Origin of the sequence: Microbulbifer sp. 2205BS26-8, from assembly GCF_030731025.1 — a bacterium.
Taxonomy (GTDB): Bacteria; Pseudomonadota; Gammaproteobacteria; order Pseudomonadales; family Cellvibrionaceae; genus Microbulbifer; species Microbulbifer spongiae.
This window is the reverse complement of sequence record NZ_JAVAMR010000031.1, coordinates 1-42,738: the sequence shown is the minus strand read 5'-3', so window position 1 is coordinate 42,738 and position 42,738 is coordinate 1. Positions and strand designations below refer to the sequence as shown.

General features: G+C 54.3%; 33 protein-coding genes, 1 pseudogene and 1 riboswitch. Of the genes and pseudogenes, 15 read left to right on the top strand and 19 right to left on the bottom strand.

The window, feature by feature from the left end; genetic code table 11:
* Positions 1-186: 186 nt before the first annotated feature.
* A complete protein-coding gene (locus tag Q5Y71_RS17580; protein ID WP_371877030.1) occupies positions 187-336 on the top strand; it encodes a hypothetical protein in 150 nt (49 codons plus the stop codon).
* Positions 337-470: 134 nt separating this feature from the next.
* Here Q5Y71_RS17580 and Q5Y71_RS11485 read toward each other — a convergent pair whose 3' ends face one another.
* Positions 471-1,529 (bottom strand): DNA-binding protein, encoded by a 1,059-nt coding sequence (locus Q5Y71_RS11485; protein ID WP_306042288.1) that lies wholly within the window; start codon positions 1,527-1,529, stop codon positions 471-473.
* 191 nt (positions 1,530-1,720) lie between these two features.
* Here Q5Y71_RS11485 and Q5Y71_RS11480 point away from each other — a divergent pair, with 191 nt between their 5' ends.
* Both Q5Y71_RS11480 and Q5Y71_RS11475 read left to right on the top strand, forming a co-directional pair.
* On the top strand, positions 1,721-2,728 hold the full coding sequence (locus Q5Y71_RS11480) for a site-specific integrase (RefSeq protein WP_306042287.1): 1,008 nt from the start codon (positions 1,721-1,723) through the stop codon (positions 2,726-2,728).
* A 654-nt stretch (positions 2,729-3,382) separates the two neighbouring features.
* Complete coding sequence (locus Q5Y71_RS11475) at positions 3,383-4,129, top strand: flavodoxin family protein (RefSeq protein ID WP_299946862.1); 747 nt, start codon at positions 3,383-3,385, stop codon at positions 4,127-4,129.
* A gap of 128 nt (positions 4,130-4,257) precedes the next feature.
* Here Q5Y71_RS11475 and Q5Y71_RS11470 read toward each other — a convergent pair whose 3' ends face one another.
* Positions 4,258-5,142 carry a LysR family transcriptional regulator gene (locus Q5Y71_RS11470; RefSeq protein ID WP_306042286.1) on the bottom strand — a complete coding sequence of 295 codons (885 nt, stop codon included), beginning with the start codon at positions 5,140-5,142 and terminating at the stop codon, positions 4,258-4,260.
* A gap of 152 nt (positions 5,143-5,294) precedes the next feature.
* Between Q5Y71_RS11470 and Q5Y71_RS11465 the strand changes: the two genes are divergently transcribed.
* Positions 5,295-5,888, top strand: a complete 594-nt coding sequence (locus Q5Y71_RS11465; RefSeq protein ID WP_306042285.1) for an FMN-dependent NADH-azoreductase — start codon at positions 5,295-5,297, stop codon at positions 5,886-5,888.
* A 99-nt stretch (positions 5,889-5,987) separates the two neighbouring features.
* On the opposite strand, the gene Q5Y71_RS11460 is transcribed toward Q5Y71_RS11465, so the two are convergent.
* A complete protein-coding gene (locus tag Q5Y71_RS11460) occupies positions 5,988-9,167 on the bottom strand; it encodes an efflux RND transporter permease subunit (protein ID WP_306042284.1) in 3,180 nt (1,059 codons plus the stop codon).
* An 11-nt stretch (positions 9,168-9,178) separates the two neighbouring features.
* Positions 9,179-10,348: an efflux RND transporter periplasmic adaptor subunit gene (locus tag Q5Y71_RS11455; RefSeq protein WP_306042283.1), complete on the bottom strand. Its 1,170-nt coding sequence runs from the start codon at positions 10,346-10,348 to the stop codon at positions 9,179-9,181.
* Between the two features lie 274 nt (positions 10,349-10,622).
* Between Q5Y71_RS11455 and Q5Y71_RS11450 the strand changes: the two genes are divergently transcribed.
* Positions 10,623-11,276, top strand: coding sequence for a TetR family transcriptional regulator (locus Q5Y71_RS11450; RefSeq protein ID WP_306042282.1), 654 nt, complete (start codon positions 10,623-10,625; stop codon positions 11,274-11,276).
* Between the two features lie 191 nt (positions 11,277-11,467).
* Positions 11,468-12,403, top strand: coding sequence for a hypothetical protein (locus tag Q5Y71_RS11445; protein WP_306042281.1), 936 nt, complete (start codon positions 11,468-11,470; stop codon positions 12,401-12,403).
* Between the two features lie 88 nt (positions 12,404-12,491).
* On the opposite strand, the gene Q5Y71_RS11440 is transcribed toward Q5Y71_RS11445, so the two are convergent.
* Entirely contained in the window at positions 12,492-12,947 is a 456-nt protein-coding gene (locus Q5Y71_RS11440; RefSeq protein ID WP_306042280.1) for a DUF1289 domain-containing protein, read from the bottom strand.
* A 304-nt stretch (positions 12,948-13,251) separates the two neighbouring features.
* On the opposite strand from Q5Y71_RS11440, the gene acnB reads away from it, so the two are divergent.
* The gene (acnB, locus tag Q5Y71_RS11435) at positions 13,252-15,867 is read left to right on the top strand and encodes a bifunctional aconitate hydratase 2/2-methylisocitrate dehydratase (protein WP_306042289.1); all 2,616 of its coding nucleotides are present in this window, start codon (positions 13,252-13,254) and stop codon (positions 15,865-15,867) included.
* Positions 15,868-16,098: 231 nt separating this feature from the next.
* Here the strand turns inward: acnB and Q5Y71_RS11430 are convergent, their stop codons facing one another.
* From Q5Y71_RS11430 to Q5Y71_RS11375, 12 genes are all read right to left on the bottom strand, one after another.
* Entirely contained in the window at positions 16,099-16,986 is an 888-nt protein-coding gene (locus Q5Y71_RS11430; protein ID WP_306042279.1) for a zinc metalloprotease, read from the bottom strand.
* A gap of 449 nt (positions 16,987-17,435) precedes the next feature.
* Positions 17,436-17,900, bottom strand: coding sequence for a thioesterase family protein (locus Q5Y71_RS11425; protein ID WP_306042278.1), 465 nt, complete (start codon positions 17,898-17,900; stop codon positions 17,436-17,438).
* Entirely contained in the window at positions 17,897-19,294 is a 1,398-nt protein-coding gene (gene sthA / locus Q5Y71_RS11420; protein WP_306042277.1) for a Si-specific NAD(P)(+) transhydrogenase, read from the bottom strand. Before sthA ends, Q5Y71_RS11425 begins: the two co-directional genes overlap by 4 nt.
* 103 nt (positions 19,295-19,397) lie before the next feature.
* Positions 19,398-19,637 (bottom strand): (Na+)-NQR maturation NqrM, encoded by a 240-nt coding sequence (gene nqrM, locus Q5Y71_RS11415; RefSeq protein ID WP_301413838.1) that lies wholly within the window; start codon positions 19,635-19,637, stop codon positions 19,398-19,400.
* A complete protein-coding gene (locus Q5Y71_RS11410) occupies positions 19,637-20,560 on the bottom strand; it encodes an FAD:protein FMN transferase (protein ID WP_306042276.1) in 924 nt (307 codons plus the stop codon). Before Q5Y71_RS11410 ends, nqrM begins: the two co-directional genes overlap by 1 nt.
* A 149-nt stretch (positions 20,561-20,709) precedes the next feature.
* On the bottom strand, positions 20,710-21,936 hold the full coding sequence (gene nqrF / locus Q5Y71_RS11405) for an NADH:ubiquinone reductase (Na(+)-transporting) subunit F (RefSeq protein WP_306042275.1): 1,227 nt from the start codon (positions 21,934-21,936) through the stop codon (positions 20,710-20,712).
* An 18-nt stretch (positions 21,937-21,954) separates the two neighbouring features.
* Positions 21,955-22,563: an NADH:ubiquinone reductase (Na(+)-transporting) subunit E gene (gene nqrE, locus Q5Y71_RS11400; protein WP_301413841.1), complete on the bottom strand. Its 609-nt coding sequence runs from the start codon at positions 22,561-22,563 to the stop codon at positions 21,955-21,957.
* A gap of 3 nt (positions 22,564-22,566) precedes the next feature.
* On the bottom strand, positions 22,567-23,223 hold the full coding sequence (locus tag Q5Y71_RS11395) for an NADH:ubiquinone reductase (Na(+)-transporting) subunit D (RefSeq protein ID WP_306042274.1): 657 nt from the start codon (positions 23,221-23,223) through the stop codon (positions 22,567-22,569).
* A gap of 2 nt (positions 23,224-23,225) precedes the next feature.
* Entirely contained in the window at positions 23,226-24,008 is a 783-nt protein-coding gene (locus Q5Y71_RS11390; RefSeq protein ID WP_306042273.1) for a Na(+)-translocating NADH-quinone reductase subunit C, read from the bottom strand.
* Positions 24,001-25,212, bottom strand: coding sequence for an NADH:ubiquinone reductase (Na(+)-transporting) subunit B (locus Q5Y71_RS11385; protein WP_306042272.1), 1,212 nt, complete (start codon positions 25,210-25,212; stop codon positions 24,001-24,003). The genes Q5Y71_RS11390 and Q5Y71_RS11385 overlap by 8 nt, the downstream gene beginning before the upstream one ends.
* A 2-nt stretch (positions 25,213-25,214) precedes the next feature.
* Positions 25,215-26,555, bottom strand: coding sequence for a Na(+)-translocating NADH-quinone reductase subunit A (locus Q5Y71_RS11380; RefSeq protein WP_306042271.1), 1,341 nt, complete (start codon positions 26,553-26,555; stop codon positions 25,215-25,217).
* Positions 26,556-26,933: 378 nt separating this feature from the next.
* On the bottom strand, positions 26,934-28,409 hold the full coding sequence (locus Q5Y71_RS11375; RefSeq protein ID WP_301419060.1) for a glyceraldehyde-3-phosphate dehydrogenase: 1,476 nt from the start codon (positions 28,407-28,409) through the stop codon (positions 26,934-26,936).
* A gap of 277 nt (positions 28,410-28,686) precedes the next feature.
* Here Q5Y71_RS11375 and mfd point away from each other — a divergent pair, with 277 nt between their 5' ends.
* Positions 28,687-32,166 carry a transcription-repair coupling factor gene (gene mfd, locus Q5Y71_RS11370; RefSeq protein ID WP_306042270.1) on the top strand — a complete coding sequence of 1,160 codons (3,480 nt, stop codon included), beginning with the start codon at positions 28,687-28,689 and terminating at the stop codon, positions 32,164-32,166.
* 105 nt (positions 32,167-32,271) lie between these two features.
* Positions 32,272-33,267, top strand: a complete 996-nt coding sequence (locus tag Q5Y71_RS11365; protein WP_306042269.1) for a CsiV family protein — start codon at positions 32,272-32,274, stop codon at positions 33,265-33,267.
* A gap of 136 nt (positions 33,268-33,403) precedes the next feature.
* On the opposite strand, the gene pdxH is transcribed toward Q5Y71_RS11365, so the two are convergent.
* Complete coding sequence (gene pdxH / locus Q5Y71_RS11360; protein WP_306042268.1) at positions 33,404-34,042, bottom strand: pyridoxamine 5'-phosphate oxidase; 639 nt, start codon at positions 34,040-34,042, stop codon at positions 33,404-33,406.
* 277 nt (positions 34,043-34,319) lie between these two features.
* Between pdxH and Q5Y71_RS11355 the strand changes: the two genes are divergently transcribed.
* From Q5Y71_RS11355 to Q5Y71_RS11330, 6 genes and pseudogenes are all read left to right on the top strand, one after another.
* On the top strand, positions 34,320-35,948 hold the full coding sequence (locus Q5Y71_RS11355) for a 5-guanidino-2-oxopentanoate decarboxylase (protein ID WP_306042267.1): 1,629 nt from the start codon (positions 34,320-34,322) through the stop codon (positions 35,946-35,948).
* Position 35,949: 1 nt separating this feature from the next.
* Positions 35,950-37,383, top strand: a complete 1,434-nt coding sequence (locus Q5Y71_RS11350; protein ID WP_306042266.1) for an aldehyde dehydrogenase family protein — start codon at positions 35,950-35,952, stop codon at positions 37,381-37,383.
* A 64-nt stretch (positions 37,384-37,447) separates the two neighbouring features.
* A riboswitch (SAM-I-IV-variant riboswitch) is annotated at positions 37,448-37,576 on the top strand.
* Positions 37,577-37,635: 59 nt separating this feature from the next.
* On the top strand, positions 37,636-37,851 hold the full coding sequence (locus Q5Y71_RS11345) for a hypothetical protein (RefSeq protein WP_020411816.1): 216 nt from the start codon (positions 37,636-37,638) through the stop codon (positions 37,849-37,851).
* 80 nt (positions 37,852-37,931) lie between these two features.
* Positions 37,932-39,131 (top strand): glycine C-acetyltransferase, encoded by a 1,200-nt coding sequence (locus tag Q5Y71_RS11340; RefSeq protein WP_306042265.1) that lies wholly within the window; start codon positions 37,932-37,934, stop codon positions 39,129-39,131.
* Between the two features lie 86 nt (positions 39,132-39,217).
* Entirely contained in the window at positions 39,218-40,243 is a 1,026-nt protein-coding gene (gene tdh / locus Q5Y71_RS11335) for an L-threonine 3-dehydrogenase (RefSeq protein ID WP_306042264.1), read from the top strand.
* A gap of 316 nt (positions 40,244-40,559) precedes the next feature.
* Positions 40,560-41,415, top strand: a pseudogene (locus tag Q5Y71_RS11330) (IS1595 family transposase).
* A gap of 110 nt (positions 41,416-41,525) precedes the next feature.
* On the opposite strand, the gene Q5Y71_RS11325 reads toward Q5Y71_RS11330, so the two are convergent.
* Positions 41,526-42,671 (bottom strand): DUF3103 family protein, encoded by a 1,146-nt coding sequence (locus Q5Y71_RS11325; protein ID WP_306042263.1) that lies wholly within the window; start codon positions 42,669-42,671, stop codon positions 41,526-41,528.
* Positions 42,672-42,738 lie beyond the last annotated feature (67 nt).

Here is a 42,738-nt window from a genome sequence, read left to right as displayed (position 1 = left end):
ACTAACATTTAAACTAGACCACCTCGGTGGGGCTGATCAAAAACTCCTCAAATCCTCCACCAAGTAGACTTGATAATTCTGTTTTTCATCGATCTATTCCCTGGAAAAATTCTATCGACGCCTCCCTAAACGCATTCATATTCTCATGGTATCTATTGTAAAAAACGTTTTTCTTGAAAAACTTCCATAACCGTTCAATCAAATTTAATTCTGGAGAGCAACGAGATACACACTTCTCCGGGGTTGAGCCCGATATCTATGTTTCCCAAGATGCTTGAAGGAAACGGTGACGATTTCTCGAGATTTCTGGAAACAGTAATTTTCTCCAGGGAGTGATTTACTCTCACCCCGACGCCCCAGATACTACAGCTTATCTCTAAATGGAGACTACCCAATTCTTTCATAACAACGCTAAATCTGCCCCTCTATTTCTGTGGAAAATAGTCTCCGCGAATCTTGGGAATTCAAAACTAATCCGACTCCAATGAACTTTCCAACTGGTTAAACTGTCCTTGAATTATCGCCTTCTCTTGCAGGAGTATGCGATTTTCATCTAGTAATTGCTCCAGTCGATCCTGTGCCGCCGCCAATTCAGTTTCCAGTCTTTCCAGTGATTGCCGCTGCAACTGGGATTCTTTGGAAAAAGCCGAGTTATTGCCTTGCAAGCGGACAACCTGGGCTTGTAAATTGGCGACTTCCGCCATTTTACTTTCTAACTGCCTGCCCTGCTCTGCATTTTGCTGCTGTAGGGCCTCCCTTTTTGCCTGGACTACACTAATTTGCTCGTGCATCTCCTGTTTTTCTTGACTCAGCTCCGTGACAAGTACCTGCCCCTGGTTGTAGAACAGGTTCAGCTCACTAAACTTGTGCTCTGCCAGCGACAGTTGCTCGGTGAGTGCAGCCACCCGTTCTTTTAATTGTTCACTGGCTGCGTGGAATTGATCGCGCTCATACTGGCGATCATTGGCGATGTTTTCCTGAAAGTGCTCGAAATGTTCACGGATATCACGATTCTCAAGCTTCATTTCTTTGATGGCATTCTTTTGTTCTTCAATACGGATGGCAGCCTCTTGGAGCTGATACTCGCATTTTTCCAATGCCGCCTGACTCTCTTCCACAGCCTGCCTGAGGCTGTGTCTATCTGCTTCAGCTAATGAGAGCTTCTGCTCCAGTTCGCGCACTCTGGCGGACTGTTTTGACTCGACCTCACGGGCCTGAGCCAGTTGAGATAACTGTGCATTCTGCTGTTTCTGGTGCTCCTGCTGGTTTTGCTCGATTCTCTGGTCGGCATCCCCCTGAATGTGCTGATGCAGCTTTTTCAACGCTTCTACCAGATCCCTGGGTAACCCGCTGACGTCTGTATTGCTGGCGGTTTCGCTGCGCCAACGCTTAAGGAGAGGCGCAATGGTACTTTTGCTGCCGGTGCCCAGTTGGGTACGCACCCTGTCAACGGTGGGCTCCTCATCGCGGGCTTTTATGGCGTTGGCTGCCTGCACGATATCCAGATAGGTAACCCCTATTCGTGCCATAGTGCTCTCCTTTATTTTCATAACATATTACATAATACGTAATATTACATTATTATGTGATTAAATCTAACTTTTGAATGTATTTAATTAACCTTCGATAAGGTTTATTATCGAAGGCTAAGCTTCAGCAAAAACGCACAAGTGCTGTATCTTCGGTACAAAAGGACAGATTTCACGGGCATCAAGACTCTATGGACAAAGAACAACCCCCTGCCAGGCTTCAAGATACGCTTGTCACCGGAAGTACCATTGGCGCACAAGAAAAACTCCCTCGGGAAAAAAAAGTCCAGGATTACCTGCGCGCCTCCACCTCAGATAACACCCGAAAGGCCTATCGGTCCGCCATTCGCCAGTTTGAAAAGTGGGGAGGCAGGCTTCCTACCAACAACCAGGTACTGGTGCGCTATCTGCTTAACCGCGCTGAGATGTTAAATTCCCGCACCCTCGACCTGCATCTCACTGCCATTGCCCAATGGCACCAGTACCAGGGTATGTCCAATCCGGTGACCGACCCGCTGGTACAAAAAACCATGCAGGGCATAAGGCGTACCCATGGTAAGCCGAAGCAAAAAGCCAAGGCACTCAGTATGCAGCATCTGGCCGCGATGGCCGGCCACTTGCGAAGCCAAGTGGCATCCAAGAAGAAAGCTCGGGACCTCGCTTTACTCCTGACCGGTTTCTTCGGTGCCTTTCGGCGCAGTGAACTGGTGGCAATACAGGTGTCCGACTTGATATGGGAAGAGGAAGGATTAATCATACGCTTACCCAAATCCAAAACAGACCAGAGTGGTGAGGGGATTTTGCGTGCCCTCCCCTATGGCGATGCACAGGTTTGCCCTGCTTTAGCACTTAAACGCTGGTTAAAAATTGCTGCCATCACAGAGGGGCCCGTTTTCCGTGCGGTCAATCGCTGGGATACTGTTCAGCCGCAACAGCTAAACCCCACTGCCATTAATGACTTGCTGAAAAAGCTTGGCCTTGCCTGTGGCTTTGACTTTGTCGATCAGATCAGCAGCCACAGCTTTCGACGCGGCCTTTCGACCGCCGCGGCGCGCGAAAAAGTGAGTTTTGAATTGATTAAGAAACAGGGTGGCTGGAAAAGCGACGCTGTTGTATGGGGATATATTGAAGAGGGACAACAGTTTTCCGACAACGCCTCCTCAATATTAATGAAAAAGATGGCAGAACTTCTTCGATAGGCTGCTGTGAAAACACGTTCATAGCGTATTTCTCAATGTCGGTGACGATAAGCTGTTATCGCTACCAGGCATTTACCAGACGGATCTGCGGCGCACTTCTTGATTGTTTGAAGTATCGACAAGCTGAATATTGTTGATTACAAATCTGGCTGGAAAATCGACATTCTCGACTGTGCATTGACAGGTCAGCCGGACGTTACCAAAATGATTCAACCCTGTTACGGAAACACTGTAATCACGGCTGCAACCGCCTCTCTGCACAGGAACGCCTACTTGTGTCTTTTCCTCGGCAAAAGTAGTCCTGCGCAGTTTGAGTTGCTACTTGTGATCCAGCGGGTGCGTATAGCCAGCATCATCTTCGATGCCCCAGCGGACAAATAGATCCCGGAACGGTTCATTGAGCAAACCCGACACGACTTTCGTCAATACAACAAAAAGCACAGCTAGCATTTATTTTTGATAACCCTGGCTCGATCCGCATGGGCTTTTGGGCAGTATCAAACACCGAATAATGACAAATGGTCGTTTGCAGCCTGTGAAACTCAGTTGGAACAGGCAGGTCATCAGCGTTGGCAGAACAAACCTGTGACAGAAAGCAACGCCAATGCACCTCTTTCCCGAAACACAGCAGCACTAATAGTATGGAGGCTACATATGACACTCAACAAAAAACAGCTGGCCGAGTGCGAATCCAGCTCTTGGGATTTTTCCGATCTCAACGCTCTGTTCCTGAATTGCACATTAAAGCCAACTCCGGAACTTTCCCATACCGATGGCTTGATCAATATCTCCCGCGAGATCATGCAGAGAAATGGAGTTCATACACAGGTACTGCGACCGGTGGATCATGACATCGCTTCTGGAGTTTACCCCGATATGACCGAGCACGGCTGGAGAAATGACGAATGGCCGCAGATTTACCAGCAGGTAGAAAAAGCTGACATACTGGTCATCGGCTCGCCTATCTGGCTCGGTGAAAAATCATCCATCTGCACTCAAACCATCGAGCGACTCTATGCCAACTCTTCCGACCTGAACGATCAGGGCCAATATGCCTATTACGGTCGTGTTGGCGGCTGCCTGATTACTGGAAACGAAGATGGCGCCAAGCACTGCGCCATGAACATTCTCTATTCTCTGCAACATTTGGGCTATGTAATCCCACCACAAGCAGATGCCGCTTGGGTAGGAGAAGCAGGCCCTGGCCCCTCCTACCTGGACCCTGGCTCAGGAGGTCCGCAAAATGATTTCACCAACCGCAATACCACCTTTATGACCTGGAACCTGATGCATCTGGCCAGGATGATCAAAGATGCAGGCGGCATACCAGCCCATGGTAACCAGCGCTCCCGTTGGGATGCCGGTTGCAAGCCGGACTTCCCCAACCCCGACTACCGTTAGGGTTGTCTTTCAGCAATCTGCCAGTCCCCATGGCTAATAAAGCTATTTGATACTGGGCACCTGAATAGCGCCGTGGGTTTTCCGCAAGATTGCAAGGCACTATTGCTGGTTAATAAAGGACCCTATTCTCAGCTTTCCCCCGACAAGTCCCGCAGGCGCTGGCGGATAATATCGGCCAGCCTTTGCGCCCCCGGACCGGTGGTATCGCCATCAGCAAAAATCAGATACATGGGCGCGATTTTTTTATTGCCCCCGCGTAGGGGTAATGGCTTAAGGCTGCCCTCAGCCAGTTCTGTGAGGATTTTTTCTTCCGGTAACCAAGCGAAGCCATAACCCCGACAGGCTGCACCGAGCGAAGTGGTTATATTGCTGACTGTCCAGCGCTGAGCTACGTCGACAGTGGCTGTGCGACTGGTGCGCATAGGACCGGTATCGCGCACAACCAGGTGGCAGTGGTGACGCAGATCCCGTAGAGTCAGCTCCCGCCCCAGCTGGTGCAGCGGATGATCCGGGTGTGCCACCGGAATAATGTGTATAGCGTTGGGCAACAGTTCACCACTAAACCCCATAGGGATATGCGGACTGATAGCAAAATCTACCTGCTTACGCTGCAGAGCATCCGGTGCACCGCTGATAACGGTTTCATAAATTTCAATACGGGTTTGCGGGCTCTCTTTTCCGAATTGGTCCAGGCACTCCAGCAATAACCAGGTGGGGAAAAGAACCTCCACGGCAATGGCTATCTCTGTCTCCCAACCGGCAGAGGCTTTGTGGGCTGCGCCTTCCAGGCTCGCTGCATCCTCCAACAGCTGCTTGGCCCGGCGAAAGAGCATGTCGCCGGCAGAAGTGAGCACAGCTTTGCGGCCATGCAGGGTAAATGCGTTGACTCCGAGTACTGTCTCCAGCTTGTGTACCGCATAGCTCACCGAAGACTGGCTCTTATACAACCGCTCCGCCGCCTGGGCATAGCCCCCCTCTTCCACCACTGCCACCAGGCAACGCCACTGCTCCAAGGTTATCCTGGGCGCTGACAGGGAATTTTGTAGACACTCTTCATTCATAGATCGAATAAATTGATAGGTTTACCCACAATTTTCGTATTTTTAATCGGATCATCCAATGTTTCAATACCGCCATCGCAAAAATACTCTCTCAGGAGGCAATGATGGCAAAGCTACTCACTATCCAATCCAGTATCTTTCAGGTAGAGGGTCAATCCTCCCTGTTGGCCGCAAAATACGTGCAGAACTGGAAAACGAAGAATCCCCGTGGAGAAGTGATCAGCCGCGACTTGGTGGCAGAACCGATACCGCATCTGACCTTGGCGCACTATCAAGCATTCAATACACCACAGGAACAGCGCAGCCTAGAGCAGCAGGCAATGGTCCATTATTCGGATATTTTGATTAAAGAAATTTCTGCCGCTGAGACCGTGGTAATGGGAGTACCTATGTACAACTTCACTATTCCATCCACATTGCACACTTATTTCGATCATATTGCCCGCGCCGGTGTTACCTTTCGCTATACCGCTAATGGCCCCCAGGGGATGCTCGTGAACAAAAAAGTTATCGTCTTTGCGGCTCGCGGCGGCTTCTACGGTGATGATCATGCGCAAAGCGCATTTTTGCGTCAGTTTCTGGGGTTTGTGGGCATGACCGATGTGGAGTTTATTTACATTGAAGGGCTGGCTGTTGCCGGGGAGGCGAAAAAAAAGAACCTGGCAGCGGCAAACAGGCGTATTACCGAACTCTCCTGATCCCTCGGTGAAAAAAATTGCCTACGGCAGATTGCGATTGAGGCCGACTGTGTCGGCCCATACCTTTTATTTCTATTCAAGACAATGCAAAAAGGGGTTTTATACGGCCTCTACAGTGTCCGCTTGTTTATCGGTAAGCTTTCCCTGATCAGCGGGAAGTTCCGCGTTGATCGAGGCATTACTCCGGCCAAATAACCGCTGCACTACCACAAAAAAGAGCGGAATAAAGAAGATACCGAGCAGGGTTCCCACCACCATACCCCCCAACACGCCGGTGCCAATGGCCCGCTGGGCACCGGAACCGGCCCCTGTAGCAACAGCCAGTGGCAATACACCCAGACCGAAAGCGAGTGAAGTCATGAGGATTGGGCGCAACCGGTCGTGCACCGCACGCATGGTAGCTGCCACCAGTTCCATGCCGCTGTCCAGGTTGTGCTTGGCGAACTCCACGATCAAGATGGCATTTTTGCTGGTCAGGCCAACAGTTGTGAGCATGGCGACCTGGAAGTAGACATCCCGTTCCATCCCCCGCAGGCTGTTGGCAAGTACTGCACCGAGAATGCCCAGTGGCGCAATCAGCAGTACCGCTGTGGGCACGGTCCAGCTCTCATACAGTGCCGCCAGACACAAAAACACAATCAACAGTGACAAAATGTAAAGCAGCGGCGCCTGTGCACCGGCAGCGCGCTCCTGATAGGAGAGCCCACTCCACTCCATCCCGATGCCCACCGGCAGTGTCGACACCAGCTTTTCCACTTCCGCCATGGCCTCACCAGAGCTGATGCCAGGCGCCGCCTGGCCATTGATCTCCATCGCGGGCAGGCCATTATAACGCTCAAGGCGCGGCGAACCGTATTCCCAGGAAAAACTGGCGAAAGAGGACAGTGGTACCATATCGCCCTGGGCATTGCGTACAGACCAGAGTTGGAAATCCTCCGGCACCATGCGGTAAGGGGCATCCGCCTGCATGTATACCCGTTTGACCCGGCCGCGATCAATGAAGTCATCGATATAGGAGCCGCCCCAGGCAGTACTGAGTGCACTGTTGATCTCTGCAATAGACAACCCCAATGCCGCAGCCTTGGAGTTATCAATTTGCACACGGAATTGTGGTGTGTCCTCCTGTCCGTTGGGCCTTACGTTGGAGAGCAGTGGGCTCTGTGCAGCCATATCCAGGAACTGATTTCGCGCTGCGGTCAGCGCCTGATGTCCCAGATTGCCATTGTCCATCAGGTAAAAAGTAAAGCCCCCGGAAGAACCCAACTCAGGTATTGGTGGTGGCGAAAAGGCAAAGGCAAGCGCATCCTTTATTTGCATCAATGCACCCATGGCCCGCATCGCTACAGCACTGGAGCTTGCCTGTGCCTCCTCCCGCTCAGACCAGTCCTTGAGATTGACAAAAGCAATACCGGTATTCTGACCGCTGCCGGCAAAACTGAATCCCTGCACCGAAAATACGGACTCCACCGTATTCTGCTCGTTGTTGAGAAACTGGTCTTCCACTTTGCGGATAGATTCCATGGTGCGCTCCTGGGTGGCGCCCACCGGCGCCTGCACCATGGAAAAGAGCACCCCCTGGTCTTCGTCCGGCAAAAAAGCGCTGGGCAGGCGCAAAAACTGGATCACCATCACCGCGGAGAGCGCGAAAAAGAGCAACATAAAGCGACCACTGCGGGCAAGAACCGCCCTCACCCCATTCTGATAGCGCCGGCTGTTGCGTTCAAAGTTGCGGTTGAACCAGCCGAAAAACCCCCGTTGTCCGTGGTTTTCACCCTTGGCCAGTGGCTTTAACAGGGTCGCGCAAAGCGCCGGCGTCAGGATAATGGCCACCAGCACAGAGAGCGCCATGGCGGCAACAATGGTTGCAGAGAACTGCCGGTAAATGACCCCGGTTGCACCATTCATAAATGCCATGGGTACAAATACTGCCGAAAGCACCACACCGATACCTACCAGCGCCGGGGTTATCTGGCGCATGGATTTTTTCGTAGCTTCCCTGGGCGGCAGTCCTTCCTCGTGCATCACCCGCTCGACGTTCTCCACCACTACAATGGCATCATCCACCAATAGGCCAATGGCCAGTACCATGGCAAACATGGTCAGCATATTGATCGAGAAGCCCAGGGCTGCAAGCACAGCGAAAGTCCCCAGCAATACAACCGGCACCGCGATTGTGGGAATCAGGGTTGCGCGGAAGTTCTGCAGAAACAGGTACATCACCAGAAAGACCAGGATAATCGCCTCGACCAGGGTGGCAATAACCCCCTTGATGGAAACCTCGACAAATGGTGTGGTATCAAAAGGTATTACCGATTTCAAACCCCGCGGAAAGAAGGGCTCCAGTTCCTTGAGTTTCGCCTTGACGCCCTCAGCCGTCTCTAGCGCATTGGCACCGGTGGCCAAATTGATGGCGATACCGGTAGCAGGCTGTCGGTTGTAGCGAGAGATAAATTCGTAATTTTCCGCCCCCAGCTCCACCCGTGCTATATCACCCAGACGCAACAGAGAACCGTCCCCATTGGCCCGCACCACAATCGCACGAAACTGCTCCGGGGTTTGCAGGCGCCCCTGGGAGGTAATCGAAGCGTTCAATTGCTGCCCCGGGATTGCCGGTGCTGCACCGAGGCTGCCTACCGCAACCTGGGCATTCTGTGCCCGTATCGCAGCAGCAACCTCCGTTGAAGACAGGCCGTAAGTGGCCAGCTTGTTGGGATCCAGCCAAATGCGCATGGCGTATTTGGACCCGAAGACCTGTACATTACCAACACCAGGTACTCGGCTGACAGGATCTACAATAGCGGAATTGATATAATCGGCGATGTCATTGCGATTCATACTGCCGTCTTCAGACACAAAACCAGCCACCATCAGGAAGCCGCTCCGGGATTTGCTGACGTTCACCCCCTGGAGCTGTACTTCTTGCGGCAGCAGCGGCATCGCCAGCTGCACCTTGTTTTGTACCTGCACCTGGGCGGTATCCGGATCTGTGCCATTCTGGAAGGTCAAAGAGAGGGCAGCGCTCCCATTCGACTGGCTGGTTGCAGACATATAGAGCAGGCCATCGAGACCTTTCATGTTCTGCTCCAAAATCTGGGTGACCGAGTCCTCAACCACCCGTGCGGAAGCTCCTGGGTAGTTCGCCTCAATATTGACTGCAGGGGGTGCAATATTCGGATAGCGCTCTACGGCCAATTGGCTGATAGAAAGTGCGCCTGCCAGCATGGTGATAATAGCCAGCACCCAGGCAAAAACAGGCCGGTAGATAAAGAAATTCGCCATCTTTCCTGTCCTCAGAAGTCCTGCGGGGCCTGGGCATCCCCTGGCACTGCCGATGGCTGTATCTCTGAACGCTCGCTGGCCTGCACCGGTGCCCCCGGACGAATTTTCTGCAGGCCGGCAACAATCACGCGGTCCCCCGGAAGCAGCCCCCTTTCTACCAGCCAGCGATTGCCGACAGTACGGCTTACACTGACCGAGCGCTGCGCCACAATATTCTCTTCAGTAACCACCATTGCCGAAGTTTTCCCATCAGGGTCCCGCGCTATGCCCTCTTGGGGTACCAGAATGGCTTTCTCAAGCACCCCGCTACCCACAATCACACGCACATACATCCCCGGAAGCAACATGTTGTCAGGATTCGGTACTACCACGCGCAGAAGGACACTGCCAGTAGACGGGTCGACGCTGGCCTCGGCAAACTCCAGCTTGCCTTTGAACTCAAACTCGCTGCCATCCTCCAGAAAAATTCTGACTGGCAGGTGGGTAGCATCCCCAAGGGTGCCCGCTTCGAAAGCCCGGCGCAGGTTCACAAGCTCGGCGGCAGACTGGGTGACATCTACATATATGGGGTCCAGTTGTTGAACCGTGGCCAGCGCAGCGGTTTGATTGGCCGTAACCAGCGCCCCCTGGGTCACAGCGGACTTGCCGATGCGCCCGGTAATTGGCGAGGTGATTCGCGCATAGGCCAATTTAATCTCCGCCCTATGCAACCCCGCCCTGGCCGCAGCCACATCAGCAAGGGCCGCCTGCAGGTCTGCTTCGGCAGAGTCGTTCTCCTGTTTGCTCACCGCGCCATCATTTACCAGCTCTTCACTGCGGTCGGCTTTTAAACGGGCAATGTTCATCACCGCATTGTTACGCTGCAGTATTGCCCTGGCATTGGCCACATCTGCCCGATAAACAGCATCGTCCAGTTGGTAAAGGGGTTGATTGGCCTCTACCCGGCCGCCTTCTTGGAACAACTGCTGAGTTACGATGCCATTCACTTGGGGGCGCACTTCCGCCACCTTAAAAGGCGAAGTGCGCCCCGGCAGCTCCCTTGTCAGCGTGACCGGCTCAGACTTAAGTGTGACAATCGTTACCTGAGGTGTCATTCTTGGTGGCACAGCGGCCTCTTCACCACAAGCCGTGAACAGAGAAGACACAGCCAAAAGACAGATGAGAGCTTTGTTGTTGAGCATGATTACCTCGGTGAGCGCTGACTGCCCGGGCTGCGCTGTCAGGAGCAGGAAGTGAAAGCGGCGGGAAAATCCGATTTCAGCAAGCTGACATTTTATGTGTGCACACGAGATCCTATCAAGTATTCATCACTCTGCAAGTTCCCCCTAGCAGGCAATTTCGCCCTGTGTTTTCAAGAGGTTACATAAAAACCACACCCGGCCTCCCTGCGACGAAATGTCGTAATTCCACGGCCAGGTGAGGTTAATATGATTACAAGAGAAGCAAGCTGTCCCGATGACCAAACAGAGCAACGAACTAGCCTTGAAGATCCGAGAGCGCATTCTGGACGCTGCACTCAGTGTTTTCCATAAATCAGGGGTCTCCGCTGCCTCCCTTTCAGCAGTGGCTGAGTTAGCTGGCGTTACACCGAGTGCCCTGTGCAATCATTTCCGTGACAATGTCGAACTCCTCAATGCCCTGACCGAACGAGTGCGTGTGCCCGGCGAGCAATTGTGCGAAACTGCTGGAGATCAGGTCAAAGAAGATCCACTCGGGGTGCTGCGAACCCGCTGGTTATGGTTATTCCACGAAATTGCCTGCAATGAGCAGTGGCAGTGGGTATTGGAGATTCTCTTTCATCGTGCTGAAGTGGTTGATGAGGGCAATGAGCCCCTTCGACGTTTGAAGCAGGGCCATACTGAGGCCTTTAAGAACATGGGGCAACTGGTGCATATGGCTGTCACCACTGGACAGTTACCAGTGGATCTGGATGTAAGTCTCGCTGCAGAGATGTTACATGGCGGTCTCTTTGGTGTACTAGAAGAATGGTTGTTGTCATCGCGCGAGGAGGATCTTGGCGAGCGCTATATCGATTCCCTGTTGGATATGATCCGTTTTTCCCCCGCTATGCGCCAAAACAGGCCAAAACAGGTCTGCTCCCTACACTGATTAACCCTTTTGTTTAAACGACAACCAAGCCGTTTTTATCACAACTCACAGTGTGAATATCACGGTTGGATTATGTGAACTTAGCGGAATCTAATTGATTAATTTTAAAAACTGTTACTTTTATTATTTATATTGGTAACGATTTAATAAGTACATTAATATAAAACTCCACCACACCAGGAACAGCAACAATGAAACACCATCGGGAATTGGCACAGGCAATCCCGCCACTGCTGGACAAATTGCACTCCAGCTCCACCAGGCTGCGCGAGTCCCTGGAACAGTTGCAAGCCGCAGGCAAACCCTGGCAGCACTACCTGCTGCAACCCGGGTTTGCCCAGGATGCCTCTCTGGCTCTCGGTAAAAGCTTTGAGCAGCCCTTTTCGTTGACAGGCGCCTTGTACGCGCAACTGGATTACTTAGAGCCCATGGGCTCTGGTAGTGACGCTCGTGTCACTTTGCAAATCCCAGGATTGCTTGCAGTACCGAGTAAAACCCTTTCCCTCGCACAGCAGTTCAATGCGCAAAAAAAAGCATTTTACAACGCTATTTCAAGCTTCAGAGCAGCCCTGGAAGAACGCCCGGTGGCAGAGCGCGACCGCAGTGTACGGGAAGTGCTGACACAATCCGGCCACCCCCGCGCCCATCTGCGCCAATGCTATCGGCTGATACTCCTCTGCCCCAATCGCCCAGATGCCATCGCCCTGTCCTGGATAAAGGCGCGTAAATCAATCCGAAAAGTGACCGTGGGCTGGTGCGAGAAAAAACTGGTGCAACTGGATCCAGCGGGCTCCGATCCGGGCATACAATACCAGCGGCAGCTGCTTGCTGGCTTGCATAAGAGCCAGCAAGAGGATCTTCGCCAGGTGCAGGTTCAGAGCCGCCCCAACCTGCAGGTGGCGGAAATTTTCTATGGGCAAGAAAAAGAACAGGAAGATGCCTATCGGCAGGTCGGGTATTCATCCATGCCGGTTTTAATCCAGGCCAATAGTGCTGGACAACTACCCAACTTTACCCGTATTGATCATCAACCCAGCCCGAGCCGCCGTCGCCAGCGGCGGGATCTGGGGTTGGCCTCTGAAGCTTTCCTGCCTGCACTCAGGGTGTTCCTGAGAGAACAGCGATAAAAAAGCGCAATTCCTGTGCAAGTTTGTCACCGCTTTTCGGCAACACTGTCAAAAGAGACTTGGTGCTAAGAGAAATATCCGGACATAGTCAGCCCTCCACTATCCCCGGGGATACATAGCGCTGGTAGTAGGAAACCGACAAGGCATAAAAATCCTCATCAATACGCTGGCGAATTTCCTCAAGGGATAAGCCCCGGGCCTGGTTTGTAGGGCTTACCCCATACTCCCGTGGATTGGCAATCTGGCTTGCTCCTGCACGCAATAGTTCAAACACCCAACAGTAAGGATTTTGGCGATCGTCAAAACGAATCTGCTGATGTTTCAACTGAGCCAGCAACAGCGGCTGATCTACAATTTCCAACTGGCTGCGTACCGCACTGGCCAAGTAGCCTTCGCGCCGCTGTGCAATGATACGGCGCTGCTCCTCGGTATAGGCGTTCCAATCGATGACTTCATGGGCAAAACGTTTGCACCCGCGGCATACCTCGTCACCAATACCAGTTGAACAGACCCCAATACAGGGGGTGCGAATTTTTCTGTACATCGAATACCCAGTTTGATCCACTCCAGCCACATCGGCCCGAGTGAAAGTTGCAGGTAGACTATTGCGTTTCGGTCATCAAGAAAAGGGGGGAAACTCCGGCCAGTGGACCACCAACATTCACCGTGCCTATAGCCAGAATTTGCCTAAATTATTGATTTTTCGATAAACTTAACAGTAGTAAGACTTTCCTGTAGTATTCGCCACCCCGCCTTCAGCGGCCTCGAAAAAATCCCGAGAACCCGTGCATAGACCGGGAATGCCACCCGCTGTTGGTGCCACTCCATATATGAAGAGGGACGTATCCGTGCTCGAAGCCTACCTCAAACACGTCGCAGAACGCGCCGAACAGGGTATCCCACCAAAGCCACTGGACGCCGAGCAGGTAGCCGGCCTGGTTGAGTTGCTCAAAGCCCCGCCTGAGGGCAAAGAACAGGAACTGGTTGAATTGCTCACCCACCGCGTACCGCCGGGTGTTGACGAGGCCGCTTATGTCAAGGCCGGTTTCCTCTCTGCCATTATCAAAGGCGAAGCAGACTCCTCTCTGATCGATCGCAAACAGGCGGTAGAGCTGCTTGGTCAAATGTTGGGTGGCTACAATATCGCCACCCTGGTTGAATTGCTGGACGACAAGGATTTGGGCGGGCTGGCTGCCGAGCAGTTGAAAGGTACGCTGCTGATGTTCGATGCTTTCCACGATGTGGAAGAAAAAGCCAAGGCCGGCAATGAAAATGCCAGGGCGGTCCTGCAATCCTGGGCCGACGCCGAGTGGTTTGCCAAGCGCAACAAGGTGCCAGAAAGCATCAAGGTGGCAGTATTCAAGGTAACCGGGGAGACCAACACCGATGATTTGTCCCCGGCGCCCGATGCCTGGTCGCGCCCGGATATCCCCCTGCATGCACTCGCCATGTACAAAATGCAGCGCGATGGCCTGAAGCCGCAAGAACCCGGAGCCGTAGGCCCTTTGCAACAAATCGAGGCGGTGAAAGCCAAAGGCCTTCCTGTTGCCTTTGTCGGCGATGTCGTCGGCACCGGCTCCTCGCGTAAATCTGCCACCAACTCCGTGTTATGGTACTTTGGCGAAGAGATACCCGGCGTGCCCAATAAAAAAGGGGGGGGGATCTGTATCGGCAGTAAAGTTGCCCCCATCTTCTACAACACCATGGAAGATGCCGGAGCGTTGGTATTCGAAGCACCGGTTGATGCCCTGGGCATGGGCGATGTAATTGAAATCCGTCCTTATGAGGGAAAAATTCTCTCCGAAGATGGCCAAGTACTGTCCGAATTCCAATTAAAATCCGAGGTTCTGCTCGACGAGGTTCAGGCCGGTGGCCGTATCAATCTGATTATCGGTCGCGGCCTCACCGGTAAAGCACGGGAATCTCTGGGCCTGCCCCCCTCTGACCTGTTCCGAAAGCCCAAACAGCCGGTCGATACAGGCAAGGGCTTCACACTGGCACAGAAGATGGTCGGCAAAGCCTGTGGTATGGCGGGGGTTCGCCCGGGTACCTATTGCGAACCCAGAATGACTACCGTGGGCTCTCAGGACACCACCGGCCCCATGACCCGGGATGAACTGAAAGACTTGGCCTGTCTCGGCTTTTCCGCCGATCTGGTCATGCAATCCTTTTGTCATACCGCAGCCTACCCCAAACCCGTTGACATCGACACACAACACACCCTGCCGGACTTTATTATGAACCGCGGCGGCGTTTCCCTGCGCCCGGCAGACGGCATTATCCACAGCTGGCTGAACCGGATGCTGTTGCCCGACACCGTGGGTACTGGTGGTGATTCCCACACCCGTTTTCCCATGGGGATCTCTTTCCCTGCCGGTTCCGGACTGGTGGCCTTCGCGGCGGCCACCGGTGTCATGCCCCTGGATATGCCCGAATCTGTACTGGTGCGTTTCAAGGGTGAAATGCAACCCGGCATCACCCTGCGCGACCTGGTGCATGCCATTCCCTACTATGCCATCAAGCAAGGCCTGTTGACCGTAGAGAAAAAAGGCAAGAAGAATATCTTCTCTGGCCGCATTCTTGAGATCGAAGGGCTGGAAAATCTGACTGTTGAGCAGGCCTTCGAGCTATCCGATGCCTCTGCCGAGCGCTCTGCAGCCGGGTGTACCATCAAGCTGTCTGAAGACACCATCGCCGAATATCTGCGTTCCAACATCACCCTGTTGCGCTGGATGATTGCCGAGGGTTATGGCTCCAAACGCACCCTGGAGCGCCGCGCTCGCGCTATGGAAGCGTGGCTTGCCGCCCCGAGCCTGATGCAAGCGGATGCCAATGCCGAATATCTTGAGGTGATCGAAATTGATCTGGCAGAAATCCATGAACCCATCGTCTGTGCGCCGAACGACCCGGATGACGCCCGATTGTTATCCGAGGTGGCTGGCGATAAGGTGGATGAGGTATTTATTGGCTCCTGTATGACCAATATCGGCCACTTCCGCGCTGCGGGTAAACTCCTGGAACAGCACAAGGGTGGCATTGCTACCCGCATGTGGATTGCACCGCCTACCAAAATGGATGAACACCAGCTGATGGAAGAAGGCTACTACAACATTTATGGCGCTTCCGGTGCCCGCACCGAAATGCCCGGATGCTCCCTGTGTATGGGTAACCAGGCCCGCGTAGCACCAAACAGCACGGTACTGTCCACCTCCACCCGCAATTTTCCCAACCGCCTGGGCGACGGTGCCAATGTCTACCTCACTTCTGCAGAACTTGCCTCAGTGGGTGCCATTCTCGGCAGACTGCCCACTCTGGAGGAGTATCAGGCGTATGCGAAAAACATCAACTCTATGGCCGGCGAGATCTATCGCTACATGAACTTTGACCAGATTGAGGAATTCCAGAAGTCTGCTGAAGAAGGCAAGCGTATCGCCGCCATTGAAATCCAGGAGGTTGCCATTTAGGAAACCCTCCTGTCTCACCCGAAAGCGCCTTCACTTGTATGGGATTTTCTATTTTGCAAGTGACTGCACTGCCTTAGAGCACCTGGTGCGCTTTCGTCTCCACTCAAATATGGCAACACTCATGCACCTTGGTGCGATTGAGATTCTGCACGCCCCCGGCTTCTTTAAAGCCGGGGGCGTGAAATAGCTCCCTGCCTCCTGAAAAAAACGGTTGCCCTTCGGGAACAGGCTCTAAAGACCCCGGTAAAAGCTACTCTGCTGGTCAGCACGGGTTGATTGGCCCGAGGTAAATTGGAACATACAGGCATTATCGGTGTAATTCATGTAGTTGTGGATCGGGTCCACGCCTGGAAATCCAGGTCCCTGGCAGGAGTCCCGTCCCACCGGACATCCGCGGGACGGAGAGCTTTCCGCCGGCGTATCTGCGACAAAGTCTCCCGGGCTGCTGCAGCCACCCTGAAAGGTATGGTACAACCCCACCCAATGTCCGACTTCATGAACCAGGATATCCCCCTCGTTGTAGGGTGAGGCACTGCCACCCGGCAGGGACTCCGTCAAAATAACCACGCCATCATTAATGGGATTTGAGGCATAACTGCTGGGAAAGGTTGCCCATCCCAACAAACCACCACCGATATTCGCCGTGTAAATATTTAAATCTGCGGCGCCTCCTACGCGTAGCGCCGACTTCATCTGGAATTCGGCACTGGTACTGGGTGCGACTTGGTACCAACTATTATTTGCTGTGGTTGTCACCGATGCCAGGTTGAAACTGAAAGGTGTTGCAGAAAATGCGGCATTCAATACGCTCATTTGGTTGTTGATTTCAAGGAGAGACAGGGAACCATTTCCGAAGGTGTCTGTGATTACATGAAAATGCACGTTCACCCCTACCAGACCAGCCTGGCGATGAACATAATTGCGCAACGCACCGTTCATCATTCTAAAATAACTCTCCTGCAATACTGCCTCTTGTTCCGTTGGGTGCTCCGTACCACAGCGAAGCGCTTTTTGACTCTCTTCAATCTCTTCGAGGGCAAGCAGGTTATGGGAAAGCAGGACAGAAGGGAAAAATAACAGACTCAAAAACCAGGATTTTATTCGCAACCTATTATTCATTAAGGATTTCATTAGAAGTTTCCTCTATTATTATTGTTACGTCATATCATATTCATATACTTCCAAAAATTTATTGCTCGATCCCTTTCTATTGAAATTTAGTTATAACAACACCAGTAGCAATACACCGCCAATAGAGTGCACCAGGGTGGTCACAAGATATCTTATTCAGGGGCAACTGGAACTGTTTTGGAATCCCGTGACTTGGCCCACAAAAAATAACCCCTGAGTGATTTTAACGGCCAATAAATTAAGCTTATTGTTATTAGCCCTTCACGGTTCGGATCAATAGCTATTGGCTGCCAGCTCAGTTTATTGGATGTCCTTCTCTCTTTTATCGCAACCAGTTATCTCTTCCGGGGAACCCTGAAGATAGCTGATAACCTGTTGTTGCCAGGCATTCCTGTATTTTATATGGGCGCCTGCCTGTACCTTTCCTCCCAGTTCCGCTAGTAGAGATAAGTGGCAGTCCCGGTGGCGATCAACATATCCATATCATTGCGCAGCTCCATACGGGTAACCACCAGTTTTTTACCTGTGCGGAGAATGGCGCCTTCACAGAGAAAATGCTGGCCCCTGCCCGGTTTCAGGTAATCCACCCGCATATCCACAGTGCCGAGTTTCGAAAGGCGATCCACCTTTTCCTCCCAGGACAAATCTCCCAAACGCTGATAGGCGGCCACCATAGCGGTGAGGCCGCCAACGGTATCCAGAGCCGTGGCGATAACACCGCCGTGTAAAATGTTTTTCCAGATATTACCGATGAGTTGTGGGTGCAATGCAAAACCTGCAGAAAGTGTGAGGGCTTCCAGGTCCAGGGACTGCATTTCAAGTCCAATTTGCTGGTTAAAAGGAATTTGCTCAAAAAACCCCTTGACCAGCTCCCGAAATTCACTCGGTGAGGGTTCTGTCATAATCGTGCAACCCGGTTAAGTCCATCCAGAGCGGCACTGCGGTATGCCTCCGCCATCGTGGGATAGTTGAACGTGGTATTGACGAAGTAATCGATCGTATTATTTTCTGCAGGCTGCTTCATAACCGCCTGACCGATATGCACAATTTCTGCAGCTTCGGCACCGAAACAGTGAATCCCGAGGATTTCGCGGGTTTTGATGTGGAACAGGATCTTGAGCATACCCACACGCTCACCGGAAATCTGTGCGCGCGCAGTGTGCTTGAAAAGTGCACGGCCCACCTCGTAGGGCACCTTGGCGGCGGTCAACTCGGATTCTGTTTTACCCACGGAAGAGATTTCCGGTAGGGTATAGATACCGGTGGGTGCGTCTTCGACAACACGGTGGCCGCGCCCGGCAATGGCTGCCGCCACAGCACGGCCTTGATCATAGGAGGCACTGGCAAGACTGGGCCAGCCAATCACATCTCCTACCGCGTAAATATTTTCCACCTCAGTACAGTAATAATCATCTACGCTCAGCTGACCGCGGTGATTGGCTTCCAAACCAACATTATCCAGACCCAAACTGCTGGTATTACCGGTACGACCGTTACACCAGAGCAGTGCATCGGCGTGGATACGCTTGCCGGACTGCATCTCCATAATCACCCCCTGCGCATTGGGCAGTACCCGCGCATATTCTTCCCGGTGACGGACAGTCACTCCCATATCGCGCAGATGATAGCTCAGGGCATCAGAGATTTCGTCATCAAGGAATTCCAGCAGGCTGCTACGGGTATTGATCAAGTCAACCTTGACTCCCAGGCCGGCAAAAATAGAGGCATATTCGCAACCGATCACCCCTGCTCCATAGATCATAATAGAGTGTGGGGTGTGCTGCATATCCAAAATGGTATCACTGTCGTATACACGCTCGTGCCCGAAATCCACATCCGCCGGATGATACGGGCGCGAGCCAGTGGCGATGATGAATTTTTTTGCAGTGACACTTTCCGTAGCACCATCTGGCAACTGCACATCCAAGCTGTTGGCATTGTGGAAACTGGCCTCCCCCACAATCAGCTCAACCCGGTTGCGCGCATATAAAGAGGTATGCATTTCCACTTGATAGGAAATGACTTTGTTGACCGTTTGCATCACCTGGGGAAAAGTAAGCCGGCGCGGTTCACCCAGTGCGCGAAATACACTTTGTGTGTTGTAGCGCATGAGCTGTTTTACTGAGTGGCGCAGCGCCTTGGAAGGGATAGTACCCTTGTGGGTACAGTTGCCGCCAACCACCTGGCGTTTTTCGATCACCGCCACACGCATTCCTTGCTTGGCAGCGCTCATTGCAGCGGCTTCTCCAGCAGGGCCGGAACCAATAACAACCAGATCAAATTTTTGCTCTGCCATTTAACCCCTTAATTGTGCATTTCCAGCCTCTGGAGCAGGGATGCTTTCCATTCACTGAACGTTACTTTGGTAAAAACAAAAATTCGCAGATAGAATACAAGGCTTACCTGCGGTTGGTAGCATCGTAAGCAATATCCTCTACAGCGACTTTATTTCGTTGACGTTTTTGTTCTTTCTCACACGCTTCATCATCACCACCGCAGATAGCACAGTTCTGTTTCATACCGATAGTGTTGAGTCCACCGCAGGATCCTTTTAACGGTTTTTTCTGCACCATGGCGCCTACCGCCATCCCTGCGACAACCAGTAACATGACAACAAAGGCAAAGATAAACACCGTCATCACTCAGACTTCTCCAGATAAGGGGCAAAAGCGGCGCTGTACCGCTGTTCAAACCCCTTGTCAGTTTTTACCAACATAAAAACAGCCAGATTTTCGCGCTCAGCCAAAGCCATCCCCGCTTCATCACCCAGCACATTCAGAGCCGTTGCAAGGCCGTCGGCCTCGGCACAGCTATCGGCAACAACGGTCACAGATGCAAGCCTGTGCTGTAACGGGCGCCCGGTACGGGGATCTATGCTGTGTGCATAGCGCACACCTCCGCGTTCGTAGTAATTGCGGTAATCACCGCTGGTCGCTACCCCTTTGCCACTGACACCAATAGACTGCTGAACGATTTGCTCTATGGAGTCAGGCGCCTCGATGCCGATTCGCCAGATTCTACCTTTTGGATTCTTACCCAGGGTACGCAGTTCACCGCCAATCTCGACCAGATAGTTGCGAATGCCCCGCTGTTCCAGAAGCAGCGCAATCCGATCGACCCCATACCCTTTGGCAATGGCCGATAGGTCTATTTCCACCGGGCGCTCTCGAGTGAGGGTATCCGGCTCACGAGTCATTTTTAGAGCATCGGAACCCACGATCTGCTGCAAGCGGGCAATGTCTGTCTCGGAGGGAATCTTCTCTGGTTCCGGCTGGGGGCCAAATCCCCATAAATTGACCAGGGGGCCAACCGTGACCTCAAAGGCGCCGTCACTGCGTCGGTAGATATCCAGAGACATCTCCACAACATCCGCAAGCGGCTTGCTCACTGGTATGGCCTGACCCACAGGGCTCCGATTGAAGCGCATCAACTCGGAATTATCGATGTAGGTGGACATAACCTGGTTGACCTGGTGCAGCTCACTGTCGATCAGTGCCTGCAATTTGGCTCGATTTGCCCCTCTGCGTATATCCACCATGGTGATGTGATAACTGGTCCCCATTGTGGGGCCACTGAGCTGCCAAGTCTCTGATTTCCGGGTGCAGGCAGAAAGAAGAACAGCTACACAAAGTAAAAACAGGGCCGCAAGATCGAGCCCTGTTTTAATTTTTTTCGGGATTTTGATTGCGTTTAGCAAACCACGCGATCCGATCAACCGCCGAAATCGTCGAGGAGAATATTTTCATCCTCAACGCCCAAGTCTTTTAGCATATTGATCACTGCCGCGTTCATCATAGGCGGTCCACACATATAGTACTCGCAGTCTTCCGGAGCCGGGTGGTCCTTCAGGTAATTTTCATAGACCACGTTGTGAATGAACCCTATGTAACCGCTCCAGTTGTCTTCCGGCTGCGGGTCCGACAGCGCCACATGCCACTGGAAGTTATCGAACTCGGAGGCCAGGCCGTTGTAGTCTCCTTCGTAGAACATCTCCCGCAGGGAGCGGGCGCCGTACCAGAAGCTGATCTTGCGCTTGGAGTTTAGGCGCTTGAGCTGGTCGAAAATGTGCGAGCGCATGGGCGCCATACCGGCACCACCACCAATAAAAACCATCTCGTTATCGGTGTCCTTGGCAAAGAACTCCCCGAAGGGTCCGTACACCTTGATCTTGTCACCAGGCTTCAGGCTGAACACGTAGGAAGACATCTGACCCGGTGGTATGCCTTCGGTGCGCGGCGGCGGGGTGGCGATACGGATGTTGAACTTCACAACCCCCTTCTCTTCCGGATAGTTGGCCATGGAGTAGGCACGCACAACAGGCTCTGTCACCTTGGATTCCAGTTTGAAGAAGCCGAAGTGCTCCCAGTCACCGCGGTACTGTTCTTCCACATCGAAATCGGCGAATTTCACATAGTGGGGCGGCGCCTCCAGCTGTACGTAACCACCTGCACGGAAGTCGACATTTTCACCTTCGGGCAGGCGCAGGGTGAGTTCCTTGATAAAAGTGGCCACATTCGGGTTGGATTCCACAGTGCACTCCCACTGCTTCACACCAAACACCTCTTCGGGCACTTCGATTGTCATATCCTGTTTCACCGCAACCTGACAGGACAGGCGCTTGCCCTCTTTGGCATCGCGCGGGGTAAAGTGTGCTGCTTCAGTGGGCAGCATATCCCCCCCACCGGAGATGACTTTGCACACACACTGCGCACAGCTGCCACCACCGCCACAGGCAGAGGCCAGAAACAGGTTGTTGGCCGCCAGGGTTTGCAGCAGTTTACCACCCGCAGGCACGGTCAGGCTCTTTTCGCCGTTGACCAGAATATTGACGTTGCCGGTGTTTACCAGGCGCGAGCGGGCTACAAGGATCACCGCTACCAGCACCAGAACGATAACGGTAAACATCGCCACGCCGAGGATAATTTCAATACTGTTCATATGATTGCTTCACCCCGCTCAGATGTCGATGCCGCCGAAGGACATAAAGCCCAGGGACATCAAACCAACCGTTACGAAGGTGATGCCCAGGCCCTTCAGGCCATCCGGTACGTCGCTGTACTTCAGCTTCTCGCGAATACCCGCCAGCGCGGTAATCGCCAGGGCCCAGCCGAGGCCGGCACCGAAGCCATAGGCAACACTCTCCCCAAACGCATACTCGCGCTCCACCATGAACAGGGAAGCCCCCAGGATGGCACAGTTCACGGTAATCAGCGGCAGAAAGACACCCAGGGCGTTGTACAGTGCCGGTACATACTTATCCAGAAACATTTCCAGAATCTGTACCAGCGCTGCGATCACACCGATATAAGACAACAAGCCAAGGAAGCTCAGATCCACATCCGGATAACCGGCCCAGGCCAGCGCACCGTCTTTCAACAGGTAGGTGTAGATCAGGTTATTCACCGGTACTGTCAGGGTCAGTACCACGATCACCGCCACCCCCAATCCAATCGCGGCTTCAATCTTCTTCGATACAGCCAGGAAGGTACACATGCCGAGAAAGAAAGCCAGCGCCATATTTTCGACAAAAACGGCGCGGATAATCAAAGAGATATAATGTTCCACGAATTAAACCTCCTGCGCCTGGGTATTGGGCGCAATCCTGAATTCGTCCTGCTCCACCTGAGCGGGCTTCCAGGCGCGAATCGCCCAGATAAACAGACCGATCAGGAAAAACGCACTGGGTGGCAACAGCAGCAGACCGTTGGGGACATACCAGCCACCGTTGCTGACGGTGTACAGGATATCCACACCAAACAGTTTGCCCGCACCAAAGAGTTCGCGAATAAAGGCCAGACCAATGAGAATCACGCTGTAGCCCAAGCCATTGCCAAGGCCGTCGAAGAAGCTGGGCAGTGGCGGGTTTTTCATGGCGAAGGCTTCTGCGCGCCCCATCACAATACAGTTGGTAATAATCAGGCCAACAAACACCGACAATTGTTTGGAGATGTCATACGCCAGCGCCTTGATCACCTGATCAACCAGAATGACCAGAGACGCGATCACTGTCATCTGCACGATAATGCGGATACTGTTGGGAATCTGGTTGCGGATCAGGGAGACCGCAACGTTGGAACAGGCCACAACCGAGGTAAGCGCAATACACATGACCAGGGTGGCTTGCAGCGAACTGGTTACGGCCAGTGCAGAACAGATACCCAGGATCTGCAACGCGATCGGGTTGTTGTTAAAAATGGGCTCGAGCAGAGTGTCTTTGACTTTCATGCTTATGCCTCCCCTGCTTTCAGATTTTTCAGGAAGGGACCGAATCCCTGATTCCCCAGCCAGAAATTCACCAGGTTATCCACGCCCCTGCTGGTGAGCGTTGCACCGGACAAGCCGTCCACTTCGTGCACCGCATCAGGGCTATTGGGGTTCACCTGCCCTTTGATCACCTGGATGTCGACATTGCCCTGGCTATCGAAGACTTTCTTGCCAACCCACAGAGCCTTCCAGTTGGGATTATCCACTTCGCCACCGAGCCCGGGGGTCTCCTTATGCTCGTAGAAGCCCAGGCCCGCTACGGTATCCAGATCACTCTGCAAAGCGAGAAAGCCGTACAGAGTACCCCACAGGCCGTAACCGCGCACGGGCAGGATGACCTTATCGAGCCTGCCAGCTTTCTCTACCAGGTAAACCTCCTTGATATTTTCCCGGCGGATGATCTTAGCGGTATCCTCGTCTGCCGGCAGCCGCTCGCTCGCAGAGGCGACCTTGGCCGCAGCGCGACCACTGCCCCCGGCTGGCGCCTGGTCGGTAAACTTGCCGGTATCCAAGTCGACATACCTGACCTGCACATCGGCAAAAGCCTTCTCGACCTCTGCCCTGCTTGCGTGTGAATTCTTCAGCAGTCCTCCGGCAAGCAGGACGTTGCGCCTCATATCCAGTTCAGCATTGGCCTGCTGGGCGGGTTTGAGCAAAACAGCGGCGGTGGAAACCACCACGGAGCACACCAGGCACATTACCAGGGCGACAATCAGCGTCCCCTTTACGGAATCTTTATTAGCCACGCGCCAACCTCCGTTTGATATTGGACTGCACCACAAAGTGGTCAAACAGCGGAGCGAACAGGTTGGCGAACAGGATCGCCAGCATCATGCCTTCCGGAAAGGCAGGGTTTACAACCCGTATCAGCACCACCATCACCCCGATCAGGATGCCGTACCACCAGCGGCCAATATTGGTCATGGCAGCGGACACCGGGTCGGTAGTCATAAAGATCAGGCCGAAGGCAAAGCCGCCCACGACCAGGTGCCAGTACCAGGGCACCTGGAACATCGGGTTGGATTCTGAACCGACGAGGTTGAACAGAAAGGCGGTGGCCATCATGCCCAGTAGGGTACCGGCCACAATGCGCCAGCTGGCAATCTTCATGCCGAGCAGGATCACACCGGCAACCAGTATGGCCAGGGTGGAAGTCTCACCGATGGAGCCGTGCATCTTGCCGAAGAAGGCATCGAACCAGGTCAGCTGGCCAGCGGCCGCATTGACCATATGGTTCTGGATGCCTTCACTGGCCATCATCGACAATGCGGTCGCACCGGTATAACCGTCTACGGCAGTCCATACAGCATCACCGGACATGGCCGCGGGGTAGGCAAAAAACACAAATGCGCGGCCGGTTAGGGCCGGATTGAGGAAGTTCTTGCCAGTACCGCCAAAGACTTCCTTGCCGATGACCACACCAAAACTGATACCCATAGCCACCATCCACAGGGGCAGATCCGGCGGACAGGTGAGGGCGAACAGAATGGAAGTTACGAAAAAACCTTCGTTCACTTCATGGCCGCGCACTGCGGCAAACAGCACCTCCCAAATGCCGCCCACAACAAAAGTGACCGCATAGATAGGCAGGAAATACATGGCACCGTAGACAAAGTTGTCCCACAGGCTCGCCGGGTTATAAGCGGTCAGAGCACCAATAATCCCTTGGCGCCAACCAGACAGCTCTGGATTGGTCATGCCTGCGAGAATGGTATTGGCCTGGAAACCGATATTCCACATGCCGTAGAAGGCCGGGATCATGGCACAGGCCCACACGGTGATCATGATGCGTTTCAGGTCGATACCGTCGCGCACATGGGAAGTTGTATGGGTTGTTGAGGACGGCTGGAACAAGCCGGTATCAATCGCCTCATAGAGGACATAGAGCTTCTCGAACCGACCGCCTTTGTGGAACTGCGGCTCGATAGCGTCAAGGAATTTACGCAACATACTCAACCCTCCTTCTCAATACGAGTCAGGTTGTCCCGCAAAATGGGGCCGTATTCATACTTACCTGGACATACGAAGGTACACAGCGCCAGATCCTCTTCATCCAGCTCCAGCGCACCCAGCTTCTGGGCCATCGCCGTATCACCTACGATCAGTGTGCGCAGCAGTTGGGTTGGCAAAACATCCAGCGGCATGACTTTTTCATAGGTACCGATCGGAACCATAGCGCGCTCGGAGCCGTTGGTACTGGTAGTAAAATTGAACAGTTTGTGCCTGAACAGGCGTGACAGGTAGATTGGGAATACCGAAAAGCGCTTGTTGCCAGCACGCAGGTAGTGCAGGAACGGGCGCTCATGACCCTCCTCAAGAATCGAGACCTGGTTGTGATATCGGCCCAGGTAGGCCAATGGCCCTGACGCAGTGCGGCCACCAAACACAGATCCGGAGATAATGCGGTCGTCAGTGCCTTTCAGTTCACCGGCAGTCAGCTCCACCAGGCTGGCTCCGATACGAGTGCGCAGCAGGCGCGGTTGTCTGGCCTGGGGACCCGCCAGGGAAATCACACGGTCTGTGCACAGTTGGCCAGTGGCAAAGAGTTTACCCACGGCGATCACATCCTGGTAATTGATGGTGAACACGCTGCGGTTGGCGGATACCGGACACAGGTAGTGGATATGGGTACCGGAAAGACCGGCCGGATGGGGGCCGGCAAACACTGCCCGGCGGATCGCCTGCGTATCCGCTACCGGGGTATCCCCATCGGGGGCGCTACAGACGTAGGTGATGTCCGCCAGCTTGGACAGCACCTCCACACCCTGGGAAAAAGCAGTGCGGTTCTCGGCAATCACCACTTGCGGATTGGCAGCCAGGGGATGGGTATCCATCGCATTGATAAATACTGCAACCGGCTCGGCGTCCAGGGCGGGGACGCGGCTGAACGGGCGGGTGCGCAACGCGGTCCACAGGCCGGACGCAACCAGATTCTCCACGACCTGCGCACGCGCCAGGCCGGACAGCTTGTCTGCCCTATAACTTTGGAACTGTTCCGCTGCATCGCCCTCTATCCCAATCACGACAGACTGCAGTACGCGGCGGGCACCGCGATTGATAGCAACAATACGACCCGCAGCAGGCGCTGTGTAACGTACGCCCTCGGTTTTTTTGTCACTAAACAATAGCTGGCCAAGTTTGACGCGATCCCCTTCAGCCACTGCCATGGTCGGCTTCATCCCGTGGTAATCGGGGCCGAGCACAGCAACGGTCTTGAGCGCAGGTCCATCGTGGATGACCTGCTCGGGCGCGCCGGATATGGGTAAGTCCAATCCCCGACGGATCTTTCTCATACGCCTATGCCTAAGTTTCTAGTTTGAAAAAGTGCAATACAACTGCCAGTCCAGATTCATTCTGTGCTTCAGCCAAACTCGGACCGATAAGTCATATTGTGGAATTCCGCGCTGCGGGGGCTTACACCGTTTCACCCGTAGACCGGGGGGAAGGAAGCTAACTCTGGTTTGCGCACGCTAACTTCGGCGCACAGTCGCCCCGCAAAATCGCGCGCATTATAAAGTTGGGACAGGGGCTTTACCAGTCTGGAAGTCCCCAAAGTGGCATCGAAATGGAAAATTTTTTACTGGAAAAACAGGGGTTTGTAGCGTTTTGCCAGAAGCCCTTGTGACCCGCCAGGCATTTCGCAGGCCCACAAGGGACAGGCAGGCAGTGGCTTAATCCCGCTTGGGAAACAACTTGTACCGAACACCCGCCATATCTTCCAGGCAGCGCACCACCTGACAACTGTAGCCAAACTCGTTGTCATACCAGCAGTAAAGCACTGCGTTCTTGCCGTCCACGATAGTCGCATTGGAGTCGAATACGCAGGCGCGGCGGGAGCCTACAAAGTCACTGGACACCACTTCCGGGGAGTTGGTGTAATCGATCTGCTGGCGCAGCGGCGAGTGCAGAGCCACTTCGCGCATATATTCATTGAGCTGTTCCTTGCTGGTCTCCTGGCCCAGGTTCAGGTTGAGAATCGCCATGGAAACATTCGGGGTTGGAACGCGAATCGCATTGCCGGTGAGCCTGCCCTTCAGCTCGGGTAACGCCTTGGCTACCGCTTTGGCCGCACCGGTCTCGGTCAGCACCATATTCAATGCTGCAGCGCGCCCGCGGCGCTCGCCCTTGTGGTAATTGTCGATCAGGTTCTGATCGTTGGTGTAGGCGTGAACGGTTTCCACATGACCGTGCTCTACCCCGTATCCATCCATGATTGCTTTCAATACCGGCACTATGGCATTGGTGGTGCAGGAAGCTGCAGAGAGCACCTTGTCTTCCGGCTTGATATCAGTGTTATTGATGCCGTAAACGATATTCTTGATCTCACCTTTCCCCGGTGCAGTAAGGATAACCTTGGAAACACCGGGACACGCCAGATGCTGGCTCAGGCCCTCTTCATCGCGCCACGCGCCGGTACTGTCCACCACAATGGCGTCGTGGATACCGTAGTCGGTGTAATTCACCTCCTGCGGAGCGCTGGCATAGACAATTTTGATCTCATTGCCATTGCAGATCAGGGAACTGGTCTCCTCATCCACACGAATAGTGCCCTGGAAAGCGCCGTGCACCGAGTCGCGGCGCAGCAGAGAAGCGCGCTTGACCAGGTCGTTCGGAGCCTTGCCCTTGCGCAGCACAATAGCGCGCAGGCGCAGCACATCACCACTGCCGGCCTTGTCGATCAACAGGCGTGCCACCAAACGGCCAATACGGCCAAAACCGTAGATCACCACATCCTTGGGCTCAGGCAGCGGTTTGCCGGCACCCGCCGCATCCGCCAGCTCTTCACGCACAAACTGATCCACAGGCAAACCGCGATCATCCCGCATAAACTTATTAGTCAGGGTACCCAGGTCGATATGTACGGGGCCCAGATCCAACTTGCCGATAGCCTCCAGCACCGGAAAGGTTTCAAATTCAGAGAGTTCATTCTCCTCTACCTGGCGTACGAACCGGTGTGCTTTCATAATACTCAGCACGGAGCGGTTGACCAGGTTGCGGCCGTACATATAAATACCGACATTGCGCTCGCGGTTGAGTTTTCCGATCATCGGGATCATGGATTCCGCCAGCGCTTCGCGCTGCTTCCAGTCCTTGAAAAAGTCCGCGGGCTTCGGTCGCTTCTGAATCACTGTCAGATACCTCTGCATTGTGTTGGGTAGGCAGGAAACCACGACCCGGAAACTGCCCCGGGCCGCATGGCTGCGCATTATCGATATTCACCTGTGAGAGCGCAACCGAGTGTAAAAAACCCCAAAAACTGTAGTAAAACTACCTTGCGGCTCCCCCCCTGCCGGTGTGCTGCGCAGTCGCCCGATAGTGCGCTCATTGCACCGGCCCGATAAACCCTCTGCAGCACTGACCATTCGCAGCTACAATAGCCGCCCCCTGTACCACAGCAAACGAAAGCGCGGATATAAACGAAAGATGACCGATTCACAGCCCCTGACACCCCCCGGGTTTCGCAATGCCCACGACCGACAATTTTGGGGGCAACTGCACGGCGCAGCGGCTGCACTCGCCCTGCTAAGTGCAGCCCGCAAAAGCAAAACCCCAACACTGCTGATCACCCGCGACAGTCTGGAGGCGCACCGTTTAGAGGGGCAACTGAAATTTTTTAACAAAGCCCGGAGAGATGACAGCGCGAAAAATGTTTTTGAGATCTTCCATTTTCCAGACTGGGAAATCCTTCCCTACGACACTTTCTCGCCCCACCAGGACATTATCTCTGATCGCCTCGCCACACTCTACCGGATGCCGCAGATGAGCAGTGGCATCGTAATCGTGCCGGTCAGTACCCTGTTGCACCGCCTGCCCCCGCGCGATTACGTGGCCGCCAATGTGCTGGTACTGCGCGAGGGGCAGCCGTTTGCTATCGATACCCAGCGGCGCCTGCTGGAGCAGGCCGGCTACCACCGTGTGGACACCGTCTACGAGCACGGCGAATTTGCCGTACGCGGCTCGCTGATGGATATATTTCCCATGGGCAGTGTCCTTCCCTATCGCATCGATCTGTTCGACGATGAAATTGAATCCCTGCGCACCTTCGACCCCGAAACCCAGCGCACCGTGGATCGTGTGAGCACCGTTCACCTGCTGCCGGCACGGGAATTCCCCATGCACAAAGCTGCCCTGTCCGGTTTCCTGCAGAACTGGCACACGCAGTTCCAAGTCGACCCAAGCCTGGTACCCATCTATCAGGATATCAGCGCCGGTATTGCCCCTGCCGGTGTCGAGTACTACCTGCCCCTGTTTTTTGATAACAACTGCGCAAGCCTGTTTGACTACCTGCCCGAAAACAGCCAGGCGTTTGTACAGGGAGATGTCCAAGCTCCGATAGAGAGTTTCTGGCACGAGGTCAGCAACCGCTATGAAAGCCGTCGCGGTGACCTGACCCGCCCAATACTGCACCCCCGCCAAATCCTCCTCGATATCGATGAATTCAATGGTGCCCTCAAGTCCATGCCCAGAGTTATCTTTTCGACCGCAACACTGCCGGAAAATCAGGGCAACTACAATTTTGCCGCCCAGGTGCCACCTACCCTGCCGGTGGACGGCAAAGCCGAGCAACCGATGGCAGCCCTGGAAAGCTACCTAATGACGTATTCCGGGCGGGTGCTCTTTTGTGCCGAAAGCGGTGGGCGTCGCGAGGCGTTATTGGAATTACTTAACGGGATACGCCTGACCCCCCCCACCTTTACGAGTTGGGAGGAGTTTATTCACAGCGATACGCCCATTGGTATCACCGTAGCCCCTCTGGACCAGGGGCTGTTGCTTACCAAACCCGCCATCAACTTGATCGCGGAACCACAGCTGTTTGGCGCGCGGGTACTGCAGCAACGCCGCCGCAGTAAGGCCAAGGAGGATGCGGACAACGCGGTGAAGAATCTGGCGGAGCTGCGCATCGGTGCCCCGGTAGTGCATATTGACCACGGCGTGGGCCGCTACCACGGCCTGCAACATCTTGACATTGGTGGCCAGCCGGCGGAGTTCCTGACTCTAGAATATGCCGACAAGGCCAAGCTCTACGTCCCCGTGGCCAGCCTGCATCTGATCAGCCGCTACTCCGGTGCCGACGAGGCGCTGGCGCCCCTGCACAAAATGGGCAGCGAACAGTGGCAGAAGGCCAAGCGCAAAGCCGCCGAGAAAGTGCGCGATGCCGCCGCCGAGTTGCTGGACATCTATGCCCGCCGCGAGGCCCGTGTAGGCCATGCATTTGCCGACCCAAAGCTGGCCTACCGGGAGTTCGCCGCTGCCTTCCCATTTGAGGAGACTCCGGACCAGCAGCAGGCCATTGAAGCCGTGGTGGGCGATATGCTGTCGAAAAAGCCCATGGACCGCTTGGTGTGCGGTGATGTGGGCTTCGGCAAGACCGAGGTGGCCATGCGCGCGGCTTTTGTCGCCGCCCACGCTGGCAAACAGGTGGCCATGCTGGTGCCCACCACCCTGCTGGCCCAGCAACACTTTCAGTCTTTCCAGGACCGCTTTGCCGACTGGCCCATCACTATCGAGGTGATCTCACGCTTCCGTTCCGGCAAAGAGGTGGAGCGCGTGAAGGAAAAAGTGGCGGGCGGCAAGGTGGACATTCTGGTGGGCACCCACAAATTGCTGCAAAGCGGCCTGGATTTTCACAATCTGGGGCTGCTGATTATTGACGAGGAGCACCGCTTCGGGGTGCGCCAGAAGGAACGCCTCAAAAGCCTGCGCGCCGAGGTGGATATCCTCAACCTCACCGCCACCCCCATCCCGCGCAGCCTGAATATGGCCATGACCGGTATTCGCGACCTCTCCATGATCGCTACGCCTCCGGCCCGGCGCCTGTCTGTGAAAACCTTCGTGCGCGAGCGGGACAATGCCCTGATAAAAGAGGCCATACTGCGGGAAATCCTGCGCGGTGGTCAGGTGTACTTCCTGCATAACGCGGTGAAGAGTATTGAGCGGATTGCACGGGAACTGCAGCAACTGGTGCCCGAGGCCCGTATCGGTATCGGCCACGGCCAGATGCGCGAGCGCGAACTGGAGCAGGTCATGAGTGACTTCTATCACAAGCGCTTCAATCTGCTGGTGTGCACCACCATTATCGAAACCGGCATTGATGTGCCCACAGCCAATACCATCCTGATCGAGCGCGCTGACAAGTTCGGTCTGGCCCAGCTGCACCAATTGCGCGGCCGCGTGGGGCGCTCCCACCACCAGGCCTATGCTTACCTCCTTACACCGAATAAACGCGCCATGACCGGTGATGCCGTCATGCGCCTGGAGGCCATCAGCGAGGCCCAGGACCTCGGGGCAGGTTTCACCCTGGCCACCCACGACCTGGAACTCCGTGGTGCCGGCGAGCTGCTGGGGGAAGAACAGAGCGGGCAGATCCAGAGCGTTGGCTTTAACCTGTATATGGAGATGCTCAATCGTGCGGTACAAGCCATTCGCGAGGGTCGCACGCCAAATATCGATGAACCCCTGGACTCTCCCGCGGTGGATGTGAACCTGCGGGTACCGGCACTGATCCCCGAAGACTATCTCTCGGATGTGCACACCCGCCTGATGATGTATAAACGCATCGCCAATGCCGCCGATGGCCAGCAATTGAGAGAGCTGCAGGTGGAGATGATCGACCGCTTTGGCCTTCTGCCCGCGCCCGTCAGGCACCTGTTCCGCACCACGGAAATCAAACTGAAAGCGGACAAGATGGGCATTCGCAAACTGGAAGCCGCCTCAACCCACGGCCGTATCGAATTTGCCGACACCACCCAGGTGGACCCCCTCACCTTGGTGAAGCTGGTGCAGACCCAGCCCGGCCGTTACCAGTTGTCAGGTGCCAACCATTTCAATTTTAACCTCGACGAGGAGGATCCGGAGCGCAAGCTGCAGGAGATCGACGCAGTGTTGGACCGACTGGCACAGTGATACTATTCGTCAACCCGTGAGGTGGTGGGTCGACGGGGGGAACTCCCGGCCAGAATCACCTCCGTACACGACAATCTGCCGAGCAAGGCTTCAGGAAACAACAGAATGATGAACCGTGGTCACCTCGCGACAAGGATAACATGCCTCTTTCCCACTCTGGCCCTGGTCTTCTCCGCTGCAGCAGCCCAGGCGGCCAACTATGCCGGGAACACCTTCGAAGTCGAAATGATTGTTTTTGAGCGCTCCCAGGGAATGGCCCGCAGCGGTGAATCCTGGCCGGCCTCTCTACGGCTGCAATATCCTGCCCACTGGGTCGACTTTGACACCCGAACTGCAACCCCCGAGGTAGAGGAAACCCTCTCCCTGATAGCCTCTCCCAAGGCCGGCAACCTGTTCGGCAGCAACCTCTCCAATGGTGAAGCCCAGCAACCTGCCGCCACAGCCGCACAAACAGTTCAGACAGAAATTGAAGCCGCCCCCAGCCTGTTTTTATCTCCCGTGCCCACCCTGTTGAATAACAAGGTAGCAGCATTGATCAAAGGTGGTGAGCGGATTCTGTTCCATAAAGCCTGGCGCCAGGTACTGCAACAGAAGCACAATTCGCCGGCCGTCCTGATCCACGGCGGAGACCATTTTCGAGGCTACAGGCAGCTCGAAGGATCGGTGACTCTGAGTGTATCCCGTTACCTGCACCTCAGCACCGATCTGTGGTTGAGTGATTTTTCTCTTCTACCTGAGGCTGAGGGCATACTACTGCCCAAACGCCCCCGCGTGGATACAATGGAATTCACCGAAGCCACCATTCCAAACCATCAAGGGGACAACCAGCTCCCCCATACCGGCCCTGCACTGCGGAATAAGCAACTCGCCTTCGGGGAATACGAACCCGGCGCCCCTGAGCCAGAGCAACCCCTTTACGTTGCCCATGTGGCCCGCTTGCAGCATGAGCGACGCATGCGCAGCGGCAAGCTGCATTATATAGACCACCCGGCCTTTGGCATCCTGATTGAAATTCGCACCGTGCCGGGACAACAGGAAGAAGAATTGAGAAAAAAACTTCCCGTTGAAGCCGGCGCGGTCGCGGAAATCGAAGCGCCATAGCCACCCTATTGCCAAAGCCCAGATGACCTCTGCCAACAGCAAAAAATACTTTGCGCCCTGCCCAAGCTCTGTCCAGCGCGCAGCACAACTCCCCACACGGTGCCAGTGTATTCGGCTTTGGGGATTGTTATAAAGGCTAGGGTGACAGGCGCTCCACCGACCAATTGCCGCAGTCATCGGCTCGGTAAATGAAACGGTCGTGAAGGCGATTGCCCCCCCCCTGCCAAAACTCCACCTCAAGGGGCGCTACCCGGTACCCCCCCCAAAAGTCCGGCATCGGGATTGGGCTCTCAGCGTAACGGGCTTTGACTGCCTCAAACTGTGTTTGCAGTTCCTCCCGGGAGGACAGTGGCTGGCTTTGGCGAGACGCCCAGGCCGCTAATTGGCTGTCCAAAGGGCGAGACTGGAAATATGCTTCTGCATCCTCCCTCGCAACCGAGGCCACTTCTCCGGTTACGACTATTTGGCGCTCGAGTGGGTGCCAGGGAAACAACAGAGAAACCCGGGGATTATGTGCCATCTCCCTGGCTTTTTTACTTTCCAGGTTGGTGTAGAACACAAAACCGCGCTCATCAAACCCCTTCAATAAAACAATTCGCTGGGAGGGCTGGCCCGCGGCATCTACCGTGGCGAGGCACATAGCGGTGGGGTCCTGCAGCCCGGCCTTTACAACCTCTTCTAGCCATTGACTGAATTGCGCTATCGGCGCCGGCTTCAGCTCAGCACGGCGCAAACCGCCTAGCAGGTACTCCCGGCGCCATTGATCGATTTCCATGGTGTGACTTCCTCACTTGTTCTAGTTCACAGTGTATCTGCCGATCTGCCGCAAAGGTATTTTTCCGCGAACAACTCGTCAAACCGCACCCCCACTCACTGGTCCAGGGGCGGTCAAAAACGCGACTGCCGTACAAAGTTTCCTGTCGCGATACGGGGGTAATCTCAATTTTCCTGCGATTTTTATCCTGCAAGTGCAGAGTCTGCGGATGCTTGCGTGGCATTTGGTGTGCCGCTAGGCTCACTGCATTTTTACACGACTAAGGAAAACGGTGGTTATGTCCTCTGCGCCCACATGCGCCCAGGTGCTGATGCATCTGCTGCGCGAATACCAGGTGGAAAAAGTCTTCGGCATTCCCGGTGTACACACCATCGAACTCTACCGCGACTTGCCGGGCAGCGGCCTGACACACATCACTCCGCGCCACGAACAAGGTGCCGCTTTTATGGCGGACGGCTCTGCCCGTGCCAGCGGCAAGCCGGGCGTGTGTTTTTTAATCACCGGCCCCGGCCTCACCAATGCCGCCACCGCCATGGCGCAGGCCTACTCCGACTCTATCCCCATGTTGGTTATCTCCGCAGTGAATCGCCGCGAAGACCTGGGTATGAGTCGCGGACGCCTGCACGAACTGCCCCGTCAGAGCGACGCCAGCCGTGGCTTTTGTGTCTGGCAACACACCCTGACCCAGGCCGAGCAGTTGCCGGAGGTGATGGCAAAGGCATTTCAGCTGCTGCAATCCAGCCGCCCGGGTCCTGTGCATATCGAGATTCCCATCGATCTGTTCCCGGCCCCCATGCCCGGACAACTAGAGGACTATCACGCTGCTCCGGCCACTAGAGCTCCAGGCGCCAATAGCACCGCTATCACTATTGCCGCCAACTGGCTGCAGGGTGCCCAGCGCCCGGTCATTCTTTTGGGTGGCGGCGCCCAGGCTGCAGGGGAAGCCGCCACCCAAATTGCCGAGAAAATTGCCGCTCCGGTTTTCCTGTCACTGGCCGCCAAAGGGGTAGTGGATGAACGCCACCCACTGTGCGGTGGCGCCAACCTGAGCTTTGACTGTGTACGCAACCGGGTGGAAAATGCGGATGTCGTATTGGCAGTGGGCACTGAACTTTCCGAGACGGACCGCAACTTGGTTCGAGAAGATTACGCCTTTTCCGGCCAAGTAATCCGAATCGATATAGATACTGCACAACTTGTATGCAACGCCAGCCCCGATCTCGCCATCTGCGCCGATGCCGCGGAGAGCTTGCAGCAATTAAATGCTGCCCTGGTCCAACGCAATGGAGAGGCGAAAGAGCAGTCGGAACAAGAGGTAGCCCAATTACTGCAGGACTGCCGTAAGGCCTGGTGGGATGGTTCCGAAGAGCGCTTCCCCTGGGTGGAAGCGCTGCGAGCGTCCCTGCCGGAAAACGGTATCCTGGTGACAGACTCCACCCAATTAGCCTATAACACCAACCACGCCCTGCCCCTCTACCATCCGCGCAGCCACGTTACCTGTACCACAGGCTACGGTACCCTTGGCTTTGCCCTGCCCGCAGCTATTGGTGCCAAACTATCCAGTGAGCGCGATGTGATCGCACTGATTGGTGACGGTGGTCTGATGTTTACTCTGGGTGAGTTGGCGGTTGCGGTGGAACAGCAACTGCCATTGCCGATACTGGTATGGAACAATGCCGGATACGGAGAAATTCGTGACTTTATGGATGCGGCCAAGGTCCCCCGGGAGGGTGTCAATCTGCATACCCCGGATTTTGTCGCCCTTGCCCGCGCCTTCGGTGCCGAAGCATGCCGAATCGATCAACCCGGCCAGTTGGCAGAAGCAGTAAATGCCGCCTTCAGCCGACAGACTCCAACCCTGATTGAAATTAGCGCGCCCTCAGGCGCAGAACAAAGGGAAGCGTGACATGACAGACCTCAACAAACTGCAAACCGGCAAGCTGTTTATTGATGGCCAATGGCGGGAACCCCTGGGCATGGGGTCACATCCAGTCATCAACCCGGCGACCGAGGAACTCATCTGCGAAGTCTCCGAGGGTTCTGCCGAGGATGTGGATCTGGCCGTAACCGCTGCAAGGGCTGCCTTTCACAGCTGGCGCAACAGCACCGCACAGAAACGCCGAGAACTGCTTAACGCCATCGCTGACGGCATGGAAAAACGTAAAGAAGACCTGACTTTTGCCATTTCCCAAACTTTGGGCTGCCCCGAACATATCACCCGCTGGCTGCACGTTGATGGCCCTATCTACGCCATGCGCTATTACGCTGAGCGCACTTTCGAGATGGAAAAAACGGAGAAAGCGGCCCATTCCTTATTGTTCCGCGAGCCAGTAGGTGTGTGTGGTTTCATTACCCCCTGGAATTATCCCCTGCACCAGTTCGTCGGCAAAGTAGCGCCGGCACTGGCCGCCGGTTGCACCATGATCACCAAGCCCGCCGAAATCACTCCACTGCAGGACTTTATTATGGCGGAGATTATTGAAGAAACCGGGGTACCCGCCGGTGTCTTCAACCTGGTGCCCGGTGCCGGCTCGGTAGTGGGTGCAGCGCTGTCAGCCCATCCGGGTATCGATATGGTGTCTTTCACCGGCTCCACCCGTGCCGGGGTCGAGGTGGCCAAGGCCGCAGCGCCCACAGTAAAGCGCGTAACCCAGGAACTGGGTGGCAAGTCTCCATTGATTATCACCCCCGATGCAGACCTAGAAGTTGCGGTGCGCTGGGGATGTGAAGATGTGTTTATCAACAGTGGCCAAACCTGTACCGCATTGACCCGTATGCTGGTACCCGCAGAGCGCTATGAGGAAGCAGTGGAAATTGCCCGGCAGGTAGCCGAGGGCATCGCCATGGGTACCGGAGATGACGCCTTTATGGGACCGCTCTCTTCTGCCCGTCAGCGGGAAATTGTGCGTGGCTATATCCAGCGGGGTATCGATGAGGGTGCGCGCATGGTCACCGGTGGTGCCGAAGCACCGGAGGGCATGGAGAAAGGCTTCTACGTGAAACCCACCGTATTTGCCGATGTACACAACCATATGAGCATCGCCCGCGAGGAGATCTTCGGCCCGGTGACCTGCCTGATCCCCTACCGGGATATGGACGAGGCCATTTCCATTGCCAACGATACCGAATATGGCCTCTCCAGCGGCGTTTGGGCCAAGGATGCGGAGAGTGCCATGCCCCTGGCGCGTCGTATTGAGGCCGGCCTCTGTTTCGTCAACGGAGGCGAATTCAACTACGATGCTCCCTTCGGTGGCTATAAACGCTCCGGCAATGGACGTGAATTTGGCGAAGCCGGCCTCGGCGAGTTTATTGAGCTGAAATCCGTGCAACTGCCCGCATAAACCTCTGCGCCGCCTCCAAACGGGATGGCATAGTTGACTGTGAACCCCCTCCCCGCTATCTTTGCCTGCACATCACGAGAGTGGCTGACGCCAACGCCAACCTGCCGACCGGGGCAAGGTGGTTCTCTCTCTGCCGGCACACCATTGCCAGTAGGGAGGATGGGGCTCTACCAGAGCAATCCAACCGGATGCGCGCGAACACTCATTCGCCACTTCCACGTCAGCCCTCCAAATTTTATTGTTGGAGGGACCATGTCCGAAACACCGCTATCCAGTAAAGACGTTATAGAAATTCAGATCGCCAACCAGCGAAACCGCACGGCGGTAAGGGCAGTGAGACGGGCTGATCGGCAGTTGTTGTGGCAACTACTGTTCGACACCGCCGAAGAGGCATTAAAATTCGCTACCAGTTGCCGCGCCAGTGAACAACCGATCACGGCCCACAAGGCCTGTGAACTGGCGGGATAAACCAGAACCCACTGGCGTCACCTTGCCATGGGCAAACCACCCCGTGCCACAAGCACCTGACAGGAGCTAAAAACACAACCATGCCAAAGCCAGAACACTTCTTTGAGCACCTGCGCGATGAACTGAAACAGATCAATACCGATGGCCTCTACAAGCGCGAGCGGATTATTACCTCCCAACAGGCCGCCGAGATCCAGGTGAACAATGACACCCGGGTACTGAACTTCTGCGCCAATAACTATCTGGGCCTGGCCAACCACCCGGACCTGATCGCAGCCGCCAAAGAAGGCCTTGACCAGTACGGCTTCGGCATGGCTTCTGTACGCTTTATCTGTGGCACCCAGGATATTCACAAGGCCCTGGAATCCCGCCTGTCTGAATTTCTGCACACCGAGGACACCATCCTCTACACCTCTTGCTTCGATGCCAATGGCGGCCTGTTCGAAACTCTGCTGGAGCCGGAAGATGCCATTATTTCCGACGCCCTCAACCACGCTTCCATTATCGACGGCGTGCGCCTGTGTAAAGCCAGGCGTTACCGCTACGCCAACAACAATATGGCGGAGCTGGAGAAGCAGCTGCAGACCGCCGACGCGGAGGGCGCCAAAACCAAACTGATTGCCACCGATGGGGTCTTTTCCATGGACGGTGTGATCGCCGACCTGAAGGCCATCTGCGACCTGGCCGACCGCTACGACGCCCTGGTGATGGTGGACGACTCCCACGCGGTGGGCTTCCTCGGCGAGCACGGCCGCGGCACCCACGAATACTGTGATGTTATTGACCGTATCGACATTATCACCGGCACTCTGGGCAAAGCCCTCGGTGGTGCCTCCGGCGGCTTCACCTCTGGCCGCAAGGAAATTATCGATATGCTGCGCCAGCGCTCGCGCCCCTACCTGTTCTCCAACTCTGTGGCCCCGGCCATTGTCTCCGCATCCCTGAAAGTGCTGGATATGCTGATGGAAGGTGGAGAACTGCGCGAGAAACTGCGCAATAACTCCGCCTATTTCCGCCAGCGCATGTCTGAAGCTGGCTTCACACTCGCCGGTGCCGATCACCCGATTATCCCGGTGATGATCGGCGATGCCGCCACAGCACAAAAAGTGGCCGACAAGATGCTGGAGCGCGGCATTTACGTAGTGGGCTTCTTCTACCCGGTAGTGCCCAAAGGTCAGGCCCGTATCCGCACTCAGATGTCGGCGGCACACACTCGAAAACAGCTCGATCAATGCATTGATGCCTTTATTGAAGTGAGCCGCGAACTGAATATGATTTAATGCCCAAGTGATGGCAGCGGTCTGTTACGACAGGACCACCTTGTTTCAAGGGGCTGCCACGCCTTTCCATTTATAGTTTTATGACAATGAAAGCACTATCGAAACTGAAGTCTGAAGTGGGAATCTGGCTCACCGACGTGGAAATTCCCGAGCCCGGCCACAACGACCTGTTAATCAAAATCCACAAAACCGCCATTTGTGGTACCGACATGCATATCTATCACTGGGATGAGTGGTCACAAAAAACCATCCCGGTTCCCATGGTGGTGGGACACGAATATGTGGGTGAAGTGGTTGGCATGGGTCAGGAAGTCGCTGGCTTCCAGGTGGGTGATCGTGTTTCCGGCGAGGGCCACATTACCTGTGGACACTGCCGCAACTGCCGCGCCGGTCGCCGCCACCTGTGTCGCAATACCTATGGGGTGGGCGTGGACCGCCAGGGCGCCTTTGCCGAGTATTTGGTTATTCCGGCCTTAAACGCTTTTAACATTCCGGACAATATCTCCGACGACCTGGCCTCCATCTTCGACCCTTTCGGTAATGCCGTGCATACCGCACTCTCTTTCGACCTTGTGGGTGAAGATGTGTTGATCACCGGTGCCGGCCCTATCGGTATTATGGCAGCAGCGGTGGCCAGGCATGTGGGTGCACGCCATGTGGTGATCACCGATATCAACGAATACCGCCTGGATCTGGCACGCAAGATGGGCGCCACCCGCGCAGTCAACGTAAGCAGGGAAACGCTCAGCGATGTGATGGCAGAGCTGGGTATGGACGAAGGCTTCGATGTGGGCCTGGAAATGTCCGGCGTACCCGCCGCCTTCCGCGATATGCTCGCCGCCATGAACCACGGAGGCAAAATCGCTATGCTTGGGATTCCCGCCGGTGAAATGGCAATCGACTGGAGCCAGGTGATCTTTAAAGGCCTGATCCTTAAAGGGATCTACGGACGCGAGATGTTCGAGACCTGGTACAAAATGGCCAGCCTGATCCAATCCGGCCTGGATCTGACCCCGATTATCACGCACCAGTTCCCTATCGAGGACTTCCAAAAAGGCTTCAATACCATGAGCTCTGGCACATCTGGCAAGGTGATTCTCAATTGGCAATAACCTGTGCCGGAGTGGCGAATAACAAGGCGGCAAATGCTATTGCTACGTTTCTAGGTAACCAATGTCGTGAATTGGTCGGGGTGTAAAAAGACTTGAGTCAAAATTTTTTTGCGCTGACTGTAAGTACCAGGTGGAAATGACAATGATCAGTGCCCCAAATTTGAACGCAAGTTCAGCACCAGTGATTTGACCAAAATGATTGATGTCTACAAGAAAAATAAAGCAGGATATAAGTTTTCCTAATTACCACTCTTGCTAAGCCACATTTAACTGCATATAAATACAGTTATCTCTTTGATCTGCAAGGGAATCCGCAATGGCCCGCAACAAGGTACAGTTCCAGAAAGGCACCAGTTTGAGCGAATTCATCAATCAGTATGGCAGCGAAGAGAAGTGCTTCGACGCTCTCTATCGCTGGCGATGGCCAGAGGGCTTTCGTTGCCCTCACTGTGGTCACGATCAGTGCTGCCAACTCGCCTACAGGAAGCTACAGCAGTGCAACCGCTGCCGCCGGCAAACTTCGATTACTGCCGGCACCATATTCGATTCCAGCAAGCTGCCTCTTACCGTGTGGTTCCTGGCCATCTATCTCATCACCCAGGACAAGAAAGGCATCTCAAGCATGAAGCTGGCTCGCCACTTGGGTATCTCCTACAACGCCGCTTGGCGCATGAAACAGAAACTCATGCAGGTAATGGTGGAGCGAGACCAGCAGTACAAGCTATCTGGCTTCATCGAGTTGGACGATGCCTATCTCGGCGGTGAGCGTACTGGGTGCAAGCCGGGACGCGGCGCTGAGAGTAAGACGCCTTTCGTGGCTGCGGTTGAAACTACGAAGGAAGGGCAGTATCGTTATCTCGGATGGTCTGGCGTGCTTCAATGCTGTCACTGAGGCCGGCTGCGACCACGACAAGATCGTCTGCGGTGGTGGCCGCGCCTCCGTTGAGGAGCCCGAGTTCTACTGGGTGAACACGGTACTCGGCAATTTAAAAAGTGCGTTGCGCAGTACCTACCATGCGATACGACCGAAATATGCACAACGCTACCTGGCGGAGTTCCAATATCGTTTTAACCGCAGGTTCGACCTGTGTGCACTTATTCCCCGGCTTGTCTACGTTTCTCTCCGGACGCCGCCAATGCCGGAAAGATTACTGAAGCTCGGCTTAGCTTAGATGGTAATTAGGTATCATTATATAGTTTCTTATTAATTTTTTAGTTCTTGGATGGAAGCCCCACCCGGGGCTTCTTCTTTCATATACCATATGTAGTTAATTCTGGGTATTTATCGTGAATCAATCTCTAATGGTTTAAGGGTAATAGTAGCGTTACCCCTGGCACCGCTAAGATTAATATATTCTTGGTTTTCAAAAGTGGTGTAAATGCTGTCTACATAATCATCATTATTGATAAACCATTCCGCAGGTAACGCATTTAATATCCCGTTAGTAATTATCGCTATAATAGCGTAGCCTTGTACATCGGGAAAAGGAATGGATTGCAGAATCTGTACAGCAAGGTTTAACAAATTACTGGCTATTTCCTGAAAATTGGTGTTCTCGTCATGCTCCATTAGCATTAAATCAGCTGCCTGCCAACGATAGCGACTCCAGTGAAATAGTACTTGATTGGGATAATAGTCTGTATCATCGTGGTCGAGATAGGGCATATCGACAACATCTAAAACAGGTTCATCTCTGGAAGGACTTATTCCGTTGGTAATGGCATAAATTTCCGCTTTTCCCAATATCCAGGGTTCCTCATCATCGTTTAGACGTATATGTTTTAAGACGCTCGTGGACAAAGACTGAGCTGCATTTTCTCTTGATGTATTTTGTGGCGGTGTCTCGGCTATTCCTCCCGAAAAAATACCACGCATTATTTCAATACCTTCCTTTAGTGCTTTTCTGCCATTCACTTCTACAATAAATACAGGTTGCTGAGGTAAAATATGTACATCTAGAAAGTGTATATTCCCATCTGTATCGTAAGCTTCGATGCTAGTCCACTGTTTCTCATCGCCTGCCGGAGCAAAAGCAAAAAGAGGGGCTTCGCCATTTTGCCAAGCCGTAACCATTTCTTTGCTAGCCATACGCAACTGAATTAGATTTTCACCATTGGCATTTAAACCTTTGGCTGTACGAATAAGATGATTGCTTTTGGATAGCAGCTTTTTACTTTTATTACTATGGTAGATATCACCAACACTGGCAGATAGATCGTATTGGTTAATGTGCTGTCGCAGAGCGACTAGGGACGAAGCGTAGGAATTAGCAAAGTTTTTAGCCAATATTCGTTTATTTTCAGCTATGGCTTTTGCAGGGGCATGTTGAGTTGCCAAACGCGAATCTGAGTATGGGATAATATTTGCTGATGCCGTTATTGAAATAAAGGCTATACAAAAAAGTACGGATAATGTCGAAAATTTCATTCTCTTCTCCTTTATCGTATATTGGGGTATTGAGTATATGCCATAAGTATGTTACAGAAAGAGGGCT

Bases quoted from the DNA above. Each gene is read 5' to 3' on its own strand.
- Q5Y71_RS11455 (WP_306042283.1), bottom strand. From the start codon at position 10,348: ATGCTCAACAACAAAGCTCTCATCTGTCTTTTGGCTGTGTCTTCTCTG.
- nqrF (WP_306042275.1), bottom strand. From the start codon at position 21,936: ATGAACAGTATTGAAATTATCCTCGGCGTGGCGATGTTTACCGTTATC.
- Q5Y71_RS11460 (WP_306042284.1), bottom strand. From the start codon at position 9,167: ATGGCGAATTTCTTTATCTACCGGCCTGTTTTTGCCTGGGTGCTGGCT.
- Q5Y71_RS11465 (WP_306042285.1), top strand. From the start codon at position 5,295: ATGGCAAAGCTACTCACTATCCAATCCAGTATCTTTCAGGTAGAGGGT.
- Q5Y71_RS11410 (WP_306042276.1), bottom strand. From the start codon at position 20,560: ATGGGGACCAGTTATCACATCACCATGGTGGATATACGCAGAGGGGCA.
- Q5Y71_RS11445 (WP_306042281.1), top strand. From the start codon at position 11,468: ATGAAACACCATCGGGAATTGGCACAGGCAATCCCGCCACTGCTGGAC.
- Q5Y71_RS11395 (WP_306042274.1), bottom strand. From the start codon at position 23,223: ATGAAAGTCAAAGACACTCTGCTCGAGCCCATTTTTAACAACAACCCG.
- Q5Y71_RS11365 (WP_306042269.1), top strand. From the start codon at position 32,272: ATGATGAACCGTGGTCACCTCGCGACAAGGATAACATGCCTCTTTCCC.
- tdh (WP_306042264.1), top strand. From the start codon at position 39,218: ATGAAAGCACTATCGAAACTGAAGTCTGAAGTGGGAATCTGGCTCACC.
- Q5Y71_RS11350 (WP_306042266.1), top strand. From the start codon at position 35,950: ATGACAGACCTCAACAAACTGCAAACCGGCAAGCTGTTTATTGATGGC.
- mfd (WP_306042270.1), top strand. From the start codon at position 28,687: ATGACCGATTCACAGCCCCTGACACCCCCCGGGTTTCGCAATGCCCAC.
- Q5Y71_RS11375 (WP_301419060.1), bottom strand. From the start codon at position 28,409: ATGCAGAGGTATCTGACAGTGATTCAGAAGCGACCGAAGCCCGCGGAC.
- Q5Y71_RS11345 (WP_020411816.1), top strand. From the start codon at position 37,636: ATGTCCGAAACACCGCTATCCAGTAAAGACGTTATAGAAATTCAGATC.
- pdxH (WP_306042268.1), bottom strand. From the start codon at position 34,042: ATGGAAATCGATCAATGGCGCCGGGAGTACCTGCTAGGCGGTTTGCGC.
- sthA (WP_306042277.1), bottom strand. From the start codon at position 19,294: ATGGCAGAGCAAAAATTTGATCTGGTTGTTATTGGTTCCGGCCCTGCT.
- Q5Y71_RS11485 (WP_306042288.1), bottom strand. From the start codon at position 1,529: ATGGCACGAATAGGGGTTACCTATCTGGATATCGTGCAGGCAGCCAAC.
- Q5Y71_RS11425 (WP_306042278.1), bottom strand. From the start codon at position 17,900: ATGACAGAACCCTCACCGAGTGAATTTCGGGAGCTGGTCAAGGGGTTT.
- Q5Y71_RS11380 (WP_306042271.1), bottom strand. From the start codon at position 26,555: ATGAGAAAGATCCGTCGGGGATTGGACTTACCCATATCCGGCGCGCCC.
- Q5Y71_RS11475 (WP_299946862.1), top strand. From the start codon at position 3,383: ATGACACTCAACAAAAAACAGCTGGCCGAGTGCGAATCCAGCTCTTGG.
- Q5Y71_RS11440 (WP_306042280.1), bottom strand. From the start codon at position 12,947: ATGTACAGAAAAATTCGCACCCCCTGTATTGGGGTCTGTTCAACTGGT.
- nqrM (WP_301413838.1), bottom strand. From the start codon at position 19,637: ATGACGGTGTTTATCTTTGCCTTTGTTGTCATGTTACTGGTTGTCGCA.
- Q5Y71_RS11450 (WP_306042282.1), top strand. From the start codon at position 10,623: ATGACCAAACAGAGCAACGAACTAGCCTTGAAGATCCGAGAGCGCATT.
- Q5Y71_RS11325 (WP_306042263.1), bottom strand. From the start codon at position 42,671: ATGAAATTTTCGACATTATCCGTACTTTTTTGTATAGCCTTTATTTCA.
- Q5Y71_RS11355 (WP_306042267.1), top strand. From the start codon at position 34,320: ATGTCCTCTGCGCCCACATGCGCCCAGGTGCTGATGCATCTGCTGCGC.
- Q5Y71_RS11340 (WP_306042265.1), top strand. From the start codon at position 37,932: ATGCCAAAGCCAGAACACTTCTTTGAGCACCTGCGCGATGAACTGAAA.
- Q5Y71_RS11385 (WP_306042272.1), bottom strand. From the start codon at position 25,212: ATGTTGCGTAAATTCCTTGACGCTATCGAGCCGCAGTTCCACAAAGGC.
- Q5Y71_RS11480 (WP_306042287.1), top strand. From the start codon at position 1,721: ATGGACAAAGAACAACCCCCTGCCAGGCTTCAAGATACGCTTGTCACC.
- Q5Y71_RS11430 (WP_306042279.1), bottom strand. From the start codon at position 16,986: ATGAATAATAGGTTGCGAATAAAATCCTGGTTTTTGAGTCTGTTATTT.